This window comes from Corallococcus interemptor (assembly GCF_003668875.1).
Lineage (GTDB): Bacteria > Myxococcota > Myxococcia > Myxococcales > Myxococcaceae > Corallococcus > Corallococcus interemptor.
Map to the genome: position 1 here is coordinate 1 of NZ_RAWM01000018.1, position 55,490 is coordinate 55,490.

51 protein-coding genes (1 of these 51 running past the window's edge) are annotated in these 55,490 nt (G+C 68.7%); 19 read left to right on the forward strand and 32 right to left on the reverse strand.

What is annotated here, in order from left to right; translation table 11 throughout:
* The 3 genes from D7X96_RS09375 to D7X96_RS09385 form a co-directional block, all read right to left on the reverse strand.
* On the reverse strand, nt 1-389 hold a 389-nt coding region (locus D7X96_RS09375; protein WP_121769524.1), incomplete at its 3' end, for an MFS transporter.
* Between the two features lie 164 nt (nt 390-553).
* Nucleotides 554-2,155 (reverse strand): sigma-54-dependent Fis family transcriptional regulator, encoded by a 1,602-nt coding sequence (locus D7X96_RS09380; protein ID WP_121769525.1) that lies wholly within the window; start codon nt 2,153-2,155, stop codon nt 554-556.
* On the reverse strand, nt 2,152-2,988 hold the full coding sequence (locus tag D7X96_RS09385; protein ID WP_120552443.1) for an MBL fold metallo-hydrolase: 837 nt from the start codon (nt 2,986-2,988) through the stop codon (nt 2,152-2,154). The genes D7X96_RS09380 and D7X96_RS09385 overlap by 4 nt, the downstream gene beginning before the upstream one ends.
* A 211-nt stretch (nt 2,989-3,199) precedes the next feature.
* Between D7X96_RS09385 and D7X96_RS09390 the strand changes: the two genes are divergently transcribed.
* Nucleotides 3,200-3,961 carry a ParA family protein gene (locus D7X96_RS09390; RefSeq protein WP_120552444.1) on the forward strand — a complete coding sequence of 254 codons (762 nt, stop codon included), beginning with the start codon at nt 3,200-3,202 and terminating at the stop codon, nt 3,959-3,961.
* On the opposite strand, the gene D7X96_RS09395 is transcribed toward D7X96_RS09390, so the two are convergent.
* Nucleotides 3,962-4,570: a dihydrofolate reductase family protein gene (locus tag D7X96_RS09395; RefSeq protein ID WP_120552445.1), complete on the reverse strand. Its 609-nt coding sequence runs from the start codon at nt 4,568-4,570 to the stop codon at nt 3,962-3,964. It lies immediately after the preceding gene.
* Nucleotides 4,571-4,666: 96 nt separating this feature from the next.
* A complete protein-coding gene (locus tag D7X96_RS09400; protein WP_120552446.1) occupies nt 4,667-6,061 on the reverse strand; it encodes an alpha/beta hydrolase family protein in 1,395 nt (464 codons plus the stop codon).
* Between the two features lie 70 nt (nt 6,062-6,131).
* Here D7X96_RS09400 and D7X96_RS09405 point away from each other — a divergent pair, with 70 nt between their 5' ends.
* Nucleotides 6,132-7,043, forward strand: a complete 912-nt coding sequence (locus D7X96_RS09405; protein WP_121769569.1) for a glutaminase — start codon at nt 6,132-6,134, stop codon at nt 7,041-7,043.
* Between the two features lie 2 nt (nt 7,044-7,045).
* On the opposite strand, the gene D7X96_RS09410 is transcribed toward D7X96_RS09405, so the two are convergent.
* The 3 genes from D7X96_RS09410 to D7X96_RS09420 all read right to left on the reverse strand — a co-directional run bounded on the left by D7X96_RS09410 (nt 7,046) and on the right by D7X96_RS09420 (nt 8,865).
* Nucleotides 7,046-7,522 carry an SMI1/KNR4 family protein gene (locus D7X96_RS09410; RefSeq protein WP_121769570.1) on the reverse strand — a complete coding sequence of 159 codons (477 nt, stop codon included), beginning with the start codon at nt 7,520-7,522 and terminating at the stop codon, nt 7,046-7,048.
* A gap of 67 nt (nt 7,523-7,589) precedes the next feature.
* Nucleotides 7,590-8,513, reverse strand: a complete 924-nt coding sequence (locus D7X96_RS09415) for an alpha/beta fold hydrolase (RefSeq protein WP_121769526.1) — start codon at nt 8,511-8,513, stop codon at nt 7,590-7,592.
* Nucleotides 8,500-8,865, reverse strand: a complete 366-nt coding sequence (locus D7X96_RS09420) for a MerR family transcriptional regulator (RefSeq protein WP_120552449.1) — start codon at nt 8,863-8,865, stop codon at nt 8,500-8,502. Before D7X96_RS09420 ends, D7X96_RS09415 begins: the two co-directional genes overlap by 14 nt.
* A gap of 399 nt (nt 8,866-9,264) precedes the next feature.
* On the opposite strand from D7X96_RS09420, the gene D7X96_RS09425 reads away from it, so the two are divergent.
* Nucleotides 9,265-10,404 (forward strand): MFS transporter, encoded by a 1,140-nt coding sequence (locus tag D7X96_RS09425; RefSeq protein WP_244219511.1) that lies wholly within the window; start codon nt 9,265-9,267, stop codon nt 10,402-10,404.
* 3 nt (nt 10,405-10,407) lie between these two features.
* Here D7X96_RS09425 and D7X96_RS09430 read toward each other — a convergent pair whose 3' ends face one another.
* Nucleotides 10,408-11,781 (reverse strand): metallophosphoesterase, encoded by a 1,374-nt coding sequence (locus D7X96_RS09430; RefSeq protein WP_120552452.1) that lies wholly within the window; start codon nt 11,779-11,781, stop codon nt 10,408-10,410.
* Between the two features lie 15 nt (nt 11,782-11,796).
* A complete protein-coding gene (locus D7X96_RS09435) occupies nt 11,797-13,269 on the reverse strand; it encodes a hypothetical protein (protein ID WP_147468266.1) in 1,473 nt (490 codons plus the stop codon).
* A gap of 379 nt (nt 13,270-13,648) precedes the next feature.
* Between D7X96_RS09435 and D7X96_RS09440 the strand changes: the two genes are divergently transcribed.
* Together D7X96_RS09440 and D7X96_RS09445 are read left to right on the forward strand one after the other, a co-directional pair.
* Nucleotides 13,649-13,846, forward strand: coding sequence for a DUF6229 family protein (locus tag D7X96_RS09440; RefSeq protein WP_121725008.1), 198 nt, complete (start codon nt 13,649-13,651; stop codon nt 13,844-13,846).
* A 129-nt stretch (nt 13,847-13,975) separates the two neighbouring features.
* On the forward strand, nt 13,976-16,819 hold the full coding sequence (locus tag D7X96_RS09445; RefSeq protein ID WP_244219512.1) for a type 2 lanthipeptide synthetase LanM family protein: 2,844 nt from the start codon (nt 13,976-13,978) through the stop codon (nt 16,817-16,819).
* Between the two features lie 57 nt (nt 16,820-16,876).
* Here the strand turns inward: D7X96_RS09445 and D7X96_RS09450 are convergent, their stop codons facing one another.
* Together D7X96_RS09450 and D7X96_RS09455 are read right to left on the reverse strand one after the other, a co-directional pair.
* Nucleotides 16,877-18,685 carry a DEAD/DEAH box helicase gene (locus D7X96_RS09450; protein ID WP_121769529.1) on the reverse strand — a complete coding sequence of 603 codons (1,809 nt, stop codon included), beginning with the start codon at nt 18,683-18,685 and terminating at the stop codon, nt 16,877-16,879.
* A 91-nt stretch (nt 18,686-18,776) separates the two neighbouring features.
* On the reverse strand, nt 18,777-19,547 hold the full coding sequence (locus D7X96_RS09455; protein WP_158626566.1) for a sporulation protein: 771 nt from the start codon (nt 19,545-19,547) through the stop codon (nt 18,777-18,779).
* Nucleotides 19,548-19,688: 141 nt separating this feature from the next.
* Between D7X96_RS09455 and D7X96_RS09460 the strand changes: the two genes are divergently transcribed.
* The 3 genes from D7X96_RS09460 (at nt 19,689) to D7X96_RS09470 (ending at nt 22,655) form a co-directional block, all read left to right on the forward strand.
* The gene (locus tag D7X96_RS09460) at nt 19,689-20,804 is read left to right on the forward strand and encodes a Gfo/Idh/MocA family protein (RefSeq protein WP_120547680.1); all 1,116 of its coding nucleotides are present in this window, start codon (nt 19,689-19,691) and stop codon (nt 20,802-20,804) included.
* Between the two features lie 156 nt (nt 20,805-20,960).
* Entirely contained in the window at nt 20,961-22,238 is a 1,278-nt protein-coding gene (locus D7X96_RS09465) for a hypothetical protein (protein WP_158626343.1), read from the forward strand.
* A gap of 9 nt (nt 22,239-22,247) precedes the next feature.
* Complete coding sequence (locus D7X96_RS09470; protein WP_120547678.1) at nt 22,248-22,655, forward strand: PaaI family thioesterase; 408 nt, start codon at nt 22,248-22,250, stop codon at nt 22,653-22,655.
* Nucleotides 22,656-22,662: 7 nt separating this feature from the next.
* On the opposite strand, the gene D7X96_RS09475 is transcribed toward D7X96_RS09470, so the two are convergent.
* Both D7X96_RS09475 and D7X96_RS09480 read right to left on the reverse strand, forming a co-directional pair.
* Nucleotides 22,663-23,646, reverse strand: a complete 984-nt coding sequence (locus D7X96_RS09475; protein ID WP_121769531.1) for a hypothetical protein — start codon at nt 23,644-23,646, stop codon at nt 22,663-22,665.
* Between the two features lie 252 nt (nt 23,647-23,898).
* Nucleotides 23,899-24,408: a DUF2267 domain-containing protein gene (locus D7X96_RS09480; protein WP_121769532.1), complete on the reverse strand. Its 510-nt coding sequence runs from the start codon at nt 24,406-24,408 to the stop codon at nt 23,899-23,901.
* A gap of 191 nt (nt 24,409-24,599) precedes the next feature.
* Here D7X96_RS09480 and D7X96_RS09485 point away from each other — a divergent pair, with 191 nt between their 5' ends.
* Entirely contained in the window at nt 24,600-24,800 is a 201-nt protein-coding gene (locus D7X96_RS09485; RefSeq protein ID WP_121769533.1) for a hypothetical protein, read from the forward strand.
* Nucleotides 24,801-24,835: 35 nt separating this feature from the next.
* Nucleotides 24,836-25,345 (forward strand): hypothetical protein, encoded by a 510-nt coding sequence (locus tag D7X96_RS09490; RefSeq protein ID WP_121769534.1) that lies wholly within the window; start codon nt 24,836-24,838, stop codon nt 25,343-25,345.
* A 68-nt stretch (nt 25,346-25,413) separates the two neighbouring features.
* Here the strand turns inward: D7X96_RS09490 and D7X96_RS09495 are convergent, their stop codons facing one another.
* The 3 genes from D7X96_RS09495 to D7X96_RS09505 form a co-directional block, all read right to left on the reverse strand.
* Nucleotides 25,414-25,986, reverse strand: a complete 573-nt coding sequence (locus D7X96_RS09495; RefSeq protein ID WP_121769535.1) for a deoxynucleotide monophosphate kinase family protein — start codon at nt 25,984-25,986, stop codon at nt 25,414-25,416.
* A complete protein-coding gene (locus D7X96_RS09500) occupies nt 25,983-26,891 on the reverse strand; it encodes a viperin family antiviral radical SAM protein (RefSeq protein ID WP_208647289.1) in 909 nt (302 codons plus the stop codon). Before D7X96_RS09500 ends, D7X96_RS09495 begins: the two co-directional genes overlap by 4 nt.
* 81 nt (nt 26,892-26,972) lie before the next feature.
* Nucleotides 26,973-28,277, reverse strand: coding sequence for a sigma-70 family RNA polymerase sigma factor (locus D7X96_RS09505; protein ID WP_121769536.1), 1,305 nt, complete (start codon nt 28,275-28,277; stop codon nt 26,973-26,975).
* Nucleotides 28,278-28,520: 243 nt separating this feature from the next.
* On the opposite strand from D7X96_RS09505, the gene D7X96_RS39520 reads away from it, so the two are divergent.
* Nucleotides 28,521-29,123: a hypothetical protein gene (locus tag D7X96_RS39520; RefSeq protein WP_147468268.1), complete on the forward strand. Its 603-nt coding sequence runs from the start codon at nt 28,521-28,523 to the stop codon at nt 29,121-29,123.
* Nucleotides 29,124-29,162: 39 nt separating this feature from the next.
* Here D7X96_RS39520 and D7X96_RS09510 read toward each other — a convergent pair whose 3' ends face one another.
* From D7X96_RS09510 to D7X96_RS09535, 6 genes are read right to left on the reverse strand one after another with little or no spacing between them, the layout of a single operon-like run.
* The gene (locus D7X96_RS09510; protein WP_121769537.1) at nt 29,163-30,173 is read right to left on the reverse strand and encodes an MlaD family protein; all 1,011 of its coding nucleotides are present in this window, start codon (nt 30,171-30,173) and stop codon (nt 29,163-29,165) included.
* Nucleotides 30,166-30,909, reverse strand: a complete 744-nt coding sequence (locus D7X96_RS09515) for an ATP-binding cassette domain-containing protein (protein ID WP_121769538.1) — start codon at nt 30,907-30,909, stop codon at nt 30,166-30,168. Before D7X96_RS09515 ends, D7X96_RS09510 begins: the two co-directional genes overlap by 8 nt.
* The gene (locus tag D7X96_RS09520; protein WP_120547672.1) at nt 30,906-31,652 is read right to left on the reverse strand and encodes an MlaE family ABC transporter permease; all 747 of its coding nucleotides are present in this window, start codon (nt 31,650-31,652) and stop codon (nt 30,906-30,908) included. Before D7X96_RS09520 ends, D7X96_RS09515 begins: the two co-directional genes overlap by 4 nt.
* Entirely contained in the window at nt 31,649-32,428 is a 780-nt protein-coding gene (locus D7X96_RS09525; RefSeq protein WP_244219513.1) for an MlaE family ABC transporter permease, read from the reverse strand. The genes D7X96_RS09520 and D7X96_RS09525 overlap by 4 nt, the downstream gene beginning before the upstream one ends.
* A gap of 19 nt (nt 32,429-32,447) precedes the next feature.
* Nucleotides 32,448-33,146 (reverse strand): ABC transporter ATP-binding protein, encoded by a 699-nt coding sequence (locus D7X96_RS09530; RefSeq protein ID WP_121769539.1) that lies wholly within the window; start codon nt 33,144-33,146, stop codon nt 32,448-32,450.
* Nucleotides 33,147-33,149: 3 nt separating this feature from the next.
* On the reverse strand, nt 33,150-35,012 hold the full coding sequence (locus tag D7X96_RS09535) for a putative metal-binding motif-containing protein (RefSeq protein WP_158626567.1): 1,863 nt from the start codon (nt 35,010-35,012) through the stop codon (nt 33,150-33,152).
* 212 nt (nt 35,013-35,224) lie between these two features.
* Between D7X96_RS09535 and D7X96_RS09540 the strand changes: the two genes are divergently transcribed.
* The 5 genes from D7X96_RS09540 (at nt 35,225) to D7X96_RS09560 (ending at nt 42,065) form a co-directional block, all read left to right on the forward strand.
* Nucleotides 35,225-36,604: a TolC family protein gene (locus D7X96_RS09540; RefSeq protein ID WP_121769541.1), complete on the forward strand. Its 1,380-nt coding sequence runs from the start codon at nt 35,225-35,227 to the stop codon at nt 36,602-36,604.
* Between the two features lie 5 nt (nt 36,605-36,609).
* Complete coding sequence (locus tag D7X96_RS09545; protein ID WP_208647290.1) at nt 36,610-37,797, forward strand: efflux RND transporter periplasmic adaptor subunit; 1,188 nt, start codon at nt 36,610-36,612, stop codon at nt 37,795-37,797.
* On the forward strand, nt 37,794-40,910 hold the full coding sequence (locus D7X96_RS09550) for an efflux RND transporter permease subunit (RefSeq protein WP_120547667.1): 3,117 nt from the start codon (nt 37,794-37,796) through the stop codon (nt 40,908-40,910). Before D7X96_RS09545 ends, D7X96_RS09550 begins: the two co-directional genes overlap by 4 nt.
* 59 nt (nt 40,911-40,969) lie before the next feature.
* Nucleotides 40,970-41,488 carry a hypothetical protein gene (locus tag D7X96_RS09555; RefSeq protein ID WP_121769543.1) on the forward strand — a complete coding sequence of 173 codons (519 nt, stop codon included), beginning with the start codon at nt 40,970-40,972 and terminating at the stop codon, nt 41,486-41,488.
* A 118-nt stretch (nt 41,489-41,606) separates the two neighbouring features.
* Nucleotides 41,607-42,065, forward strand: coding sequence for a DUF2267 domain-containing protein (locus D7X96_RS09560; protein ID WP_121722795.1), 459 nt, complete (start codon nt 41,607-41,609; stop codon nt 42,063-42,065).
* A 6-nt stretch (nt 42,066-42,071) separates the two neighbouring features.
* On the opposite strand, the gene D7X96_RS09565 is transcribed toward D7X96_RS09560, so the two are convergent.
* From D7X96_RS09565 to D7X96_RS09595, 7 genes are all read right to left on the reverse strand, one after another.
* Complete coding sequence (locus D7X96_RS09565; RefSeq protein WP_121769544.1) at nt 42,072-42,836, reverse strand: DUF5953 family protein; 765 nt, start codon at nt 42,834-42,836, stop codon at nt 42,072-42,074.
* 1 nt (nt 42,837) lies between these two features.
* On the reverse strand, nt 42,838-43,752 hold the full coding sequence (locus D7X96_RS09570; RefSeq protein WP_121769545.1) for a DUF6310 domain-containing protein: 915 nt from the start codon (nt 43,750-43,752) through the stop codon (nt 42,838-42,840).
* A 50-nt stretch (nt 43,753-43,802) separates the two neighbouring features.
* Nucleotides 43,803-45,323, reverse strand: coding sequence for a class I SAM-dependent DNA methyltransferase (locus tag D7X96_RS09575; protein WP_121769546.1), 1,521 nt, complete (start codon nt 45,321-45,323; stop codon nt 43,803-43,805).
* Nucleotides 45,320-46,894: a restriction endonuclease subunit S gene (locus D7X96_RS09580; RefSeq protein ID WP_121769547.1), complete on the reverse strand. Its 1,575-nt coding sequence runs from the start codon at nt 46,892-46,894 to the stop codon at nt 45,320-45,322. Before D7X96_RS09580 ends, D7X96_RS09575 begins: the two co-directional genes overlap by 4 nt.
* Nucleotides 46,891-49,797, reverse strand: coding sequence for a type I restriction endonuclease subunit R (locus D7X96_RS09585; RefSeq protein WP_121769548.1), 2,907 nt, complete (start codon nt 49,795-49,797; stop codon nt 46,891-46,893). The genes D7X96_RS09580 and D7X96_RS09585 overlap by 4 nt, the downstream gene beginning before the upstream one ends.
* A 124-nt stretch (nt 49,798-49,921) precedes the next feature.
* Nucleotides 49,922-50,743 (reverse strand): SDR family NAD(P)-dependent oxidoreductase, encoded by an 822-nt coding sequence (locus tag D7X96_RS09590; RefSeq protein WP_208647291.1) that lies wholly within the window; start codon nt 50,741-50,743, stop codon nt 49,922-49,924.
* Nucleotides 50,736-52,250 (reverse strand): flavin-containing monooxygenase, encoded by a 1,515-nt coding sequence (locus tag D7X96_RS09595; protein ID WP_121722794.1) that lies wholly within the window; start codon nt 52,248-52,250, stop codon nt 50,736-50,738. The genes D7X96_RS09590 and D7X96_RS09595 overlap by 8 nt, the downstream gene beginning before the upstream one ends.
* A 102-nt stretch (nt 52,251-52,352) precedes the next feature.
* Between D7X96_RS09595 and D7X96_RS09600 the strand changes: the two genes are divergently transcribed.
* Nucleotides 52,353-52,949 carry a TetR/AcrR family transcriptional regulator gene (locus D7X96_RS09600; protein ID WP_120547663.1) on the forward strand — a complete coding sequence of 199 codons (597 nt, stop codon included), beginning with the start codon at nt 52,353-52,355 and terminating at the stop codon, nt 52,947-52,949.
* Between the two features lie 7 nt (nt 52,950-52,956).
* Here D7X96_RS09600 and D7X96_RS09605 read toward each other — a convergent pair whose 3' ends face one another.
* Nucleotides 52,957-53,361, reverse strand: coding sequence for a GFA family protein (locus tag D7X96_RS09605; protein ID WP_120547662.1), 405 nt, complete (start codon nt 53,359-53,361; stop codon nt 52,957-52,959).
* 63 nt (nt 53,362-53,424) lie between these two features.
* Between D7X96_RS09605 and D7X96_RS09610 the strand changes: the two genes are divergently transcribed.
* Both D7X96_RS09610 and D7X96_RS09615 read left to right on the forward strand, forming a co-directional pair.
* Complete coding sequence (locus tag D7X96_RS09610) at nt 53,425-54,015, forward strand: ATP-dependent Clp protease proteolytic subunit (protein ID WP_121722791.1); 591 nt, start codon at nt 53,425-53,427, stop codon at nt 54,013-54,015.
* Nucleotides 54,016-54,082: 67 nt separating this feature from the next.
* Nucleotides 54,083-54,952 carry an alpha/beta hydrolase family protein gene (locus D7X96_RS09615; RefSeq protein ID WP_120547660.1) on the forward strand — a complete coding sequence of 290 codons (870 nt, stop codon included), beginning with the start codon at nt 54,083-54,085 and terminating at the stop codon, nt 54,950-54,952.
* Nucleotides 54,953-54,983: 31 nt separating this feature from the next.
* Here D7X96_RS09615 and D7X96_RS09620 read toward each other — a convergent pair whose 3' ends face one another.
* On the reverse strand, nt 54,984-55,490 hold the end of the coding sequence (locus D7X96_RS09620; RefSeq protein ID WP_121769549.1) for a hypothetical protein. 1,008 nt of this gene lie beyond the right edge of the window; only the last 507 of its 1,515 coding nucleotides appear in the window; its start codon lies beyond the right edge, outside the window — the gene reads right to left on this strand; the stop codon is at nt 54,984-54,986.

The following is a 55,490-nucleotide window of genomic DNA, read 5'->3' on the forward strand; positions in this document are numbered from 1 at the left end:
ACGCCCCCCCCCAGCCCGCCCACCAGCCGCCAGAAGCTCAAATCCCACAGGGAGAACGCGAGCCCCGACCCGATGGCGCTGATGATGAACAGGGCCGCCGCGAGCATCATCGCGCGCCGGCGGCCGTAGCGGTCCGCGAAGGGCCCCGCGGCGAAGGCGCCCGCCGCCGAGCCGACGAGCGCGGAGGACACCGCCAGCCCCAGGCCCAGGCTGCTCGCGGCGAACTCGGCCTTGAGGGCGGCCACGGTGCCGTTGATGACGGCGGTGTCGAAGCCGAAGAGGAACCCGCCCAGGGCGGCCACCACGGAGATGCCAATGATCCTGCCGGTCCGTGTCTCCCCACCCGCCGGAGGCCGCCTGCTCACCGGGGCATCCATGACGTCCGCCATGACGCGCTCCTTCCCCCTGGGACGGGCACGGCTCACACCGGCCCTTGAGGAGAGGTGCCCCCCGTGGCCTCCGAAAGGCACCCTCGGGCGGAGCGGCGCCCCGGTGGCCGCTCGCTGGGGGGCATGGCTCGGACGTCGCTCGGGCTCCAACGACGGACGGAGGCTCAGCCCTCGTCCGCCAGGCCGTACTCCTTGAGCTTGCGGGCGAGCGTGTTGCGGCCGATCTCCAGCGTGCGCGCGGCCGCGGTGCGGTTGCCCTTCACGGCCTCCAGCACGCGCAGGATGTGGCGGCGCTCCACCTCCGCCAGCGGGAGCAGGAGCGGCGCGTCCGGCGCGGCGGCGGGCGTCTCCGGCGTGGCGGGCCCGGTGGACGGGAGCGCCCGGTCCAGGGCGGGCAGGGGCAGGTGCTCCTCCAGGATTTCTCCCTCGGACAGCACCACGGCGCTTTCGATGCAGTTCTCCAGCTCGCGCACGTTGCCGGGCCAGCGGTAGCGCTTGAGGCGCGCGAGCGCGGTGGCGCCGAGGCGGGGCACGGGCAGGCGGTGGCGCTTCGCGGCGGTGGCGACGAAGTGGCGGGCCAGCCGTTCGATGTCCTCCGCGCCGCGCTCGCGCAGCGGGGGCAAGAGCAGCTCCACGACCTTGATGCGGTAGTAGAGGTCCTCGCGGAACCTGCCCTCCGCCACCATGCGGGGCAGGTCGCGGTGGGTGGCCGCGACGATGCGCACGTCCACCTTGACGGCCTGCGTGCCGCCCACGCGCTCGAACTCGCGGTCCTGCAGCACGCGCAACAGCTTGCCCTGCACGGCCTGGGGCAATTCGCCCAGCTCGTCGATGAAGACGGTGCCGCCGTCGGCCGCCTCGAACTTGCCGGGCACGCGGTGGTCCGCGCCGGTGAAGGCGCCCTTCTCATGGCCGAAGAGCTCGTTCTCGATGAGGGCGGCGGGCAGGGCCGCGCAGTCCACCTTCACGAAGGGCTTGTCGCGCCGGGGGCCGTTGACGTGGATGGCGCGCGCGAACAGCTCCTTGCCGCAGCCGCTCTCTCCGCGCAGCAGCACCGTGGCGTCCGTGGGCGCGGCCTTCTGCACCAGGCGGTAGAGGGCCTTGAGCGGCGGAGCCTCTCCGATGATGCGGTTGAAGAAGTAGCCCACCGGGGCCTGCGGCTGATCCTTCGCGCGCTGGAGCTCCTGGTAGAGGCTGGTGGACTGGAGGGCGGTGCTCACCTGGGCCGCGATGTCGGTGAGCTTCTGGGTGTCCTCTTCCGTGAAGGCGCCGCCGCCCAGGCGGTTGAGCACCTGGAGCACGCCGTACACGGCGCCGGCCGCGTCGCGCAGCGGCACCGCGGCCAGGCTGATGGTGCGGTAGCCCGTCATCCGGTCGATGTCCGCGAAGAAGCGGCGCTCGCCGCGAGGATCCGGCACGTGCACGGGCTCGCCGGCCTCCGCCACGTAGCCCGCCACGCCCTGGCCCAGCTTCACGCGGATCTGCGCGACCTCCGGCAGGTGCGCCGCGCGGCTGAACAGCTCCCGGCGCACCGGATCCAGCAGCCACAGCGTGCCCCGGTCCGCCTGCAGCGTGATGGCGATGCGGTCCACCAGTGTCTGGAGGAAGGCGTCCAGGTCCACCTCGCGCCCGACGAGGCCGCCAAGGGGAAGCAGGACCTGGGACACATCCGGCGGAGTCGAGGGCATGGCGGCGGGCAGCGGCGGAAGTGAGAAGGGCGCTGGGGGCACTGTAGCAGCGCACGGCTCCGGGCTCGCGGCGCTCATGCGCCCGCCGAGCGGCCCAGGAGCATGCGCTGGCCTTCGCGCGCGGGCTCGGTGAAGGGGAACAGGCCGCGCGCCTCCTGCGCCATGTCCTCCAGCAGCTCGTCCGCGTGGGACGGGTCGTGGTGGAAGAGGAAGAGGCGCCCGGCGTGCAGGTCCTTGGCCACCTTGGCCGCGTCCATCATCGTCGAGTGGCCCCAGCCCTTCTTGGACATGCCCTTCTTGCCCTCGTACTCGTCGGGCGTGTACTGCGCGTCCAGGCACAGCGCGTCCGCGCCCTCGAAGTGGCGGGCCACGTCGGAGGTGAGGCGCTCCGGCAGCTCCACGTCCGTGGCGTACACGAAGGAGTGGCCGTCCGCCTCGACCCGGTAGGCCATGCAGCCGTCCGGGTGGGGCACGTCGATGGGGGTCACCTTGAAGGGGCCGACCTCCACCGTGCGGCCGTGCAGCGCGGCGCCGAAGGTCATCCTCGAGCGCATGGTGGACAGCGGCACCGGGAACTGCGGCGGGCGCATCTGCTGCGACAGCGTGGACTCCAGCGCCTGGCCGCCATTCGCGCCGGGGCCGTACATCGTCAGCGACGTGGTGGGCAGGTACGCGGGCGTGAAGAAGGGGAAGCCCTGCACGTGGTCCCAGTGCAGGTGCGAGAAGAACATGGTCGCCTTCTGGGGCGCGCCCTCGCGCATCATGACCTCGCCCAGCGTGCGGATGCCCGTGCCCGCGTCGAGGATCAGCCGCTCGCCCTGGCTCGTCACCTCCACGCACGCCGTGTTGCCACCGATGCGCGACCCCGACACCGCGATGCTGCCCCGAACGCCAAAGAAGCGGATTTCCATGATGGGTCTCCAGATGCGTTGACGCCCGCTGGGGGCGCCCTGACGTGGTGGGGACAGAGCACGTCCGGTGCCAGCGCCAAGGGGCTGGAATCATTGGGAGTGGCGGGGAGGAGCGGGCGGGCCGCTCCATTCTGGAGCGCTCCGGATGGGGCGGGCGTGCCAATCCGGAGCAGCCCCGCGCCGTGGCGGATTCCTGGTAGACCCCGGGGCCATGCCGGCGATTGCGTTCTGCACCATCAAGGGTGGGGTGGGGAAGACGACCCTGTGTTCGCACGTGGCGGCGGCGCTGGCGGACGCGGGCCGCCGGGTGCTGCTGTTGGACCTGGATCCGCAGGCGCATGCGTCGCTGGTGCTGGGCCTGGAGACGCGCGAGGGCCCGTGCGTGGCGGACGCCTTCGGGCCGCGGCCGAAGCACAAGCTGGATGAGATTGTCGTGGCGTCTCCCAAGCGGCCGGGGTTGTTCATCGCGCCGGGGGCCCCGCGAATGGCGGCGCTGGAGCGCGAGCTGTTCGGCTGGGGGCACCGGCTGCAGGCGATTCCGCGCGCGCTGAAGACGCTGTCGTGGACGCCGGACGTCATCGTCGTGGACACGCCGCCGAGCATCGGAGCGTTCACGGAGGCGGTGCTGTGCTTCGCGGACGTGGTGGTGGCGCCGGTGCCCACGGGCGCGTTCGCGCTGCAGGGCCTGGGTGAGATCGAGACCGCGTGGCGCGACGTGCGCGAGGAGGGCGGCCAGCTGGTGGCGGCCGTGAACCTGTGGGACCGGCGCACGCCCGCGACCAACGAGGCGATGGAGGAGGCGCTGAAGGACGTGACGGTGCCGGTGCTGAAGGCACGCATCCCGCGCTCGGAGGCCATCAACCAGGCGGGGCTGGGCTACGAGGTGGTGTTCGACGTGAGCCCTAACGCGGCGGGCGCGGAGGAGCTGCGCGCCATGGCCCGCGAGCTGTCGAAGCTCGCGGGGCTGCGCTGATCAACCCATGGTGCCGACCCTCAGGGGCCCGGCGCGCCGGTAGGTGAGCAGCGCCACTCCCTTGGGCGTGATCCGGGACGCGGTGAGCTGCAGCATGCGGGGCTGCGTTCCCTCTCCGAAGAGGCGCCGGCCGCTGCCGATCGTCACGGGGATGACGTGCAGGTGCAGCACGTCCACCAGGTCATGCTTGAGCAGGGTCTGCAGCAGGCCGCCGCTGCCATGCACCTGCAGCTCGCGGCCGGGGGAGGCCTTGAGCCGGCGCACCGCCTCCACCGTGTCTCCCTCCAGCAGCGTCGAGTTCGCCCACTCCACGCGGCGCAGCGTGGTGGACGCCACGTACTTGGGCAGCCGGTTGAGCGGCCCGGCGATGGGGTCGTTCGGGTCGGTCATGCGCGGCCAGTAGCTGGAGAAGATGTCGTACGTCCCGCGCCCGAGCAGGAATGCGTCCGCCCGGCTGAAGATGTCCACGACGTGCGCGCCGAGTTCTTCGCTGGAATGGGGCTGCACCCAGCCACCATGGGTGAAGCCGCCGCTCCGGTCCTCGTCCGGGCCTCCCGGGGCCTGCACCACTCCGTCCAGCGTCACGAACTCCGTTGCCGTCAGCTCCATGGTCGCATCCGTCCCTTCCGGGGCATCCGTTCGCCCGTTCAAATGTGCGACGAATGGGTCCGGCGAGGATCGACACGCCGGTGTTTTTTCCGGGACTCAGGGCGTGGGCAGGCCGGGGGCGAGCACCGAGCGCACGTTGACGTCGGTGAAGCCCGTGCCCCAGACGGCGTTGACCTCCTGGGCGATGAAGGCGGCGCCCGGCTGGAGCGTCCCCAGCGAGGGCTCGAACATCACCACGCGCGGATCGGTGAGCTCCAGCAGGCGGGGCACCACGTCGCTCACGTCGCGGCCCTGCGCCTGGGCGGCGTGCACGCCCTGCAGCCACGCGCGCACGGTGCCCTGGGCGTGCGGGACGTAGAGGGGCTGGTCCGCCGCGCCCAGCGCCACCATGAGGTGTCCCACGCTCATCGTGATGACAGGCCCGCCGTGCGCGGTGAGCAGCGGCCCGTGGTCCGGCGGCAGGGTGTTCCAGTCCACGGTCGTGAGGTTCTGCAGGTACAGGGGCGTGAAGCGCCGCGGGGCCTGGGAGACGAGCGCGCGTGTGTGTTCCACGGGGATGAGGGTGTCCCAGTCGTCGTGGAGGATGAGGAAGGGCGTCTGGACGGTGCTGGCCAGGTGGGCGGCGGTCCAGCGCGTGTAGTCCGTGCCGGGGGTGGTGGGGTCGCCGCCGGTGGTGGCGTGGATGCGGCGGAAGTAGGGCTCGAAGAACTGCTGGTAGCGCGTGCGCAGGTCCGGGTTGCTCACGCGCGACGGCACGACGCGGCTCACGTAGTCCACCTCCGCGGCGAAGTCGGACAGCGGGGCCAGGGCGACGCCCACGGCGGGCACCACCGTGGAGGGTGCATCCGCCGCCGCGTAGAGCGCCTCGTAGCCGCCCCAGGAGCCACCGAAGACGCCGATGCGCTTCGTGTCCACGTTGGGGGCCTGGGCCAGGAAGCGCATGCCCGCGTTCATGTCGTCGCGGTCGTTCTGGAGGTCTCCGCCCGCGTAGAAGCGGCCGAAGACGGCGAGCACGCCGAAGTCATGGAAGAGGTAGATGAAGGCCTCGCCCGCGATGATCTCCGGCGTGGTGGGCGTGAACGCGATGGGCGAGGAGCCCGGCCCATGGTGTGGCTCGCTGTCGTCCGGGTGGATGCCGGCGCCGCGCGCGGCCCACTTCGCGTCCACGGCCTCGCCCGTCCAGGCGATGCCGTCGTAGGGCTTGGTGAGCATCACGATGGGGGACACGCCGGGCTTCCGGGGCGGGAACCACTGCGCATAGGTGGGGGCCCGGCCAGGCACCTCCAGCTTGAGCAGCTGATAGGGCCACGTCTGACCCGCGGCGTTCAACTCACCGGAGCCAAGCTGGGTCACCTGGAGCGCCGAGGGTTCCGCCGGTGTTTCGTCCGGGGTCTGGCAGCTGTGGGTGGACGGGCTGGCGTTGCTGCAGCACGCGGTGGGGAAGGTGCCCAGGAGGCAGAGGGCCAGGAGCGTGGTCGGGAACAGGCGCATGCCGCAGCAGACACCGCGCCTGGGAAATTCTGAAAGCCTCCGCGTTCCTTTCCGGACGAGGATGCAGCCCATGGACTACCAGGCGGTGCTGGAGGAGGTCTGGGACGGGGTGCGGCCGGTGCTGGGGCAGGGCCGCGTGGCGACGTACATCCCGGCGCTGGCGGCGGTGGATCCGCGCCGGTTCGGCATGGCGCTCGCGACGGTGGAGGGGGACGTGTACGGGGTGGGGGACTGGCGTGAGCCGTTCTCCATCCAGAGCATCTCCAAGGTGTTCACGTTGGCGCTCGCGCTGTCGAGGGACGGGGACGCGCTGTGGCGGCGCGTGGGGAAGGAGCCGTCGGGCAATCCGTTCAACTCGCTGGTGCAGCTGGAGTACGAGCAGGGCATCCCGCGCAATCCGTTCATCAACGCGGGGGCGCTGGTCATCACGGACCGGTTGCAGCGGCTCACGGGGGATGCGCGAGGCACGCTGCGGGACTTCCTGCGCGCGGAGAGCGGCAATCCGTCCGTGGATTTTGATCCGGTCATCGCCGCGTCGGAGGCGGAGCACGGGCACCGCAACCGCGCGCTGGCGCACTTCATGGCCAGCTACGGAAACATGGAGGGCGCGGTGCCGGAGGTGCTGGAGCACTACTTCTGGCAGTGCTCCCTGGCGATGAGCTGCGCGGACCTGGCGAGGGCCTGTGGGTTCCTCGCGCGTCATGGTCAGCGAGCGGACGGCTCCAGGCTGCTCACGCGCAGCCAGGCCAAGCAGGTCAACGCGGTGATGCTCACGTGCGGCACATACGACGCGGCGGGCGAGTTCGCCTACCGCGTGGGGCTGCCGGGAAAGAGCGGCGTGGGAGGGGGCATCATCGCGGTCATCCCCAACCGCTGCGGCCTGTGCGTATGGAGCCCCGGGCTGGATGCAAGGGGCAATTCCGTCGCGGGCGTGGAAGCGCTGGACCGGTTCACGACGCTGACCGGCCTGTCCATCTTCTGAAGTTACTGGCCCTGTTCTTCGAGGGTCTTCAGCCAGTAGGACCGCCCGGTCGACGCCAGCGCGCCCGCCAGGAACTCCGCGAACGAGTTGGCGATGACCGGGCAGTAGTAGGGGTCGGGAAACCCCTCGCGGTAGCCGTCGCGGAGTGGATGGCGTCCCAGCGTCTGTTGCCCCACATCCAGGAGCACGTAGTTGCTGTCCTGGAGCTGGCACAGCGCGTACCAATCCGAAGGGCCTGCCGCGTCCGTGTCGGATTGGGACATGATGACCCGTGCGCGCCGTACCTCCGCGAGCGGCAGGATGTAGTACGGCGCGTTGGAGTCACGGAACAGCCTTGCTCCATCAAAGCGCGTGTAGAAGGCGCGCAAATCCGGATCCAGGCGCCAGCCCATCCGATGTTCGAACGCATCGACTGCCGCCGCGGTCGCGGGCGGATGTGGAAAGTGCCGGGCCGCCACTGCGTCGAGGAGTTCGGTCATCGTCGGCATGTGGCTACTCTCCATAGGGATGACTGACCCCGGCGCTCGTGTGCAGCGCAGCGTCTTGTCAGCGCAGTCCGTCCAGCAGCGCGGCCAGCTTCTGGGGCTGGGATGCGAAGGGCGAGTGCGACGTGTCCAGTGTGTCCACGGTGAACGCGTTGCAGGGTGTGAAGGCGTCGGCCTCGCGGATCATCAGGTCCTGGAGCGCGGGGGCCAGGGCTCGGTCCTGGGCGCAGCGCAGGTAGCTGCGGGGAATGCGGCCCCAGCGCTCCTTCGTGGCGCCGACCTTTCCGGTCCACAGGGACAAGGGAATGTCCGGCGTGAGGGTGAGCGCGAAGGGCAGGAAGGCCGCTGCGTCCACGTCGTGGTAGAAGCCCGCGCGAAGCGCCTCGCGGTACGCCGCATCGCCGCGAGGGTTGATCCGCACCGCGCCCAGCTTCGCGGCATCGCCGATGAAGAGTGCTTCGCTGTAGGGCGTGTGGCCCTCGGGCAGGGCGCCGTAGGCGCTGGCGCTCTGGAGGCGCAGCGGGACAAAGGCGCTCAGGTACACCAGCCTGCCAATGAGGTGCGGGGCCTTCTCCGCCGCGCGGGTGATGACGGTGCCACCCGCGCTGTGGCCCACGAGCACGGGCTTGGATCCGGCCTGGAGCTTCTCCAGCGCGGTGACCACTGCGTCCGCGCAGTCGTCCAACGTGACGTCGGCCAGGGGCGAGCGCTCCACCGCGAAGCGAGCCGCGTCGCCCGTGAGATAGGACGCGGGGAAGCGCGCGTTGAGGCCGTGGCCAGGCAGGTCGATGGCCACCACCTGATGCCCCAGCGCGCACAGGGCCTCCGCGACGCGCGACCAGTGCAGGGCGTTGTGCCACGCGCCGTGGACCAGGAGGAACGTCCTGGCCTTGCGCGGCACCTTCGAGGGTGTGGCCGCGAACCCGAGCCCCGGCAGCAGGGCCGAGCCCACGAGGGCGGTCTTCATCAGGTCACGACGGTTCATGGGGGACTCGTTCGTTGGGGGGAAGCATGGACATGAGCCGTTCACGCACGCGGGCGAGGTCGAAGAGCTGCCGTTCGACCTCCGCCAGGCGTTCACGGTGGACCGCGAGCGCGTCCGGGCAGATGGCGTCCGTGACCTGCCGGAGCATGCAGCGCGGGAAGGTGGCGATCTCCTCCAGGGAGAAGCCCAGGCGGATCATCCGGGCCACCTGCATGACCTGGGGGACGGCGACCTCGTCGAAGTCACGGTAGCCGTTGTCGCGGCGGTGCGAGGCGAGCAGCCCCGCCTTGTCGTAGTGGCGGATGGACCGCGCGCTGCTGCCCGTGCGCCGGGCGAGTTCTCCGATGTTCATCGATTCTCCTGAGTCCAGATGTCAGGGACCCCTAACATCCACGCGGCTCGCTTCCCGCCCGACACGCTCAAAACCTGTCCGACAGTCGGACAGGTTCGAGCGGCTGGGATGGCGCAGGGCCTCCCCTCCGCGCGGGCCCCAACTTGTCCGACTGTCGGACAGGTTTTTACGGTGCGCCTCCGGCGGGGCGGCCTGACGCGGGTTCTCTCCTTCTCATTCGGGGAGACGGACTTCATGTTCGGGAGCTTCGGGCCTGCCACCGGTGTCAAGGTCAAGACCCCAGTGGGGAATGTGACGGTGATGGCCTCACTCGATGCCTGAGCGCGATCTAGGGTGCTCCGCGTGAGTGTCTCTTCGCCCGTGCCCCGTCCGCGTCCCGCGCTTCTCACGCTTGCCTACTTGGCCTTCGTCAGCCTGGGGTTGCCGGACGCGGTGCTGGGCGTCGCGTGGCCGTCACTGCGCACCACGTTCGGCCTGTCCCAGGCGACGATGGGCGCCATCCTGGGGACCGCGGCCGTCGCGTACTTCATCTCCGGACTGCTCGCGGGCCGGCTGATGCGGGCCATGAACCTGGGGCTGCTGCTGGCGCTGAGCACCGGCTCGGTGGCGCTGGGGCTCACGGGGTACTCGACGGTGCCCCTGTTCGCGCTGTTCCTGGCCGCTGCTTGCTTCATTGGCTTCGGCTCGGGCGCCATCGACTCCGCGCTCAACAACTACGCGGCCCAGAACTTCGGCCCCAAGCACATGTCCTGGTTGCACGCGGCCTACAGCGTGGGCGCGGCGATGGGCCCCGTGCTGATGACCGCGCTGCTCGCGCGAGGCGCAGGGTGGCGCACGGGCTATGCCGTCCTCGCCGTCACCCTGGGCACGCTGGCCCTGTCGTTCCTGGTGATGCGCCGGCTGTGGGACGCGCCCTCGGCGCCGGGAGAGGAACCCCGGGCGGAGGTGCCCACCGCGTCCGCGATGGAGGCCGTGCGCCGTCCCCGCGTGTGGCTGCAGATCCTCACGTTCTTCTTCTACACGGGCCTGGAGGTGACGGCCGGCCAGTGGAGCTTCACGGTGCTCACCGAAGGCCGGGGCCTGCACACCGCCGCCGCGGGCACCTTCGTGAGCCTCTACTGGGGCAGCCTGCTCGCGGGGCGTGTGCTGTCCGGCTTCGTCGTCGAACACCTCGGACCGGTGCGCATGCTGCGCGGGAGCACCGCGCTGGCGGTGGCGGGCGCCGTCCTGTTCGCGATTCCCTCCGTGCCTCCCGCGCTGGGCCTCGTGTTGCTGGGGCTCGCGCTCGCGCCCATCTTCCCGGCCCTCATGTCGGTGACGCCGGGCCGCGTGGGGCTGGATGTCTCCGCGCACGCCGTGGGCTTCCAGGTCAGCGCGGCGACGACGGGCGTGGCGGCGATCCCCAGCCTCGCGGGGATCATCGCGGAGCGGTGGGGGCTCCAGTTCATCGCCCCCTACATGCTCGGGGTCGCCGTGGTGCTGCTCGGGGTGCACGGCGTGCTGTCCGCCGTGGCGGACCGCCCCCAGCTCTCGCGCTGAGCGTCAGCTCCCCGCCGGCAGCTCCGCGCTCCTCAGCATCTTGGGGCCTTGCTCCGTCCACTGCGACAGCCGCAGCGTCGCGCCCCGCGTCCCGGTGCGCGGCTCCACCTCCACGAAGGTGAAGCGCTGCTCCAGCTTCGCGCGCTGCTGCTTCGCGGGCTCCAGCGAGGGATTGACCTGGAGCTCCGCGAGGTATTCACCCCATTCCTCGTCGGTGGCCTCCGGAGCGGGGAGCCGCAGGAGGGAGATCCACGTGCCGGTGTTGGCGTAGAGGGGGCCATTGCCCTCGTGCCAGCGGGCCGCGTGCGTGTGGCCCATCACCACCGCATGGGGGTTGTACTTCTTGCCCAGCCGAGCGGTCTCCGCGAGCTCGTCCTTGCCCGGCTCCAGGGCGAAGTAGTCCGTGCCCGTCCTTCCCGCGACCGCGCGGTGCAGCCGCGCGTAGAGCGCGAAGCCCGCCCGGGCCAGCTTCAGCCGGGCGCGGCCCAGGGCCTCCGGATTGTCGAAGGCGTTGAGCTTCTCCGGGTCGAGCACCGACAGGAGCGCGTCCACCTCGTCGTCCTTCAGGTCCACCCGCGCCAGGCTGCGCGCCAGGTGCACGTCCGCTTCCGAACCGCCCACCGCGTCCATGGGTTCGAGCGCGAAGGCCGGCGCGAGGCCCCGGTTCTGCAGCAGGCGCCGGATGAGCGTGAGCGTCCCGGGCGTGAACAGGACCTTGAGCGCGTCCGGCTTCACGCCGAGCGCCACCATCACCGCGCCCTCGAAGTCCGGCTTGAGCAGGTCCATGTACCGCATGCGGTGCTGGTGCTTGAGCGGGTTGAGCAGCGTCTTCACCAGCACCGAGCCCGGCGGATACCGGAAGCGGTTCGCCCGCTCCGGCGACAGCAGCGAGGGGTAGTCGATGCGGTTCGCCACGTCGGTGTGCTCACCGTGCGTGACGAGCACGCGCGACCCGCCGACCTCCAGTTGCAGCGGCGCGGTGCCGTCCCGGAACTCCAGCCGCGAAGCCACCTCCCGGGGCTGTCCCAGCGCGGAGCGGATCACCTCCTGGACCTCCGGCAGCGCCAGCTCCAGGTCGTGGTTGCCCACCACCATCGTCGCCCGGCCGCCCGCGGCCAGCACCCGCCCGAGCGCCTTCAACGCGGGCGCCGTCGTCGCGGACGTCACCAGGGCCCGGGCCTGCTCCAGCGTCCGCTGGGGATCCACCGCCAGCGGGTCGTCATTGAGCAGGAAGTCGAAGCTGTCCCCGTTGAGGACGACGTGGGTGGGCTCGCGGGTGAAGGAGTCGAAGAGGGCGGGCAGCTCGGCGGCGCCCGCGAAGATGTCGTAGGGGCCTCCGTTGCCGAGGTGGAGGTCGCTGAGAATGAGCGTTCGCATGGGTCGATGCTCCTTTCAGGGAAGCGCCTGCAGGTCGTTGTGCCGGATGCTCACGGCGGGATCGCCGAGCACCACGTAGTTGCGAGCGTCGTTGCGTTCGATCCACCGGTACAGCAGATCCCGGGGCGCGAGCTTTCCGTCGGACGTGTTGGTGTCCAGGTGCGTGAGCAGGATGTTGTTTGCGGCGGAGAACCGGTCGCGGAAGTCCTTGAGCGCGTGGCCCACCGGCATGCCCGCCATGATCTTCCAGAGCGATTGGTAGAAGGGATGAATGGTCGTCTTGGCCAGTTGCAGCGGCCGGATGGAAAAACCCCAGGCCCGCTCCACGTGGCCAATCACCGCCAGCGCGCCGCCGTTGGGATGGGCCAGCAGCCGCCGGGGCAGGGCCGCGATGAAGGGGGCGCTCGCCAGCGCGTTGCCGCTGCGTGAGGCATTGAGCGGGAACTCGTCATGCGCGGGCGTGCCCATGCCGAAGCAGGCGAAGAAGAACGCCACCAGGCCATGGAGCCGGGCGTCGTCCTGGATGTCCGACGCGGACACGTAGTGCGCGGGCGCCATCGCGCCAAAGCCGCTCCAGTCCTGGCTCAGCAGGGCGCCCTGTTTCGTGAGCTGGAGCGGATCATCCGCCTTGAAGCCCACGCCATGGGACGCGGTGAAGAGCACCGCCGGGCGAACCTCCCGGCCGTGGAGCGCGTCCAGCAACCACTCCCGGGTCGCGTCGTCCTCGATGGCGTCACGGCTGGCGAAGCGGACCTTCGCGGCAACCGTCTTCGCCAGTTGGGGAGGCAGACCCAGTGGCGCACCGCGCGCCAGCGGGGCGACGAGGCTGTCCGCGCTGAGCTCCGTCGAGCGGTCCCCGGGGTGCCTGGGTCCCCACCAGCTCACCTGCCGGTGGTTGGGCACGGACGCCGCCGTCTCATACGCCACCACGCTGTCCGCGTAGCGTGCGTACTCCTCGGGCGTGTCGAAGGAGAGGCGTCCTACGGCATAGGACAAGGAGAGCGAGTGCTGCACGTCGAATGGGATGACGTCGGGCCCGCCCACGAGCAGCAGGTAATAGGGCACGAGGGTCGGATCCACGTCGCCGATGGGCGCCCCGTGCCGCTCCAGGAACTGATGCGCCGTCTCACCAGGCTGGTAGATGAGGACGTGGCACCGGTCCGCTTCTTCCACGCGCTCACGCCGGTGGGCGATGAGCGCCTCCAGGCTCTTGCGAAGCGCCTCGGATGCGGACGCGGGGAACACCACGCCCCATCCGGACTTCGTGTAGTCGTCCTCTGGCGCGTCGAAAGGCGTGGTGAATTTGGTGTTCCAGTTGAGGCGCTGGACCCACTTCCTCCAGGCCTCGAACCGGGCGGTCTCGACTTGAGGATCCGCCACCTCCGCGGCCGCGGGCAACGCGATGGGCGGCACCAGGTACTGCCCGGTGGTGCCGTCGATGCCGTTGAGGACCAGCGGATCCTCCGGGCGGTTGATGGGGCGCTCCACGTTCACCTCCTCCCCGACATCCTAGGCATCCACGCTGACCTGGAAAGAGCGGACAGGGGCCCGGGTGTCGGGCGCCCGGCGTTCAGAGGCGCCCGGTGTCGCGTGGCGTGCGCGCATTCCGACCGTGGGGCCGGCGTGTCACCTGGTCCACGGTGGGCTCGTCCCCTCGGACAGAGGCCCGCCGTTTCATGGTGGCAATCCCTTACGCCAGGTTCGCGCCTCGCTGGACTTGTGGCGTGTGAGCGCAAGCCTTTGTGCGGTGTATGACTTTGGCCTGACGCGTCTGGCATTGCGGGGCGTGTCTGTGTTCACGTTCGCGCCGCGTCCGGCGCACATGGCACCCCTCGCCAGGTCCGTCCGGACGCGAGGGAGAACACTCATGCAGAAGAAGCCCGAGTTCCAGGAAGTGGTGGAGGGCTGGCTGGCCGGCAATGAGGAGTCCCATGGCATGACCAACCCGGCGGGACCGCTCTTCGTGGGAGGTGAGCGCACGGAGCAGGCGCTCACCGAGTCCAACCTGGTGGCGGACACGGGTTGCAGCAGCTGCACCGCGTCCACGACCGCGTTCTGCTGTTGATCCATCGCGGCCCCCCGTCCGCATGAATCACCCCTCCGGCGCCGTGCGCGGCACCGGAGGGCCTTCCACGATTCCCCTCACCGGTCCCCACCCCCAGGGAGCCCCCTCATGGTCCACGAGGAAGCGTCGATGGCTGCCGAGGTCCCTCCCGAGGGATGGCTCGCGCGCCCCGTGAACGTCCTGCTGGCGCCGCACCTGGACGCGCTGTCCGAACGGCTCTCTCAAATACAGGGCCTGTCCTCCGCCGAGCGCGACGTGGTGGAGGCCGCGGCCCGCGAGATGCTCGGCTTCAGCGCCCAGCTCAAGCTCAACCGCGTGCTCCTCCTGGAGCTGCACGCAGCGTCGCTGGAGGGCCGGCTCGACGCGGCGGACTCGCCGGGGAGGTGGGCCCAGTTCCTCGACCACGCGTGCTCGTCCCGCTTCCACGAGCACCTGCGCGGCCGCTACCCGCCGCTCCTGGACCGGCTGGGGACGTTGGGCCGGCTCCAGACCCAGGCGGTGCTGCGCCTGACGGAGCGGTTCGTCGCGGACCGGGAGTCCCTGCCGGAGCTGCCCGGCCGTCCGCGCGGCGCGCTGAGGCGCCTGCGGCTGGGGGAGGGGGATGCCCACCGGGGCGGGCAGACGGTGGCGCTGCTGGACCTGGACGAAGGCCGGGTGCTCTACAAGCCGCGCTGCATGCGCGTGGATCTCGCGCTGGAGCGGCTGCTCGCGCGGGTGCTGGCGCCGGAGGCCGGTGCCACGCGGATCCGCGTGCCGTCCGTGCTGGTGCGCGCCGGCTATGGCTGGGCCGAGTTCGTGGAGCACCGCTACTGTGAAGGCGAGGCCGAGCTCGCGCGCTTCTACCGGAACCTGGGCCACTGGCTCGCGGTGATGCGGCTTCTGGGCGGCACGGACCTGCATTCTGAAAACCTCATCGCGCACGGGCCGGTGCCCGTGGTGGTGGACGTGGAGAGCCTCTTCACGCCGGACCCACCTGTGCCTCCGGCGGGGCGCGGGCTGGCGGTGGACCTGGCCGCGAAGGCCATCCGAGGCACCGTCCTGCGCACGGGGCTGCTCCCGGTGCGCAGCGGAGGCCCGGGGCTGGGCGGCCTGGACATCTCCGCGGCGGGCTCGCTCCCGGGGCAGCAGCCGCGCATCCCGGCGCCCCTCATCGTCGGCGGCGGCACGGACGGCGCGCGCCTGGGCATGGCGCTGATGGAGCGCCCGATGTCGAAGAACCATCCCAGCCCGGACCCCGTGCTCGCGCGGCACTGGGATCAGGTCGTGGAGGGCTTCCACGAGCTCACCTCCCGGATGAAGACCCTGGACGCGTACGGCGGGCTGCGGCCGCTGCTGGAGCCGTTCACGGGCGCCGTCGTCCGGCGCATCCTGCGGCCCACGCAGACGTACGCGGAGCTGTCGCGGATGCTCTGGCACCCGGCCTCGCTGTACGACGCGCCCAAGGCCCATGCGCGTGCGCGGGACGTGATGCGCAAGAACGCGGACGTGTCTCCCGGCGCGCCGTCCTCGACGCCTGTCATCGACTCGGAGCTCGCGGACCTGTGCGTGGGGGACATCCCGGTGTTCACCCAGCCGGTGACGCGGAGCGTGCTCGACGCCGCGTTGGAGGCGTGGCGTTCGGTGGACGAGCCGCTGGAGGAGATGACCATCCAGAGCACGCTGATCAGCGCGTACCTCAACGAGAAGACCGTCCCCCCGAGAGTCCCCGCGCCGGCCACGCCCGCGCGCCACGAGCGGCTGGACGTGCGGCGCCGGGCACAGCTGTCCAAGCTGGTCCAACGTGTGAGCGACGCGGCCGTGCGGGGACCGGATGGGACGGCGACGTGGATCAGCCCGGTGCTCGCCGAGCATGGCTGGGCGGTGCGGCCGCTCTCCGCCGAGCACTACAGCGGACAGGGCGGCGTGGCGGTGGTGCTGGCCCAGTACCTGCGCGAGGTGCACCACGGCCGCGCGGACGAGGTGGAAGGCCTGCCCGGGCTGCTGGAGGGCACGCTCGCGGTGCTGCGCGCCACGGAGGACCGCGTGCCGGTGAAGTCGCCGGGTGGCTTCTCCGGGCTCGCGTCCCAGGTGTGGATCTGGTCCACGCTGCACGACCTGGGCACCGTCCCGGGCGCGTTGGACCGGGCCCGCGAGCGCGCGGCGGCGCTGACGCCACAGGTGCTGGACGCGGACGGGCTGTTCGAGGTGCTGGGCGGCGTGGCGGGCGTCATCGTCCCGATGCTCAACCTGGTGGACCAGACCGGCGAGCCGAAGTGGCTGGACGTCGCGGCGCACGCGGGCCGGAGGCTGGAGGACACGGCGCGCAGCGTGGGCGGCGACGCGCGCTGGTCCACGTCGATGTTCCCGGAGCCCATCGGCGGCTTCGCGCACGGCACGGCGGGCATCGCCTGGGCGCTGGCGCGGCTGGGGCTGAGCGCGGCGGGGACGGCGGCGGACCGGCGGCGGTGGCGCAGCCTGTCCGAGCGCGCCTTCGACTTCGTGGACGGGCTCTACCGGCCGGACGTGGGCAACTGGACGGACCTCCGCCGCCCGGACGCCACGGATCAGCTGACGTCGTGGTGCCACGGGAGCACCGGCATCGGCCTGGCGGCGGCGGACCTCTTTGCCCGCACCGGGACGGCGCGCTACCGGGACCTGTTCCAGCGGGCCCGGAGCGCGGCCGTGCGCGAGGGCTTCGGCTGGACCCACACCCTGTGCCACGGCGACCTGGGGTTGTGGGAGCTGCTGGAGACAGCGCGGCGGCTGTCGTCGGAGCCGCTGTCGCCCGAGCGCGAGGCGCTGGACGCGGAGCTCATCTCCGGCCTGGAGGCGCGCGGCCCGGTGGCGGGGCTGGCTCGCGACGCGTTCTCACCCGGGTTGATGGCGGGGCTGGGCGGCGTCATCCACACGCTGCTGCGCATGCACCCGGAGAGCCGGCTGGTGTCGCCGCTCCTGCTGGGACGCGCGCCGGACATGGATCCGGACGCGTTCTGAAGCCCACGTCACCGGCCCGCCCGTGACGGACAGGGCCGGTGACGCGAAGGACTTCCGTCAGTCGCGGGTGTCGCGGCGCACGGTGACCTTGCGTCCGCGCAGCGTGGAGCCCTTCAGCGCGGAGATGATGCGCGCCGCATCCGGCTCCGGCACCTCCACGATGGAGTACATGTCCGCGATGTGGATCGCGCCGATGCGCGAGGACTCGAGCCCCGCCTCGCCCGCGATGGCGCCCACGAGGTCCGCCGGCCGCATGCCCGCGGTGCGGCCCGCGCCGATGAACAGGCGCGTGACGTTCCATTCCGGCGCGCGCTGGGGACGCGCGGGGCCTGCCCGCTCGGGCCGCTCACCCCGCTCGGGGCGCTCACCCCGCTCGGGGCGCTCGCCACGCTCGGGCCGGTCGCTGGTGCGGGGGCCTCGGGACGGACGCTCGGCGCGGTCGCCGAAGCGGCCCGGAGGCCCGGAGCGCTCGAACTTCCGCTCCGCCGGGGCCGACACCTGGGGAATCTCCTGCTCGTTGGATTCCCTGCCCTCGTCCTCCTTCTCCTGGAGGAGCTTGATGGCGGCGGCGGCCACGTCCATGACGCTGAACTCGCTGGACAGGTCCTCCGCGATGCCGCGGAACCCATCCAGCTCTCCGCCCACCAGCGTCTCGCGCAGCGACGAGCGGATCATCTCCAGCCGGCGCGCGCGCAGGTCCGACACGGTGGGGACCGCGGTGACCTCGATGCGCTGGCCGGTCAGCCGCTCGATGTTGCGCAAGAGCCGGTGCTCGCGAGGCTCCAGCAGGGTGATGGCCACGCCCTCGCGGCCGGCGCGGCCCGTGCGGCCGATGCGGTGCACGTAGGCCTCCGGCGCGTTGGGCACGTCGAAGTTCACCACGTGCGTCAGCCGGGGGATGTCCAGGCCGCGCGCCGCGACGTCCGTGGCGATGAGCAGGTCCGCCGCCTGGGACTTGAACTGCTTGATGACGCGGTCGCGCTGCTCCTGGCTCATGCCGCCGTGCAGCGCGTGCGCGCGCCAGCCCCGGCCGTTGAGGGACGTGGTGAGCTCATCCACCTCCGTGCGCGTGCGGCAGAACACGATGGCCGCGGTGGGGGACTCCAGGTCCAGCACGCGCCCCAGCGTGGCGATCTTGAACGCGCGCGGCACGATGTAGGCCGTCTGCCGGACTCGCGGCATCTCGCCGGCCTCCAGCTTCTCCTTCTCGATGCGCACGCGCACGGGCTCGTGCAGGTGGCGCTCCGCGATGCTGGCGATGCGCGGGGGCAGGGTGGCGGAGAACAGCGCGGTCTGCCGCTGCTCGGGCGTCTCGGAGAGGATGGCCTCCAGGTCGTCCGCGAAGCCCATGTCGAGCATCTCGTCCGCTTCGTCCAGCACCACCGTGCGCACCTGGTCCAGCTTCAGCGTCTTGCGGCGCAGGTGGTCCAGCGCGCGGCCCGGCGTGGCGACGATGACGTCCACGCCGCGCTTGAGCACGCGCAGCTGCCGGCCAATCTCCTGGCCGCCGTAGAGCGGAAGCACGCTCACGCCCAGCTTCTGGCCGTAGCGGTGGATGGCCTCGGACACCTGCATGGCCAATTCGCGCGTGGGCACCAGCACCAGCGCGGAGGTGCCATGCGGCGCGGCGGCACCCGGCTTCAGGTGCTGCAGGAGGGGCAGCGAGAACGCGGCCGTCTTGCCGGTGCCCGTGGCGGCAATGCCCAGCAGGTCCTTCCCGGCCAGCAGCGGCGGGAGCGCGGCGGCCTGGATGGGGGTGGGCTCTTCGTAACCGAGCGACGTCAACGCCTCGACGATTTCGGGCTTGAGGCCGAGGGCGTCGAAGGTGGGGGTTTCAGGGGCAGCGGGAGGCGGGGGAGCTTTCACACGGCGGCTTGTACCACTTCCGAGCCCGGGCGGAGGACTTGGGAAGTCAGGTGCGTCCACGCCTGTACGAAAGGCCGGGCCTTCCGGGCTTTTACACCCCGCCCCGAAGCCGCGGCCCCAGCAGCGCCGAGACGGCCCCTGCCCCCGAGGACAGGTCCGTGGAGGACAGAACCAGCCGCTGGCGCCGGCCGCCGTCCAGCGGGGTGCCCTCCAGGAGGGACGTGAGGCCCCGGGGGCCCCGGTCCAGGTCGAGGATCAGCTCCAGGGTGTCCTCGTGTGGGAAGGGCAGGAGGGCAAGCGAGCGCGGAGGGTCCTTCCACTCCGGACCGGCGTGGAACTCCAGCTCCTGCACGAAGGGCTCGTCGCGGCCGAGCGGCGATCCGGCCTCGCAGTAGGAGTTCTTCCACTGGAAGCCCAGCTGGAGCACGGCGTCGATGACGGTCTGGAGGGACGGGTGGGGCAGGACGTGGATGCGGTCGCTGTCCTCGGGGTTGAGGGCGTTGTCGATGTCGAGCGCCGTCTTGATCCACACGGGGGTGCCGCGCTCGGTGATGGGCGTGTGGGTGGGGATGCGCAGCGAGAAGGGAAGCTCGCGCTCCTCGCGGGGCTGGAGGATGAAGGGGGGGGAGACGCGGAAGGTGCGCACGACGGCGTTGAGCGCGCTGCGGCGGTCGTTGTCGCGCTGGAGGTACTGCGCCATCAGGTGCAGGTCGATGCGGTCGATGCGCTGGGGCGTGTGGCCGCCCTGGACGTGGACGAGCCCGCGCAGGTCGCCACCCGCGCGAACGGTGTCGTGCTCCAGCCGGGTGTCCACGCGCGCGCTGCCAATCCCGAGGCGGGCGAGCATCTTCTTGAAGGGCATGGGGCAGGGCATAGGCCGGAACGGGGCCCCGCGAAAGCCTGGGTGCCCGGCTGGCTGCCCCTGCACCGGAGGGCCGGGCGCGGCTTGCGGGCTGGCCTGGCGCGTCACCAGCGTAAGGCCTCATCACGGGAGAGGTGCACGATGGCGCAGGGGACATCCAGGCGGGTGCGGTACGCGGTGGTGGGGGCGGGCAACCTCACGCAGGTGGCCATCCTCCCGGCGTTCCAGCACGCGGAGGAGAACTCCGAGCTGGTGGCCATCGTCTCCTCGGACCAGGAGAAGCGGACCGCGCTCCAGGAGAAGTACGGCGTGGAGCACGTGGGGGGCTACGAGGACTTCGAGCAGCTGCTGCGCGACTCGAAGGCGGACGCGGTCTACATCGTGTTGCCCAACACGATGCACCGGTCCTTCACGGAGCGCGCGGCGCGTGTGGGCGTGCACGTCCTCTGCGAGAAGCCGATGGCGACGTCGGTGGAGGACTGCGAGGCGATGATCCGCGCCACGAACGAGAACGACGTGAAGCTGATGGTCGCGTACCGGCTCCACTTCGAAGAGGCGAACCTCCGCGCCATCGAGCTGGTGCGCTCCGGACGGCTGGGAGACCCGCTGGTATTCACGGGCACGCTGACGCAGCAGACGCGCCAGGGGGACATCCGCACGCGCGTGGACGTGGGCGGCGGAGCGCTGCTGGACGAAGGGCCGTATCCCATCAACGCCGCGCGCTACCTGTTCCGCGACGAACCGCGCGAGGTGTTCGCGTTCACGGGAGGAGGCAGGGACGGGCGCTTCCACGGCGTGGACGCGTCCGCGTTCGCGCTGATGCGGTTTCCGAACGGGAGGGTGGCGCAGTTCGCCATCAGCCACGAAGCCGCCGCGGTGTCGGCCTACCGGCTGGTGGGCACGGAAGGGGATCTGCTGGTGAAGCACGGCTTCGGCTACGGCACGGACATCCAGCACGAGCTGACGGTGGGCGGTGAGACGGAGACGCGGACGTTCAAGAACAGCGACCAGTTCGCGCCGGAGCTCGTCTACTTCTCGCAGTGCATCCTGGAGGACCGGGATCCGGAGCCCAACGGAGTCGAAGGCCTGGCGGACGTGCGCGTCATCGTCGCGCTGCAGGAGTCCGCGCGCACGGGCAAGCCGGTGAAGCTGGCTCCATTCGAAAAGCCGAAGCGGCCCACGCTGGATCAGCTCATCACCCGGCCGCCAGTGGAGCCGCCCGAACCGGTGAACGCGCCGGCTCCGGCGGAGGGGTAGGGCCCGCGGCCCGTCAGGCAAACGACAATCATTGCCATGAAGTACTCCGCTCACTGGTTTTAGGTGAGCCCTGTTCCTACCTGCACTCTCAGTCAACCTGTTGAGGTTGAAGGGGTCGGTGCAATGGCGTGGAACACGAGGCGGTGGGTGGTCGGGGTGGGGCTTCTCCTCGGCGGGTTGGGCACGGGCTGCGGCACTTCGGACGCGCGGGGCGAGGGCGCGCCGGAGGTCGTCGCTCCGGAGCCGGCGGTGGACGAAGGGCCTGCCGGGGGAGGCGCGGTCACGGAGGAGCCGGCGGACCCGGTGATCCCGCCCGAGCAGCCCGTGGAGAACGAACCCCCGCCGCCGCCGCCCGACCCCGGGCCTTCGGCATGCGAGCGCCTCCCGCAGCCCTCTCCGGCGGTCCTCGCGACCTGGAGGTATTGGGAGAGGACGACTCCCACGGATGGCACGTGTCAGGGGGCGGCGGCGGATGGCCGGGGCGACATCATCATGCTCACCGACAACGCGATCTCCACACGGATGTACTTCGCCGTGCTGCCCTCCGTGACCACCTACGACTGGGAGGGTTCCATCGACGAGGCGTATCGCATGGATTTGAACGGCCAGCCCCAGGGCTTCCTGGGGCACGCCCGGGATGTTTGGGATTTCACCTGGGTGACGTTCCTCGACATCTCCCAGCGGCGAATCATCCAGCACCCACGTCCGCCGAGCGTCTCCCTGCACAGCGCGGTGAACCCGGCGGGGGGAATGCATGAGGTGCTCGCGGATGGAACGCTCCACGCGTACGGCGCGACGGGCGAGCTTCGCTGGAGCCTGTCGGTGGCGTCGCTGCTCAATGGCCCTGTCAGCGCGCTGGGCGTGAACACGGAGGGCCACGCCCTGCTCCTCTCCGCCGGGGCGCCGGCGGAGGGTGCGGTCTCGGTGGAGGGCGTCTGGGTGGACAGCTCTGGCCAGCCCGGCACCCCGTTCCTGGCGCTGACCCTGGAGCAGGCCCCGGACGTCGAGTCCCGCTACACGTTCGCGCCCTTGCTGCAAGGCGGCCTGGTGCTGGGGGTCGAGAACACGTTCGGCAAGAAGTGGGTGGCCGCTTTCGAGGGCCTGCAGGCCGCATCCAGCCCGCTGCCCTCATGGCTGGACGGCGGGGACGGCCGCCGGTTCGAGCTGCTTCCCGGTGGCAAGGGCTACCTCCGATGGAGCCAGGTGACCGCCGGGAATCAGGGCTGTCAGCATGAAGCGCGGCTCATCGCGGCCTCTGGCGAGTCCTGCGGCAAGGTGGTCCTGCCGGCAATGGATGCCCAGGAAGGCTGCGGCAAGATCAGCATGGGCGGTGACGGGACGGTGGTGAATGTGCTGAGCTCCCGGTGGATGGACGTGGAGAAGCCCTTCACCTACTGCCGCGTCCGGTGGTGGCCCGCCCTGTTCCGCGAATAGATTCCAGGGATGGACGATCCCCAGGAGTTCGCGCGTCAGGTGTTCGCGTCACAGCCCTTCAGCCAGTTCATTGGCGCGCAGCTCGCCAGCTCCGGGCCTGGGAGCGCGGAGCTGCGGCTGCCCATCGTGGACCATCTGAAGCAGCAGCACGGCTTCGTCCACGGGGGCGTGCTCAGCTACCTCGCGGACAACGCCATCACGTTCGCCGGGGGCCTGGCGCTGGGCGGCAACGCGCTGACCTCCGAGTACAAGATCAACTACCTGAAGCCCGCCGTGGGCTCGCTGCTCATCGCGCGGGCCCAGGCGAAGGCCGCCGGCAAGCGGCAGGCCGTGTGTCAGTGCGAAGTGTTCGCCGTGAAGGACGGCGTGGAGACGCTGTGCGCCCTGGCGCAGGGTACGGTGGTCTCCGCGGCCTGACGGCGCATCAGAACTTGAAGAAGTCCTTGATGCCCTTGCCCACGTCCTTCGCCGTGTCGGCGACCTTGTCGGTGACGTTCTTCGCCGTGTCGCCGACCTTGTCCGTGACGTTCTTGACGGCCTCGCCGGCCTTGCCGTTGGTGAGGTTGTCGACCGTGCCCTTCACCTTGTTGAAGTCGATGGTGTAGCTGGTCCCGACGCCCACGCCCACGCCGAGCGCCGCCTTGGCCTTGCCGCCGATGGTGAGCTTGCCGTCCTCGAAGGCCACCTTCGCGTCCACCGCGGCGCCCACGCCGGCGATGGCGCTGCCCGTCACGGAGCCCTGCACGGGTCCGAACTCGCCGCGCGCCGTGGCGCTGGCCTCGGCGCCCACCAGCGCGCCCGCGCCGACCTCGGCGCCCATGTCGCCGTTCTTGGGGTTGAGGTCGATCTTGGCCTTCGCGTCCGCGTTGGCGCCCACCAGCGTCTCGCCGTGCACGCCGCCGTAGACCTTGCCCTCCACCTTGCCGAGCCCGATGTCCTTCAGGTCCTTGCCGAAGCCGGCGTCCCCGCGAAGGCTGGCGATGTTGGCCTCGGCGCCCGCGCGGCCGCCAATCTCCCACGGCATCACGCGGTAGGACGCATCGCCCTGGACCTCGGCGGCGCTCGCCTCGAACTGCGCGCCGGTGCCGTCCTTGCTGAAGCCCGTGCCGGTCTTGAACTCGGCCGCGTCCTTCTGCCACGACACGTAGTTGCCGCTCTCGTTGCCCGCCACTTGGCCGGGGCCGGTGTTGCCCTGCGTGACCTGACGCCCATCCTTCCGGTCCGCGCTCGCCTGGGCCTTATCGCCCTTGCGCGAATCCATGAAGATGTCCTGCCCCCACTGCTGGCTGAACTTGGTCTCCGGCTGGTTCTTGTCGATGAAGTTCGGCTTCTTCTCGGTGGCGGCGGACGGGCCGGAGACGGGGGCGTTCGAGGCGGGCGTGGACGTGGGGCGGTTGGCGACGCGCATGGGAGAGCTCGGGGATTTGGATGGAGGACCGAAGTGCGTCCGGTCCGTGATGTCCAATCCCTAGAGCACGGCGCGTGCCAGGCCCCTGGCGAGCCGTCTTCCCTCTGGGGCACGTGTTCCGAGCCGCTCGAAACTGGTGAGGCGGATCACCAGTGCTGGTGACTCACGTCACCAGGGGGCTCCCATGGATGGCGTCCACGTTGCCGCCAGCTCACAGCCACTCATGAGCAGGCGCCAACGTGAGACTCCCTGTCAGGCGGGGCGTGCCCACAGGTCGCGGATGTCTGGTGGCAGCTCTCCGGCGATGTCGTCGCTCTCTCCGGTGGAGATCTGCGCCTGGATGGCGCTGAAGACGGCGCGGATGATGGGCTCGGTGTCGTCGGGCTCCATGTCCAGGTCCTCGGCCACCATGGCCAGCATTTCAGCCCGGCCGAACTTCTTGGGCGGCGGCCCGGACTCGTGGCGGTCGCACCGGACCATGAGTTCGCGCAGCTTCATGGGCAGCTGGGCCTCCAGGTCGTTGTCCTCCTCGCCGACGAGGCGCTGCTCCAGGACGCACAGTATGGAGATGGCGGCGTTCTCCGCGGCCTGCTCGTTCGGAATCTTGCCCACGTCACACAGGTATTTGAGGAAGGCCTTGTAGGTCTGTGACGTGCGGGATTCGTGGCGCATGCGGCGGCGCTCGTCGAGCGGGACGGCCGTCGTGCGCTGCGTGGGGCTCTTTACCTGCTGTCCGGAGCCGGGAATGTCTTGCGCTGCCATGGCTGATGCCTCGTTCCTTGGAGTGGGGTCCGTCTCCAAAGCTGAAGTGCTCGCGAGGCAGGAGGAAGGAACGCGCCGCCCTGCGAGCCGCCCGCTTCCCGTGGGCGGAGGCTGACGGAGAGCGCCTGCTCCCTGCCGCCCTTGCTTCTGAAGGAGCGCATCCGAACCGTGGTGGGAGGGAGGTTCGCATCATGCGTGAAAGTCTTCGACCCAGGGGAGAGGCGCTGCGCAGCGCTGCGCGCAGGATCGCGGTGCGGAGGACCGAGGAGCCGCAGACTCCCCTGGTCGAAATCATCACCGAGGCCGCGCGCCACTTCGACCTGTCGCCGAGTGAAGAGCAGATGTTGCTGTCGGACCTGCTGTCCGGGGGCGAGGAAACGTCCGCGCCCTGAGGCCTGAGCGGGCAAGGCGTGTTAGATGGGCGCCCATGAACCTCATTCGACTGTCGTTGGTGGGCGTGGGAGTGGCGTTGCTGGTGTCTGGCTGCGGCGGGCGCCGGCGCAACTCCAAGGTGGACTTCTCCCAGATGGGGCCGTCCATCAACGCGAAGCGCTACGCGAACCTGGAGAAGATCGCCGCCAAGGATTTGAAGTGCGACGTGGAGCTGACGCCGCAGTATCTGGGTGAGAACCAGTACCAGATGATCGGCTGCAACACGGAGGGCGTCTACGAGCTGCGCTGCGTGGTGGGCCAGTGCTCCTGGATTCCCGACGTGAGGGTCCACGCGGAGTTCGACCTGGGCTGTGCCAAGCAGGACCTCCAGGCGACGAAGCTGGACCGCGTCACCACGGGCGTCGTGGGCTGCGGCAAGCGCGCGACGTACCGGCTGCTCGGGGCTCGATATGGTTATTCATGGGTCCTGAACTCGATGGTGGCCCAGGACGAGACGCCGGCTCCGTCGCCCAAGGATGAAGTGCCGCAGCCGACGAATCTCTGATGCCAGGTATCAGCGGCCTGGGTTGATGGCCCATCGCAGGACGATGGGCCGGTCCCCCAGGACGGTGCTCAGGTGGCCCGCGAGCCGACGGCGCCTTCGAGCATGTGTTTCACGGTGAGGTAGAGGGCGTCTGGGGTGCCGTCGTTCCGCAGGACCGCGTCGAAGGAGCTCCGGTCGAGCCCGAGAAGCTCCATCTCCGTGGCGTGACGTGACAACGCGCCAGGGGCGCCCGCGCCGGGGCGTTCAATCAGCCAGATGGTGGCCCCCATCTCTCGTGCCGCCCGCCATTCCGCCTGGGTGCGCAAATCCGTGCAGACGACGCGCCCTCCCGCCCGGCGGATGGCGTCGAACCGCATCCGGAAGGGGCGTAGCCAGACCTCGGGATCCAGCTCCAAGCAGGCCTGTCCGAACCGTTGATATAGCTCCCTGGGAGCGCGGCCAAACCTCGGGTCCACTTCATTGCGTCGGTCGCCCCACAGCTGCGCCGGGTCGAGCTGAAGCAAGCCCATCAAAGCGGCCTTGATGGGATCCGCGAGCGCGACCCGCTCAAAACCGTGCTGTTTGGCCAGGTAGGCCCCCAGCGTGTCCTTTCCAGCACCGGAAACGCCCGCGAGGCAGATCAGGCTCGAAGGCGCGTTCATGATTCACCTCCGTACGGGTAGCTGCCGTCACGATGGAGGAAGCCCTCCATGGAGAAGAAGACCTGGGACCAGGCGGCGTCCAGGCCGTGCTGGAGGATGGGCGCGCTGTAGCGATGGCCTCCCTGTGCGTTGTCGAAGAACCGGCCGGCCGGGTCGACCATTGCATAGCTGCCGCGCATGTCTTCGTTGTCCTCGGGCACCAGGACGATGCCTTCGCGCTCCAGGCAGCGGTGGCGAGTGACGAACGCTTCGAAGTCCTCTCGGGGGCAGTACAAGGCTTCGACCTTGCCGGTGTTCTGTCCCTTGACGTCAAGGACGCGCAACAGCTTCCAGCGTTCGGGCCGCATCTCGCGGAGGAACGCTGTCTGGTCCTCGCCTGCGTTCAGGTTCGTGACGACCGTGTTCACCTTGAGGCGCATCCCCGCCGAGCGGATCCGCTCAGCAAGGGACAGGTAGTGCTCCACCGGCAGGGCCCTGCCATTCACGGCCCTCCCCAGGGCGGCATGCGTCTGGGGCGACACGCTGTCGATGCTGAGCGTCACCCAATCCATCACGCCTTGCAGGCGCGCGAGGGTGTCGGCGTCCAGGCGGCTGCCATTGGTCACCAGCATCGTCGTGATGCCATGTGCCTTGGCCGCCGCCGCCAGCTTCGGCAACCAGGGGCACAGCAGGGGTTCACCTCCCGCGAAGGTGATCTTCCGGAAGCGGAGGGACAACAGATTCACCAGCCTCAGCGCCTCCTCCTCGGGAAGGTGCCCCTTGGGGAGCACGTCCCTGCGGACGTCCTGGAAGGTGGCGAAGCAGAACCGGCAACGCATGTTGCACGGCTCCCACAGGTGGAAGTTGACCGACGGCGGCATCACCTGGGCGGTGGCCGTGAACGGGGTGGCGGACGGCGAGTGCATGGAGCCTCCAGGAACCGCCCGTGTCAGGCGGTCCGATGCTCCACTCTCCGCAGCGAATAAAGTGTGACCCGAAAACGTAAGCTACTGACATTGCTGGAGAAATCTCGTCCTTAATTCGTCCCGGGCGCGCTGGACACGCTTGCGCGCGGCCGCGGGTTCGATGCCGAGGCGAAGGCCAATCTCAGTTTCGGGCAGTTCCTCGAAGTAGCGCATGTAGAGGACCTGCTGATGCTGCTCCGTGAGGGTGCAGAGCACTTTCCGGAGCGCAGCGTGGGTCTCCGCCTCCACGTACTGATCGTCTGGCCGGAGAAGACACTGCGGTTCTGGAAGCCGATCCAGGTCGCAGCTCCGGGACATCCGCGTGAACCGGCTCCGGGCGCCGTATTCCACGGCGCGAAGGAAGTACCGTTCGAACTCGATGGGAGGAGGTTCCTTCCGGAGACAGATGTTCAGCAGGATTGCGTGGATCAGGTCGTCCGGGTCCGTGTCGTTCCGGATGAGGCCCTGGGCGATCCTGCGGGCCCTGGCCATCATGTCCGGCTGGAGGAAGGGCCTCTCCAGGCAAGCGCGGGTATTGAGCGAGGGAGCGGAGTCTGCGGAGGCCGTGAAGGAAGCGGTCGTGATGCCTTCGAAGTCTTCCTCCGGCTCCAGCGCGACGGGGGCGGGCCTGGAGGAGCCGGCGGCAAGGAGTGCCTGCCGCGAGCACTCCCATGACAGGGAATCACAGCGGGTCGTCCGCGCGGACGCCATGCTCTGGGCGTGGGCTTGAAACGCTTCCGCGAGCGAACTCACGACGAGCGTCAATCCCGTGGCCGCGAGCGCCGCGAGGGTCAACATCCCGGCGCCGAACGGCGAGGCCCGCGCGACGCGCCAGGAGAGCCGGATCATTCCCACGCTCATCCGGACCAGACCGACGCTGACGGTCAGGAGCATCCAGACCGTGAAGGTGATGACAAGAGCCCCGGGCAGCACGGGCATCGCATGCCGTTGTCCGAATTCCGGAAGGGTCTGCTGGCACGCCAGGAACAGCAGCAGGCCCAGCAGTGCCCAGGGCCAGCGCAACAGGAGGGGCGGGGGGCCATCCCGTCCCGCGAGGCGCCGGTATCCATTCCATCCGGTGATGGCCACGAAGGCGACCAGGGCCATGCCCATGAGGATGACGGAGAGCTGGGCGGCCCCTTCGAAGATGCCGGACGTGAGCGCGCCCATCCGCTCCAGGAGGACCGCCGCGCCCGCGAGCCCCATCAGCCCCGTGGCTCCGATGCCCACGACGACACCCGGGATGACGACCTTGACGGAGAAGATGGCGAGCGCCACCGCAACCAACGCCAACTGCCAGACCGCGGTCCGCCGGGGTGGCGGACTGGACTCCCCCTGCTGTGCCATGCGGCCTTCCTTCTGGGCGGAACACTGGCAATGCAAGAGCCTATACTTCCAATAGGATTCTCCGGAAGGTGCCGGGACCGCTCACATTCGATTGCGATGTAGGCCACACCGCAAAAGCCCTTCAATTCCGGGTCCGATTGGACCTACAGGAGCGGAGTGTCAGCTCGGTATTTGAATATTTTGGAGATGCTAGAGTCATTAAAGATAGCAATCACTGCTGCCAGACCTGGCGAAGGTGCGAAGATGAATGACACTCCTGCGTTCGTGATTGATACGGCTGACTGGGAGGGCATTGACAAGGCCATAACTCAGGCGCCCAACTACGAAACCAAAGTGGCGAGTGCAATCAAGCGCACGATTCGAGTGATGCATGGCATCGCTCATCTGCACCGGAGCACCATGCTCGACGAAGTTGAGGTTTACATTGGTCGGGCGGGGGCAACCAATGTTCTGAATCGCTGGCGTGACAGCAGGTCCAGGCGCGGTCATTTCTATGCGGCCGTTTTGTTTTCTTGTGAGACGGGCCGCGCAATTGAGCTTGAGGGGTTGGCCAATAGGCTTCTTTGTGGCCTCAAGGAGCGAGGGACGTTGTGTGTTGGGAATGCCAACGTCAATGCTCATGGCGGCGGCAGGGTGGCTGATTGCGACTTGTCGGTTGTCTATATGACCTGGGGCGTTGGTCGAAACCCTGAGTACGGAGAGAAGCCAGATATTGGTGTGATCAGGGAGGTGTCTAGAGAGGCTGCCACCGCGTGTTCGGGAGATTTTTCCTACAATCAGATTGAGCACGGCCTCCGTTTGACCAAGCGACTATCGGAGTGGGATCGCTTGGCGTGGAGCATGTGAGGCTTATCGGCCAAAGGCGCCGATGAGCGGACTAGAACCTCAATCCTTCCAGAGGATCTTCCACGGGTGCTTGCGCAGGTCCGTGACCAGGGTCTTCAGCTCGTCGTAGAGGGCAGGGTCCTTGAGCAGTGCGCCGCCGGTCCCCTCTCCGGAATCGAGCTGTCCGAGGATCCGGTCTGCCTTGGTGGCGATCTGCTCCAGCTGGCCCGCTGCCGCCGTGAAGCGCTGGAGGGCCAGCTTCATCTGCTGGCCGTCCTCGGGCGTCAGGGGGCCTGTCACCGCGGCCAGGCCGTCCAGGGTCGTTCCGGCGGACTTCGTCAGGCCGGGGAGGTCCTTTCGCATCAGGGCCGCCACGGCGGAGGCGTCGTCCAGGAGGCGGGCTCCCTTGCCTCCGGGCTGCATGGACTCCTTGGCCAGCTGGGCCAGCTGCCTCAGGTCCTTGGACGCCGCCGCCAGCTCCGTGGCCAGGACCTTCACGTCGCCTTGGTTCTCCGTCAGGACCTCGTCCAGCGTCCTTGCCAGTCGCGACACGTTGGCGGCCAGGCCTGTCACGGCCTCCGGGTCCTTCTCCAGCATGTCCGACAACAGCGTCACGAACTTGGACAGCTGTTCCGACAGCAAATCCAGACGCGGTGCATCCACGCCTCGCAATGCCTCTGTCTCCGGCAGCGGCGCGTCGGCATTGCCTGGGTTCAACTCCAGATAGGGTTCACCCAACAGGCCTACCGTTCCCACCGTCACCCTCGCATCCTTGCGCAGGGCGCCCCTTGCCGCGGGCTCCACGGACAGGTCCATGCGGACGGGGAGGGGGAGGCCCTTCGCGTCCCTTCGGTCGGCCAGCAGATGGATGGTGTCCACCTTGCCCACCTGGACGCCGCCCAGCTTCACCGGGGCTCCCTGCACCACGTTGCCTGTGTGCGCGAAGTCCACTTCGAGTTTGGCGCCCCGGCCCAGCGTCAGCTCTCCCATCAACCAGAGCAACACCAGCACGCCCACCAGCGTCGCGAGCACCAGCGCTCCGACCTTCAACTCCAGCCGCTGCTCATCCATCCGTCGCGCCCTCCATGAACGGCGCCGTCAGCGTCCTGAGCTCCGGGGCAGGGGACGCCAGGAAGCCCTCCGGGCTCCCCAGGTACGCGTTGCGTCCCTTCGCCACCACCAGCACCCGGTCCGCGATGCCTCTCAACTGCCGGTAGTCGTGTGACACCACCAGCGCCCCCAGGCCCTGCTCCTTCAACGACGCCAGCACCGCCTCCACCTGCATCGCGGCCCGGCGGTCCAACCCCGTCGTCGGCTCGTCCAGCAGCAGGTAGCGCGGCTTGAGCACCAGCGCCCTCGCGATGGCCGCTCGCTTCTTTGCTCCGGGTCCCAGCTCCGGAGGCAGCCGGTCCGCCCATTCCTTCAGGCCCACTTTTTCCAGCGCCGTCTCCACTGATTCCTCCGGGGCGCTCGGATCCGCGAGGCGCACGTTCTCCCTCAGCGTCCTCCAGTCCAGCAGCGCCGGGCCCTGTACCAGGTACGGCGCCCGGCGGCGGAGGGGCACAAGGCTTCGCTCCGGCTGCGTGTCCACGCGCTCCCCGAACAGCGTCACCTTGCCGGCTTCCGGCTTCAACAGGCCTACCGCCAGCCGGCACAGCACGCTCTTGCCGGAACCGCTCGCTCCCGCGATGAACGTCAGCTCCTTCGTGGAGACCTGCGCGCTCAGGCCGTCCAGCACGCGGCGGCCCTGCTCGAAGGCGATCGCCACGTCGTCGAAGACCAGCGTGTCCGGACCGGTGTCATTCACAGGCGCACGAACTGGAACGCAAGCGACACCGTCAGGTCAATCAACAGACATCCCAGGCTGGCCGCTACCACGCCTTCCGTCGTCGCTTCGCCCACCGCCTCCGCGCCGCCCCGGGCGTTCAAGCCCGCCACCGCTGCCGCGAGCGGGATGTAGAGCCCGCAGGCCACGACCTTCAGCCCTCCCACCAGCAGGTCCCATCCGTCCACGTACCTCGCGTCCATGAACGCCCGGCCGTCGATGTTCAACGCCACGCTCGCCACAATTACCGCCGACGCCGTCGCCGCGAGCGTGCCCAGCACGCTCAAGAGCGGCACTCCCACCACGCCCGCCACCACCCGGGGCGCCACGAGGTCCGCGTACGGATCCCCCGCTGACATCTCCAGCGCCTCCACCTGCTCGTTCACGCTCATCGTGGCCAGCTCGGCGGAGTGACTGGCTCCGGCTCGGGACGCCGTCAGCAGCGCGGACACGGCGGGGCCCAGCTCGCGCACCAGCATCTCGAAGTAGGCCGGGCCCAGCACCGCCACGTTGCCAATCAGCTTCTTCGCCTGCGCGTTGGCGATCATCACCAGCACCGCGCCGAAGAACGCCATGCCCGACATCACCAGCCACACGCTGCGCCCACCCAACTCGTGCACCTGCGCCAGCGTTTCGCGCCAGGGGATTCCCTCCCGCGTGCCGGCTCGCACCGTGCGCGCCAGCATCACCCCCGGCGCCCCGAAGAAGGTCAGCACGCGCTTCATCCCAGCACCCTGGACAGCACCGTCGTGAGCAGGAAGTCCAAGAGGAAGATGGCCGCGCAGCCCAGCACCACCGCGCTCGCGGCGGCCTCTCCCACGGCTTTGGCGCCTCCCTTGGCTCGCAGGCCCACCGCCGTGGACACCAGTGAGATGGCCAGCCCGAACGCTCCTGTCTTCACCACGCCGCTCAGGATGTCGGACGGGCTCAGCATCTGCGCGAAGGTGCCGAAGAACACCCGCACCGGCAGGTCCAGCGTGAGCTTCGCTGCCACGGCTTCACAGAGGATGGACACCAGGAACGTGAACGTGCTCAGCGCGAGCATGCTCAGCTCCATGGCCACGACCCGGGGCGCCACCAGCAGCGCGAACGGATCCAGGCCAATGCCTCGCAGGCCTTCAATCTGTCCGCCGACCTTCAGCGTGGCCAGCTCGGCCGCGTTCCTCGCGCCGATTCGCGCGGACATGATCAGCCCGAGGAGCAGCGGACCGAACTCCCACAGCACGCCATAGCCCGCTGCCCAGCCCAGGAACGCGCGGGCTCCGAAGCGCTGGATGTAGAGCGCCGCTTGCACCACCACGATGACGCCGGCCAACGCCGCCGTGGCCAGTGCGAGCGGCAGGGAGCCAAAGCCGAACTGCACCAGGCCTCGTGCCAGCTCGCGCCGCTCCAGCCCGCGCAAGGCCCAGGCCGTGCGGCCCGCGACCAGGGCCAGCGCGCCCACGCCGCCCACCGCGCGCATCGCCGAGCGTCCCAGCCAGGACAGGGCGGTGGTGCTCACGGGTGCTGGGACCGCGGAATCATGCGAGGGCCTCGTCCGGCGCGCGCTCCAGTTCCGGCGCCGGGGCCCCATCGTGCACCAGTCTGCCGCCTCGCAGGTACAACCAGCGGGGCAGGGGGAGGTCCACCGGCGCTTCCGGCGCCGCCACCAGCAGCGTGCCCTGGCCGGCGACCTCCAGGAGGACTCGCGCCACCTGACGCGCCGTGCCCGGATCCAGGCCCGCGAACGGATCATCCGCCAGAAGCACCGCCGGCCTCGCCGCGATGGCCCTCGCCAGGCCCGCGCGCTTCTTCATGCCGCCGGACAGCCGCTCTGGCAGCGTGTCCGCCGCGTCCGCCAGTCCTACCGAGCGCAGCACCGCGTCCGTGCGCTCGCGGGCTTCGTCTTCCGGCACCCTGCGGCGGAGCAGCGGCTGCATCACGTTCTGCCGCACCGTCAGCGAGTCGAAGAGCGCGTCCGTCTGGAACACGAAGCCGAACGACGCCTGCTGCGCTCTCCGCTCCGGCGCGGACAGCCTGGCGACGTCCTGGCCGTTCCAGGTCACCCGGCCGGAGGAGGGGAGGAGCAGCCCCGCGAAGGACTTGAGCAACGTCGTCTTGCCCGAGCCCGAACGTCCCAGCACCAGCGCCTGCGTGCCGGGAGGGACGTGGCAATCCGTGGGCTCCAGCACGGTACGCGCGCCGTAGCGGATGCTCAGGGCTTCGGCGCGCAGGTCCATCGCTCAGGGACGGTAGAAGAACTGAGCCACACCGTCATCGCCCACGGCACCAAGGCGCGTCGGCATATTGCCGTCGATGGCGCGTAGCACAGGCGTGTTCGTGTAGACCGCTGTCCAATCAACTCCATTGAAGAACTGGACGGCACCTGTCTCGGTCGTCACGTAGACCGCATTCTTACCGAAGGCCAGCACATCTGTAAGGTTCGGCTTTGACGGCACTGTCGGCAGTTGCTTCCAAGCTCCGTGGTTCCGTTCCAGGACGACTCCGTTGTCACCTACGACATAGACGTAGTTGGCGTTCACCGCGCTGACCCCGGTCAGGTAGATGTCTTTAACGGAGGAAGGAAGGGTTTCCGGTTCCCATTTTCCATCCGCCGGGTTGATGCTGAGAACCTGGGGCTGTGGCTTTGGGAGTAGGTAGTCCTTGGCGCCTACCGCGATAATCGGCGCGTTAGCGGCCGTACCCGTCACCGCGCGCAGGTTGATGCTTGTGGTGGCGAACTGAACTGGCGCGTCGGGGGGCGTCCACTTGAAGACGAGGCCGCTGCTTGACACGGTGTAGAGGGTGAGCGGGTTACTGCTCGTCGAGTTGAAGCCCACGATCCCCAGGAGTTCCACGCCCAGCCCAGGTACGGAGGTAGATGTGCAATTGCCTGGCGCGGCGGTCTTCCTGGCCAGCTTTCCTGCGGCATCCGCCAGGAACAATTCGCCCGTATCGCTGACCCAGGCAGCCTTCCAGTTTCCGGCGCAAGTGTAGCGTGTCGTGGTCCTGTCGGTATTGAGCTGCACCACGTTGTCACTCGAGGCTGGGCCCGCGATCCAGGCCACGTTCTGCCCGACGGCGACGGCGTTCCACCGGGGTTGATTCGTGCCTCCATCCGACCCCTCCCATTTCAGATTGCAGGGAACCGCACCTTCATCCACGCGCCCATCGCAGTTGTTGTCCAGCCGGTCGCAGACTTCGGTCTTTCCCGCCGCGACGTACACGGAACTCTCGTCACAATCGGTGGGCATCGTGGCCGTTCCCGCAGGCTTGTCACCGCAAGTCACGCCACCGTCCGTTCCCGTTGTCCCTTCTCCGTCCCCGTCCTCGTCGAGGTAGTAGGCCGTGGGTTCGCGAGTCCCCTTGCAGGTGACTTCGCCTGTTGGCGTGTCGCAGGCCGTGACTCCCGGACACTGGAAGGCTGCGTCGCACGGTGCGTTCAGGACGAACACTTCGTCCGCGACGTCATCGCAGTTGTCGTCCTTCCCGTCGCACCGGAACTCCGCTTGATCCGGATGCACGCTGGGGTCCTGGTCGTTGCAGTCTCCAGTGCGGCGCGCGCTGTTGTACGAGGGCGCATCACACGCCGGTTCCTTCGCGGGCAGTTGGCGGTTGCCGTAACCATCGCCATCCGAGTCCGTGTACCAGGGGATGGGACCGCCCACGGTCTCATCCCGGTCGTTGCAGTCCGTGCCGCCCGCGCTCGAGACGAACCCGTCCCCATCTCCGTCCACGGCGCTCAGCGACAGTTCCACCGCCGTGATGCCGTCCTTCGCGAGGCTCGCGGTGGTCTCCGCGGAGGCCACCTGGTTTCCTTCGCACGAACGCTCCTGTGCTCGGGCCTGGAGCTTCACTTCGTTGCTCCAGCCGGCCTGGCGGAACACCGCCACGGACAGTGTGCCCGGAGGCGGACCCGCGGACACGTTCACGTTCGTCGTGACCGTCCGGGACACCTCCGCCTGATCCGTGACCGTCAGCGTCACGCACCCCGGCCGAAATCCTTCGTAATGAACCTGGACCTTCAGAGCGGCGGACTTGAGGTCATCGCCCTTGGAGCACCCGGTGAGGACGCCCGTGAGCACGGCGAGCAGGAATAAACGCATGGGACACGCATTCTGGGGCGCGTCCCACACCCGGAGTGGGGCGGACGGCGCCACCGTCGGCAGTTCAACCCAAGAACCTTCTTCCCCGTCCCTTAGTCCGCCCCGCGAGGCATCGTCCAGACACGCGCCGCTCATCAACCCCCGGATGACGGCTTCCGTGTATAGGGGCCGCTGACCTTTCAACACTGGCCCCGCACCACCGCTCCACTTCTATGTCCACCGTCCGCCGTGCCCTCCTCGCCGCGCCCCTGGGTGCCTGCCTCTGCGCGCTGGCCCCGGACGCGCTCGCCCAGACGCCTCCGGCCGACTCGCCCGCCAGCGCCTTCCCCAAGCCACCCAGGCCGGACGCTGGCGCCGCTCCGCTGACGCTGGAACGCGCCGTGGAGCTGGCCTCGCAGAAGAACGAGGCCGTGCTCGCCGCGGGGCAGACGGCCGAGGCCGCCCAGGCCCGCGTCGCCCGCGCCCGCGCCTTCTTCCTGCCCACCATCGCGGCCACCGGCACCTACACACGGCGCCTGCGTGAGTCCACGCGCGAGGTGGGAGGACAGACCGTCGTCCTCCAGAAGTACAACGCCCTGGGCGCTGTCTTCTCCGGCCGCATGACCCTCTTCGACGCGCGCGGCTTCCCCCTCTACAGGGCCGCGAAGCTGGAGAGCGAAGCGTCCAGGCTGGACGCCGTGGAGACGCGCCGCCAGGTGGCCTTCAGCGCCGCCAACGCCTTCCTCGTCACGCTGGCCAACCAGCAGGTGTACCAGGCCGCCGAGCAGCGCCTCGCCTTCGCGAAGCAGAGCCTGGCGGACGCACAGGCGCGCGCCAACGCGGGGCTCGCCAGCACCAACGACGTCACCCGCGCGGAGCTGGAGCTGGCCACCGCCGAGTCCAACCTCGCCGCCGCGCTGGGCACCGCGGAGACGAGCCGCCTGGAGCTGGGCTACCTGCTGGTGGAGCCGGTGCAGGGAGAGCTCACTCCTCCGGAGCCGCTGCTCGCGGACGCCGTGCGGCCCGCGCCTGCCCTCGACATGCTGACCCAGGGGGCCACCGACCGGCGGCCGGACATCCTCTCCGCGCGCCTGCGCGTGCGCTCGCTGCGGGAGACCGCGAAGGAGCCCCTGGCGCGCCTGCTGCCGTCCCTGGGCGCGAGCGCCCAGTACCGCCTCACCAACGAGGCGGGCCTCAACGGCAACGTGGGCGACGGTTTCCTCGCCGTGGATCTCACCTGGACCCTCTTCGACGGCGGCGCCCGCTACGCGGATCGCGACGAGCGCGTGGCCCTCGCCAACGCGGCGGAGCTGAACACGCAGGCCGCGACCCGCCGCGTGCCGGTGGACATCGAGCAGGCGCGGGTGAACCTGGAGACGGCCCGGGCCGCGCTCGCGCAGAGCGAGCAGGCGGCGAAGGCGGCGCGGAAAAACGCGGCCGAGACGGGCATCCTCTACCGCCAGGGCCTGTCCACCGCGCTCACCCTGGCGGACGCGTCGCTCAGCCTCTTCGAGGCGGAGGTCGCGCTCGCGCAGAACCGCTATGGGCTGGGCGTGGCGCTGTTGGGCCTGCGGGCCGCTGTCGGACTGAATCCCCTGGGGAAGGAACCGTGAAGGCAATGCAACGCACTGGAGTGCTGGCCCTGTCGCTGGCCATGCTGTCCCTGGCCCCTGGCTGCAAGAAGGACGCGCCCGCGCAGGGCGGCAAGGGCGCGGGCCGGGGTCCCACCCAGTTCCCCGTGGAGGTCGCGGCCGTGGAGGCGCGCGACGTGGAGTACGCGGTCAGCGCCGTGGGCGCGGTGGAGGCCTTCGAGAGCGTGCAGATCACCGCGCGCGTGCCGGGCGCGCTGGAGAAGGTGTCCTTCGCGGAAGGGCAGGCCGTGAAGAAGGGCGACACGCTCGCGGAGATTGAACCCGCGAGATACGCCATCGCCGTGCGCGCCGCGGAGGCCGCGCTGCAGAAGGCCCAGGCCGCGCTGGTGGAGGCCAAGGCCGGCGCCCAGCGCCGCGCGGAGGTCAACGCGCAGAGCCCGGGCCTCCTGCCCGCCGAACAGCTGGAGACGTACCAGGCCCGCGCCGCCACCGCCCAGGCGGACGTGGCCGCCGCGAAGGCCGCGTTGGATCAGGCGCAGCTCAACCAGCGCGACGCCTACGTGCGCGCGCCCATGGACGGCATCCTCCAGACGCGCACCGTGCAGACGGGCCAGTACGTGCAGCCGGGCGTGGTGCTGGCCACGCTGCTGCGCCGCGAACCGCTGCTGCTGCGCTTCAACGTGCCCGCGGCGGACGTGACGCGGATCCAGCCGGGGATGCCCGCGCGCTTCACGGTGCGCTCGGACGGCGGGCAGTACGAGGCGAAGATCACCTACGTGTCCGCGAGCGCGGACACGCAGAGCCGCATGGTGGCGGTGACCGCGGAGGTGACGGGCGACGCCGCGCAGAAGCTGCGGCCGGGCGCCTTCGCCACGGTGAGCGTGCCGGTGGGGTCGCGCGGGGACAGCCCGGTGATTCCGCAGACGGCCATCCGCCCCAGCGAGCGCGGCTTCCTGGCGTTCGTGGTGACGGACAACAAGGCGCGCGAGCGCATCCTGGAGCTGGGGCTGCGCACGCCGGACGGGCGGGTGGAGGTGAAGGAGGGTCTCAAGCCCGGTGAGACGCTGGTGGTGCGCGGCGCGGAGGCCCTGCGCGACGGGGTGGCCGTGCGCATCGAGCAGGAGCGCCCGAAGCCGAAGGTGGTGGGCGAGCAGCCCCCGGCCGAGGCCCGCGGTGAGCCGAACGCGAAGACGGGCGCGGAGGGCCGTCCATGAGCATCACCGACGTCTGCATCAAGAAGCCGGTGTTCGCCTGGATGATCATGGCGGCGACCATCATCTTCGGACTGGTGGCGGCCCAGCGCATCGGCATCAGCCAGTTCCCGGACGTGGACTTCCCCACCATCAACATCTCCGTGTCGTGGGAGGGCGCCAACCCGGAGGCGGTGGAGTCGGACGTCGTCGAGTTCATTGAAGAAGCCGTGACGCAGGTGGAGGGCGTCAAGAGCATCACGTCCTCCGCGCGCCAGGGCAGCGCCAACATCACGGTGGAGCTGGACCTGTCGCGCAACGTGGACCTGGCGCTGCAGGACGTGCAGACCAAGGTGAGCCAGGCCCAGCGCCGGCTGCCGCTGGACATCGATCCGCCCGTCGTCTCCAAGTCCAACCCGGAGGACCAGCCCATCATGTGGCTGGGCGTGGCCGGGCCGTTCTCCCAGCAGGTGGTGAGCGACTTCGCGCGCTACCGCGTGAAGGAGCGCCTGCAGACGGTGCCGGGCGTGGGCGAGGTCATCCTGGGCGGCCTGCTGGAGCGCAACGTGCGCATCTGGGTGGACGCGCAGAAGCTGGACGCGCACGGGCTCACCGTGACGGACCTCATCGCCGCGCTCCAGCGCGAGCACGTGGAGCTGCCCGCAGGCCGCATCGAGACGCAGGGGCGCGAGGTCAACGTCCGCTTCATGGGCGAGGCGCTGGACCTGGAGACGCTGGCGAACGTGGCGGTGCGCGAGGAGAACGGGCGCACGGTGTACCTGCACGACGTGGCCATCGTGGAGGACGGCTTCGAGGACGAGCGCCGCCTGGCGCGCGTGAACGGCGAGCCGGCCCAGGCCATGGGCATCAAGAAGCAGCGCGGCGCCAACGCGGTGGCGGTGGCCCAGGCGGTGCGCGAGCAGCTGGCGCAGCTCCAGAAGGAGCTGCCCGAGGGCATGAGCGCGAGCATCAACTTCGACTCGACGCAGTTCATCGAGGAGAGCGTGCACGAGATTGAGTTCGAGCTGTTGCTCGCGTGCATCCTCACCGCGTTCGTGTGCTGGGTGTTCCTGGGTTCGCTTTCCAGCACGCTCAACGTCGTGCTCGCCATCCCCATGTCGCTGTTGGGGACGGTGGCGGTCATCTACTTCCTGGGCTTCACGCTCAACACGTTCACGCTGCTGGGCCTGGCTTTGGCGGTGGGCATCGTGGTGGACGACGCCATCATGGTGCTGGAGAACATCTTCCGGCACGCGGAGGAGGGGAAGGACCGGGTGAGCGCCGCGCGGGAAGGCACGGCGGAGATCACCTTCGCGGCGCTGGCGGCGACGCTGGCGGTGGTGGCCATCTTCCTGCCCGTCGTCTTCATGAAGGGCATCATCGGCCGGTTCTTCCTCCAGTTCGGCGTCACGCTGTGCGTGGCGGTGCTCCTGTCCTACGTGGAGGCCATCACCCTGGCGCCCGCGAGATGCGCGCAGCTGCTCAAGACGTCGCGCGAGCACCGCAGCCGCATTGGCGTGGTGGTGGACAAGGCCTTCTCCAAGCTGGAGGCGCTGTACGCGCGAGCGCTGGGCTGGGGGCTGGTGCGGCCCTGGCGCGTGCTGCTGGCGGCGGTGGCGATGCTCATCCTGAGCGCGTTCGCGTTCAAGGCGCTGCCGGGCGAGTTCGTCCCTTCGCAGGACCAGGGCCGCATGTCCGTGCGCCTGCAGACGGCGGTGGGCAGCAGCCTGCAGGAGACCAACCGCCTCTTCAAGCGCGCGGAGGCGTTCGTCGCCAGCCGTCCGGAGGTGACGCGCGTGTTCGTGGTGGTGGGCGGTGGCGGCAGCGGGTCCGCGGTGAACTCCGGCAACATGAACCTGACGCTGGTGCCGACGGACCAGCGCATGCCGCAGGCGGAGTTCGCGCAGGTGCTGCGCAAGGAGCTCAACAGCTACCCGGGCCTGCGCGCGGTGGTGCAGGACCTGTCCCAGGCGGGCTTCACCGCGCAGCGCGGCTTCCCGGTGGAGTTCAGCGTGCGCGGGTCGGACTGGGACAAGCTGGTGGAGGCGAGCCAGTCGCTGCGCGAGGAACTCCTGGCGTCCGGCAAGGTGGTGGACCTGGACACGGACTACCAGCTGGGCCAGCCGGAGCTGCGCATCACCCCGGACCGCGCCCGCGCGGCGGACCTGGGCGTGCCCATCCAGGCGGTGGCGTCCACGGTGAACGCGCTGGTGGGCGGCGTGCGCGTGGGCAAGTACAGCAGCGGCGGGCGGCGCATCGACGTGCGCATGCGGCTGCTGGCGAGCCAGCGCTCGCGGCCGGAGGACCTGTCGCTGTTGAAGGTCCGCACGGCGAACAACATGCTGGTGCCGCTGTCGTCGCTGGTGACGCAGGAGGAGCTGCCCGCGCTGCAGGCCATCACCCGCCGCGACCGTGAGCGCGCCATCAGCCTCTTCGCCAACGTGGCGCCGGGGTCCAATCAGGAGGAGGCGCTGGCCACGGTGGAGTCCCTGGGCAAGGACCTGCCCGGCGGCATCCGCGTGGTGGCGGGCGGCGCGAGCGTGGCGTTCCGCGACTCGATGAGCAGCCTCATCTTCGCGCTCTTCCTGGGCATCGCCGTCGCGTACATGGTGCTGGGCGCGCAGTTCAATTCGTTCCTGCACCCGGTGACGGTGCTGACGATTCTTCCCTTGTCGGTGGCGGGCGCGTCGTTCGCGCTGCTCGTCACGGGGCACACGCTGAACATCTTCAGCATGATTGGCCTGCTGCTGCTGATGGGCATCGTGAAGAAGAACTCCATCATCCTGGTGGACTACGCGCTCCAGCAGCGCGAGCAGGGCGCGGACGCGATGCAGGCCATGCTGCGCGCGGGCCCGGTGCGCCTGCGGCCCATCCTGATGACGTCCATGGCGACGATGATGGCCGCGGTGCCGGCGGCGCTGGCCCTGGGCGCGGGCAGCGAGACGCGCGCGCCCATGTCCGTCGCGGTGCTGGGCGGCCTGTCCGTGTCCACCGTCCTGAGCCTCCTGGTGGTGCCCGCGTTCTACGTCGTCGCGGACCGCATCAAGACGCGGCTGGGGAACCGGCTCAGCAAGGGGAAGGGCGGGGACGACTCGCACTCCGTCCCCGAGGAGCCCCGGCCGGTGCCGCACGGTTAGAAGGAGCCGGTCAGGTTCCTGGACGCCTGGCGTCCTTCCGCGCCACTCGGGAGGACGCCATGGGCGACCCACGCAATCCAAAGCGGGCGGAAGAGGCCTGGAACGCGGAACGCCTTCGTATCTCGGAGGCGGAGCTGCGGGCCCTGGCGCCGCTCGTCACCTTCTCCGGCGGCTGGGCCTGGCACTTCATGGCCCCACCGCACGAAGAGCTGAAGATCGATCACGACCACAAGGACGTGGACCTCTTCGTCGCGCCGGAGCGCTTCGCGGAGCTGGTGCAACTGCTCACCACGCGGGGCTTCGCGCGCATCTGGACGCGCTTCGACGCGACGTCCACGAACTTCTACCGGTACGCGAAGTACCTGGAGGGCGCGAAGGTCATCCTGGACGTGTTCGTCCGGAACGTGCCGTCCGTCCAGGTAGGCGAGCTGCGCGTCGTGGATCCCGCCACGCTGCTGACGTTCTATGGCGACATCCACAGCACGGATGACTGCGTGTCCGTGCTCGCGGCCCGGACGCTGCTCTCGCGGGGCATCAGCCCCATTGGACGCAAGGAGCTCGTCACCCGGCCCCGGTGACGGTGGCCCGGCCGCTCGCGCCCCCGGCGCCGCTGGACGATGCAGGGGCCCTGGCACATGCGCAGCGTCTCCGGAGCACGGTCCCGTGAAGGGGCCCTGAACCTTCGGAGACGCTGCCATGGCCTCGCAAGTTCCTCCCGACACCCACGCCGTCCCCGTGAAGGAGCGCGACGAATCGCTCGAACTCCAGCCGTTCCTGGATGAAATCCAGGGCGACGCGGTCATGCACACCCAGGGCCTGGAGGCCCGCGAGGCCGCGAGCGCGGTGTTCTGCTCGCTCGCCCGGCGGCTGTCGGACGGCGAGGACGTGAAGCTCTACCGCGCGCTGCCCGGAGGCATTGGCGCCATCCTGGGTGCCTGCTCGGTGCACCGGGGGCCCTCGCGCGCGAAGCGCATTGGTCGCGATGAGTTCATCACCGACGTGGCGGACCACCTGAACATCAAGCCCGACCAGGCCTTCCGCGTCGTCACCGCGGTGTTCACCGCCGTGCGAGACCGCATCCCCGAGGACGAGGTCGCCGCCGTGGCGTCGCAGCTGCCCGCCGACCTGGGTGACCTCTTCCGCAGACCTGTGTAAACGGGCTCAAGACGCCGCCCGTCCGCCGATTTCCGGAAAGCGCTCATAAGCCCGCTTGAGCGTGTCCAAGTGGGTGGGATTGTCCAGATCGAGAGGCTCCTCCGTGAGCTGCACGATCCACCCACCCGTCGCCGTGCGCCGTGCTCGCGAGAGCAGGTCGGCGTCACGCGACGGGTCGGGAAAGGCGATGGCCCGTGCGGCAGCGGTTGACCAGTAGTTCAGCCATCCCAGGTAACCAGGAATCTCGGGCGCGCGGAGTTCCCACGGGAGCTTGAGCGAGGGCAGCCCTTTCGGTGGGAGATGTGGCTCATCCTCCGGGTGGCGAAACTGATCCGCTACCGTCTCGGCCAATCCCTCCGGATTCACGTGCCCCCAGAACGCGCGAGCGCTGTCCCCTATGTCCTCCAACACCGCGGCCGCCGCCGCGATGCCGGTTGCGCTCCATGGCATGTCCGCATGGACTTCAAACAGTCCGAGGTTACCAGGTGAACTGCCCGCTGGGCGGGCCCATCCAGAGAGCGTCACGCGACTGCTCGCACTGCCGCCATCGCAGACGAGCGGAATTCCCGGCCCATCTTTTCTTCCCTGGGCCACCCACTCATCACGTTGCGGCAATGGGACGAGCAGCCCCGCGTTAGAGATCGTCCACTCCAGGCGCAATCCGGGGAACGCGCGTTCCATTCCATGAACAATGGCCAACGGGCGACTGTCGCCCCTGGTCGTCGCAGGGGCGTAGGCGATAAGGCTCAGGGACTCTGGCGTGGCTGTCATTTCAACACCAATTCATGACGACAACTCTGAGGGCGCTGTCTCGTTTGAGCAGGGCAGCTTTGTGCGCGGCACTGCGCACTGCGACCTTGAAGTCGAATCCGCAGGCCCTTGCGAGTTCGCGCTCGCTCTGCATCTTCGGCACCTGATCGTCGAGCACGATTCTGCGAAGGTCGGGCGGGTACGTATCAAAATTGTCGGTCTTGACCTCCCACAGCGAACGCGTAGCGAGTACCAGTCCGTCAAAGTTCTTCCCATTGACGAGCACATCCCAGCCAGGGAAGCTGTTGTTTGGAATGCTGTCCGCACAGTCGTTGTGTGGGTCATTGCCGCCCAGGTGTCGCACAGGGACTGGCCTGCACTCCGGGCGGCGCTCTCGCTCAAGTGAGTCGGGCGGTGCCGGCGGAAGCCAGTCCTGCCCCGCGGGTTCGGGCTTCTGTCTGGGAGGGCGCTGCGCTTCAGCCTCCCGGGACGCCACCCTCGTATCTCGCGAGGCCCCTGCTTCCTCCGGGTAGGGATGTCGTAGCTCATACGCATCCAGCTCTTCCTTGATGGCAGCGGCTACCACCACGACGCCAAGGACGATCACGGCGCCCACGACGATCTCAGGAGCCGCCAGGACACAGAAGCCGAGCCCCACGGCAGCGGCGCCAGCGGAGGCGACCGCGCAACGTCCCGTGGTGTCGTGAAACTCGACCCGGTCATGGTCGAGTTTCGGATAACACCTCTCAACTAGCACGGGCCAAGCCTGGGAGGCCTCGCGGACCACGCAATGGCCCCCGTCAGTCCAGGGCAATTTCGCCGCTCGCTGAAGGTTGGCGAGCCTTGGGCTCCGCCTTCCCCGCGCATGGGAAGGCGGAGTCGACGAAGCGCAGGCCGAGAGGAAAAGGAGGAGTGCGATGCACGCGCGGAAACGCATGACCACGACCTTTCAATCAGCCCAGGAGGCCGCAGGGCAGGGTGGACCGCTCAGACTCCACCGCCTGGTCTTGAGTGGCCCCCAGTTCCTCCGATACGCGAGAGGTCCGTCTGGATGGCTTCGAATTGCTCTAGTGCCGCACGCAGGTCGTCCACGATTTCTCCGGCGATGACATCCGGAGCAGGCAGGTTCGCGGAGTCCTCCAGCGACTCATCCTTGAGCCAGAAGATGTCCAGGCTCACCTTGTCCCGCTGGAGCAACTCCTCGTAGCTATATGAACGCCAGCGCCCCTCTGGAGACTTCTTCTCGGACCAGGTGGCCTTGCGCTGGTGCCGGTTCTCTGGCTGGTAGCAGGCAACGAACTCGTCCAGATCCGCTCGTTTCAGCGGGTTCGTCTTCAGCGTGAAATGCTTGTTTGTGCGCAGGTCGTAGACCCAGAGCTTCTCGGTCCACGGCTTCTCCCGGCCCGGCTTCTTCTCGAAGAAGAGCACGTTCGCCTTCACTCCCTGCGCGTAGAAGATGCCCGTCGGCAACCGCAGCAGGGTGTGCACGTCGCACTCGTGAAGCAGCTTGCGGCGGATCGTCTCTCCTGCTCCACCTTCGAAGAGCACGTTGTCGGGGACCACCACCGCCGCGCGCCCGTTCACCTCAAGCAGCGTCTTGATGTGCTGCACGAAGTTGAGCTGCTTGTTGCTTGTGGAGGCCCAGAAATCGTCTCGCACGACGGTGAGGGCCTCCTTCTCCTGCTCGCCCTCCTCGTTGATGACGGTGACGGAGGACTTGCGGCCGAAGGGTGGATTGGAGAGCGCGATCTTCCACCGCTTGCCCGGGTCGCTGCGGATGGCGTCATCCACGACGACAATCGGAGTCTCATCCCCACCAACGCCGTGGAGCAGCAGGTTCATCGTGCACAGGCGGGCGGGCGTATCGGCGATTTCCCACCCTCGAAGCGCCTCCAGCTTGAGGTGCTTTTTCTGATCCTTGTCGAGCTTGTTGTTGTTGGCGATGTAGTCATGGGCTGCGAGCAGGAAGCCTCCGGTGCCCACTGCTGGGTCAATGATGGTCTCCCCTGGCTTGGGCTGCACCACGTCCACGATGGCGCGGATCAATGCTCGTGGGGTGAAGTACTGCCCGGCGCCGGACTGGGAGGCCGTCTTCTCCAGAAGGCCCTCGTAGGCGTCACCCTTTACGTCGGCGTCGAGGCTCGACCACTGCTCGCGGTCCAGCAGGTCCACGATGAGGCGGCGCAGCTTGGCAGGGTCCTGGATCTTGTTCTGGGCCTTGCGGAAGACGAGTCCCAGAGTTCCTTTTGACTTGCCTAGCGTTTCCAGTAGGCGGCGGTAGTGGTTTTCAAGCGCGTCGCCTTCCTTGCTCATAAGGCTAGGCCAAGCAAAGGCACTTGGTACGGGAGAGGGACGGTTCCACGGAGCCTGGGTCTGCTCATGGGCCATTTTAAGAAAGAGCAGAAATGTAAGCTGCTCAATGTAGTCGCCGTACGAGAGTCCATCGTCTCGAAGGACATCGCAATAGTTCCAGAGCTTCTGGACAATCTGGGCCGAGTGGTTGCTCATCGGGCGGCCTTCATTTTCGGGGCGGTGATGATTTTCTGGGACTGGTCTTGCTTTGGCGTAGTTTTGCTTTTCATGTTGGCAGAGGTGCGCGCCAGAGGATCTATGGCTGGCTCATCTGTTCGCACTTGCGACACAAGATTGCCTGCGAATGCTTGGCGTAGCACTGTCTGTCGCAGTTGATTTGCGCGAGACACGTTTGTCTGAATAGACATGTTTCCTGATTTCGCTAGTGACATGCGGCTTTCTGCTTCCGCCATAATTCGCCGCTGCTCCTTTAGTGGGGGCAGCGCAATGACTAGTTCGCGAAGTTGTTCTAGGTTGAGGCCGGGCTTTCCAGCGCCATATGCACAATTCTCCAGGTAGCGCCGCCCGTTCGCTGGAGAAACAACCCAGGCGAAGAGAAATGCGCTAGTGTTAGTGTCTACGGGGCGTGCGAGTCCGACATGCTGGCTAACATACGCCTCTGGAATTGAGTTCGGAACCAGGGCTGACTTCGTGACATTTGCTCCAGTGATTGTGATAAGGAGATCACCACTGGCGACGCGGGTTCGTATGCCTTCCGCATTTGCGGGCGGGCTGACGCTAGCAACCGCATCCAGTTGGAGCATGTCTTTCTTGATGTCCTGTGCTCGGATGAAAAGGGGACCAGAATCTGAGTAGTGTTCCGCCCAGCCCCGCGAACCACTCGTCACGAAGGTGGTCAGTTGGTCAAGGCTTGCCCAAACCCATCCTTCGGGGAGATTAAAGAGCCCATTCGTCGAGGGCATTAAGGGCTCTGCGTATCTTTCTTTCCATTTATCGTTCTTGGGAGGCTTCCCAGTTGCTTTCATCTTCGCGAGTTGGTCGCTCTCCCAGTGAGCGCGCCGTTCTTTGAGGATTCGCGCGAGGAGCTTGTCAGCGGGCTCGTAGTCGCGGTTTTCGCGACGGGCGAGTTCGGCCTCGGTTGGAACGAGGTGCCCTTCACACGCGGCCTTCAGGACAGAGGCCTGGTAGCGCCTCAGTTGAAGCTGCACTCGCCTGAGGGCCTCGACTCCGGCTTCAATCCGGGCGAACTGCTTCTCCAATTCGGCAACGATTCGGTGCTGCTCTTGAAGTGGAGCTATAGGCACTTGCGCGGATTGCATGAATTCTTTCCGCACACGGAGGAGCCCTGCAGCTCCCTGCATCGCTGCTCGAGCGTCTCGCCGGAAAGACGACTGTAGAACGAAGTGCATGAGATATTTGGGATCCACCTCGCCCTTGCTGCGTAGCACGAAGAACTCAGTCGACCCTGCGCCACGCCCACCTTTGAGTTGAGTAGCAATCGCTACCTTCCCATTCTCCATGCAGGGTGTGACTTTGGCGAAGAGGACGTCGCCTTCTTGAAATAGCGTGTATCCCTTTTTAACCTCCGACCATGGGCGATGAGTGTTCGGCTGCATCCGCCCCGATTCTTCCTCTACCGCAGCCATCGGGACAAATGACACCAAGTCATGGTCTTGCGGAGGCTCCGAGAAGGAGTTGGGGTTGATGTCTGCGATTTCGGAGAGCGGCGCGCGTGACCACCCTGCCGGTAGTTTTTCGTGAGTCATGCCACCAATACCTCATTCAACTCTTCAATCAGTTCATCGAGCTTGCCCGCAAACACTTGGTGGACCCGACCGAGTCCTCCCTTTTGGTTGAAGGGCACGTCCTCAAAGTCGTCTCTATCAATCCTGAAGCTCGCGGCGACGTGGTCCTTGATGAGCACCAGCCACTGCCGTTGCTCGGCCGAGAACTTCCGTCCCCGGTTCTCCTGCTGGGCCAGCCAGTTCTGGAACCGTTCTTCCACCTGCTCCGTGAAGGGCACCAGTTGCCGGTCCTTGTGGAGCGCGAAGCGCACTAGCGACACGATGTCCGTGAGGAGCCGCTTGCCACCAGCGCCGCGCACCTTGGCTTTATCGAGCGTCTCATACGCCCGCCAGAGCGCTTCCGGCGTCCACGTCCGGGGTGGAGCCTTGATGTCTTCCGCCAGCGCCTTGATGTCCTTGAACGTGAGCCGCTTCGCGAACGGCTGTGAGTACAGCACCTGGATGGCCAGGATCTCGTCCTTGTGCTCTTCGATGTACTGCTCGAAAGACTGCACCAGTCCGCGCGCCTTCTCCGTCGCGGCGGCGTCGAAGCCCGCCCCGAGCACTGCGTCTACGCTGAGTGTGTCGATGGTTTGCTCGAAGGTGCGCTTGATGAAAGCGAGCTCGTTTCGCAAGTCCGGATTTGCCGCCAGTGGGCTCACCGCCGTCCGGATCGCCGCCTCCGCAGCCCGCGAGATCTGCGCCGCTGTCGGCTCCTCTCCGGGGAGCAGCTTGTTTGCCACTCGCGCTGCTTCGACATGCCGGTCCGGGTCGAGCGCCTCCACCATCCCGCCCACAAGCGCCTCCAGGGACTTGCCATGGGCCAACCTCGTGAGCCGCTCCTTCTCAGGCTTGCCGATCCGCTGATTCATCCGAGCTAGACGGCTGGCTAGCGAGGAGACGACATCCCGGTCCGTGCCGCCTGCCGCTACGACCTGAAGCAGCTTCTCGAAGGCCACGGCGGGGTTTTTCTCGAGCGGGCGGGTATCGACAAGGTCGCCCTCGCACATGCCCACGCAGTCCACGAGGATGAAGTGCGTCTTGGCGGGGGCGTCGGGAGTCACCGTCTGGAGGTCGCTCGAGTTGATGACGCGGACTCCGCGCCCCTTCATCTGCTCGAAGAAGTTACGGCTCTTCACCGTCCGCATGAACATCACGATTTCCAGCGGCTTGATGTCCGTGCCGGTGGCGACCATGTCCACCGTCACGGCGATGCGCGGGTAAAACGAGTTGCGGAACGAGGACAGCAGGTCCTCGGGCTTGATGCCGGTGGTCTTGTAGGTGACTTCTTCGACTTCCTTGCCGTCAGCCCCCCGCTTCGTCGTCACGAGGCGCGCGGTGCCAGAGCGGTAGGTAATCTTCTCGCAGAATGCGTTGCCCTTGCCGAACTCCTCCCGGAGGACACGGACGATGTCGTCCGCATGCGAGTCGTCCTTGGCGAAGATGAGCGTCTTGGGGACTTCCTTGCGGCCGGGAAAGATCTCCGTGAAGAGCCGGTCCTTGAAGGTGCGGATGACGGTGCGGATCTGATCCATCGCCACCACGTCTCGGTCGAGCTGCTTTGCGGAGTAGGTCAGGTCGTCATCGAGCTTCTGCCAACGGACGGCCCGCGACTCACGGTCCCGCTTGTCCACGAAAAGGCCCGCCTCCACTTTCGAGCCGCTCTCGGTGATGCGGGTGCGGATGCGATACACGTCGAAGGGCACGTTCACGCTGTCGGCGACCGCAGCTTCGTGGCCGTACTCCATGACAAGGTTCTGATGGAAGAATCCGAGCGTCTGCTTGGAAGGAGTCGCCGTCAGTCCGACCAGCGACGCGTCGAAGTACTCCAGCACCTGCCGCCACAGGTTGTAGATGGAGCGGTGGGCTTCATCGGTCCACAGGAAGTCGAAGAACTCGACGGGAATGTTCGGGTTGTAGGGGACCGGGATGGGCTGGGGGCTCAGGTCCGTGAGCGTGGCGAATGCGGAGAGCTCTTCGTCGTCATCCTTCAGCTCCTTGCCCGAGAGCATCGAGTAGACGCGCTGGATGGTCGCGATGCAGACCTTGGCCACCGGATCGAGCTTGTTCGAGGTGAGGTGCTGGACGTTGTACAGCTCATGGAACTTCCGTCCGTCGTCGGGGGTGACGTACTGCTGGAACTCCTTCAGCGTTTGTCGGCCAAGGTTGGCCCGATCCACGAGGAAGAGGACTCTCTTGGCGCCGCCAAACTTGATGAGCCGGTAGATGGAGCTGACCGCCGTGAAGGTCTTCCCGGAGCCGGTGGCCATCTGGATGAGGGCCCGCGGCTTGCCTGCGTACAGGGAGGCTTCGAGGTTGCGCACAGCCTTGAGCTGGGCGGGCCACAACCCCTTTGGGTCGAGGTCCGGCATCTGGCGGAGGCGTAGCCGTAACGTCGAAGGGAGGAGACTGCGCGCCGCGGGATGGCCTTTCTCCAGGGGGAGCAGCGGTGGTGGGTTCTGCTCCGGGTCGAGCCACTCCGCCAGTGTTTCGGGCTTGTGGAAGTGGAAGAGGCGGCGGCTGCGCGGCTCTGGATCCAGGCGATTGGTGAATTGCGTCTCCACGCCCGTGCTTTCATAGAGGAAGGGCAGTGGAGTGACGTGCGCGGGGAAGAGACGAGGCACGCCGCGCGCGTACTTCTCCGACTGCACCTCGATGCCGCTGAGGGGGGTGCCTTCTTTCTTGGCCTCGACGACGCCGGCCAGTTTCCCAGCGACATAGAGGGCGTAGTCGGCCGTTCCATGGCCTCGTTCCAAGGGGAACTCGCGGATGGCCACCCCAAGCCCGGCGGTGACGTTCATCTCCGCGAAGTCCTGGACAAGCCAACCCGCGCTCTGGAGCGCGGCATCGATGTTCTTACGAGCAGCAGCTTCGGGAGTAGCCATCGGGAGCCGATGATTGCTGAAAGCCGCAGTCACGGCGATCCCGAAGTCCTCCCTAGGGAATGCCGCGTCAGGCTTCGAGGTGGGGACTGCGCGCACATCGGGCGCGTGGGCGGCCGGGCCGGCTTCAGGCGCGCAGGCGCGGGCCGATCAGCTTCCAGTACGTCACGGGGAAGACGCGGGCGAGCATCGCCAGCGCCACGGCGTCCTTACCCACCAGGATGCGCTGCTCGCGGTTCTCCACGCCTTTCACGATGATGTCGCCCGCGACGTCGGCTGGGAGCCGCAGCATCTTCTGGAAGGACTTGCGACGGCGGGAGACCTCCTCGGCCGTTGCTCCGGTGGGGACCCGGGCGCTCGCGGCGATGGAGGTCGCGACGCCGCCCGGGTGCACCACCGTGACTCCCACCGTGGTGCCCTCCAGTTCGTGGCGCAGCCCTTCGGAGAAGCCTCGCACGGCGAACTTGCTGGCCGCGTAGGCCACCTGGCCCGGCGGGGCCACCAGGCCGAAGACGCTGGAGAGGTTCACCAGCCGCGCGTCGTCGCTCTTGCGGAGCAGGGGCAGGAAGGCGCGGCTCAGGCGCACCACGCCCCAGAAGTTGATGTTGAACAGCCACTCGAAGTCCTCGGCGCTCACCTGTTCGAAGGTGCCTCCGAGCGCCACGCCCGCGTTGTTGAAGAGCAGGTCGACCCCGGGATGCTCCGCCGTCACCTGCGCCGGGAAGGCCTCCACCGCGTCCTTGTCCGACACGTCGAGCCGGTGCCGGCTGATGCGCACCTCCGGCGCGCGCGCCAGGTCCGCGGTCTCCGCGAGCCCCGCCTCGTTCACGTCCGCCAGCGCGAGGTGACAGCCCTTGCGCGCCAGGCTGACCGCGATGGCCCGGCCGATGCCGCTCGCCGCGCCCGTGACGACCGCTGTCCTGCCTTGAAGCCGCATGTGCTCAGCCACGGGCCACCTCCGCAAGCAGCGCCCGCGGTGACTCGGGGCGCCGGAACTCCATCGCTTCGTCGTCCACGCGGCCGTAGCGCATCATCACCAGGTCGCGCACGTAGTTCTGGTACAGGCGCCACGGGGCGCGCGTGCCTTGTCTGGGCAGCGAGTCCAGCGCGCGCTGCACGTACCCGGAGCTGAAGTCGAGCACCGGCTCCGGCGTCATCGCCGGACCCGTCACCCGGGGCACGCATTGCGTGTAGCCGTGCTGCTTCATGTGGTTGAGCAGCCGGCAGGTGTACTCGGCCACCAGGTCGCACTTCAGGGTCCACGACGCGTTGGTGTACCCGAAGGCCGCGACGAGGTTGGGCACGTCGCTGAACATCATTCCCTTGTACGCCAGCGTCCGCGCCAGCTGGATGGGATTGCCGTCCACGCTCAGCGCCAGGCCGCTGAGGATCTTCACGTTCAGCCCCGTGGCGGTGACGATGACGTCCGCGTCCACGTGCGCGCCCGAGCGCAGCTTCAGGCCCGTCTCGGTGAAGGACTCGATGTGGTCCGTCACCATGGAGGCGCGCCCCTCGCGGAGGGCGCGGAAGAGGTCGCCGTCCGGGGCCACGCACAGCCGTTCGTCCCACGGGTTGTAGCGGGGCGCGAAGTGCGTATCGACGTCGTACGTCTTGCCGAGCGCGCGCCGTACGCCCAGGCGCAGGAGCCACTTGAACAGTCCCGGCCGGCTGCGCGCGAGACCGTAGAGGAGCATGCCGCGCAGGACGTTCTTCCAGCGTGAGACCGCGTAGGCCGCGCGCCGGGGGAGGACGCGCCGCAACGCCCGGGCGACGCTGTCCTCGGCCGGTTGATCCGCGATGTACGTGGGCGAGCGCTGCAACATCGTGACGTGCGCGGCGCGCTCCGCCATCGCGGGGACCAGCGTCACCGCCGTGGCGCCGCTGCCGATGACGACCACGCGCTTGCCGCCGTAGTCCAGGTCCTCGGGCCAGTGCTGCGGGTGCACGACGCGGCCCTGGAAGCGCTCCGTGCCGGGCCACGTGGGCGTGTAGCCGCTCGCGTAGTCGTAGTAGCCGGTGCAGGCGTAGAGGAAGCCGCACGTCATGCGGAGCGGGGCGCGCTCCGGGCCCACCTCCACGTCCACGGTCCAGCGCGAGTGCTCCGAGGACCACTCGGCCCGCGTCACGCGGTGGTGGTAGCGGATCCGCTGATCAATCCCGTACTCCGCCGCGGTCTCCTCGATGTACGCCTTGATGGACGCCCCATCCGCGATGGCCTTGCCCCCCAGCCACGGCCGGAACCGGTAGCCCAGCGTGTACATGTCCGAGTCCGAGCGGATGCCCGGGTAGCGGAACAAATCCCACGTGCCACCCATGGCCCCGCGCCCCTCCAGGATGGCGTAGCTCAGGGTGGGGCAGCGCGTCTGCAGGTGGTACGCGGCGCCAATGCCCGACAGGCCCGCGCCGATGATCAACACGTCGACGTGCGAGGGGGGCTCGGCGGAGGACAGCGGCATCACGGGACTCCTCGTGGTACAGGAAGGTACCCAGCCCATGCGTCTGTTGATGAGAGGTAGCAGCGGCATCTGGTACCGTCAAGTACCAGCCCGAGGACCCGCATGACGTCCCCCTCCGAGCAAGCAGGAGAGTCCCCCCGGGAGCGGCTCGTGGCGGGCCTGGCGCAGGCCATCGTGGAGGTGGGCTACGCGCGGCTGACCATCGCGGACATCGTCCGGCACGCGCGCGTGTCGAAGCGCACGTTCTACGAGCACTTCGAGGACAAGGAGGCGTGCCTGCTGGCGCTCTACGCGGCGCAGAGCGCGCGGCTGCTCAAGGAGATTGAAGCGGCCATCCAGCACGCGCCGCCCGGGGAGATGCGGGCCAGCATCGGCGCGGCCGTGTACCTGTCCAGCCTCCAGAGCCGGCCGGGGCTCGTGCGGACGCTGCTCGTGGAGATACTGCACGTGGGGCCCAAGGGCATCGAGCTGCGCCGCCAGGTGATGCGCGGCTTCGCGGAGCTGATGCGGCGCGAGTTCGACGCGGCGGGCTCCGGGGCCGCGCTGTCGCCCGCCATCGCCATGGCGCTCGTGGGCGGCATCAACGAGCTCATCCTGGAAGCCGCGGAGGAGGACCGCGTGGACCGGCTGTCGGAGCTGGCCGGTCCGGTGGCGGCGTTCGTGCGGGGACTGATGGATGCACGGCCTCCCGCGAAGTGAACGGCGCTCAGTCCATGTGCTCCATCGGGATGCCCCGGGGCACGGCCCAGGCATGACTCCGTTCTTCCCAGACGGAGAAGACGGGGGCGGGGAACTTCGGATCCGCGAAGGTGCCCACGGTGATGGCGATGACGTCCGGGTCGTTCGAGAGCGCGTAGTAGACCGTCGAGCCGCACTCCGGACAGAAGTGGAAGTGGGCGGCGGTGCCGCTCTCATCGCCCTTGCGGGTGAACGTCGTGGAGCGGCCCTCGATGAGGGTGATGTCCTCGCGCCGGAAGCGGGCCTGCACGCCGAACACGCTGCCGGTGCGCTGCTGGCAGGCGAGGCAGTGGCACATGGAGATCCGGATGGGTTCTCCCCTGCACTCCACCCGGAGCTGACCGCAGGTACACGATGCTCGACGCTGGGACACGGGAGGCCTCCTGGAAGAGGAGGGCAGTGTGTCACCATCGCCGCACCTTGCCGAGAGGACGCAATGCCCTGGTGGAACCCCTTCCGGAAGACCGGCGCGAAGGACGCACGCGAGCCCGCCAACACCTCGCAAGCGATTCATGAGCGCTTGCTCCGGGACCGGATTGTCATGATCGGGGTGCCCATCGACGACGAGGTGGCCAGCCTCGCTGTCGCGCAGTTGCTCTTCCTCGAGAGCGAGAGCCCCACGCAGGAGATCCGCCTCTTCATCAACTCACCCGGCGGCTCGGTGACGGCGACGTTCGCCATCTGCGACACGGTGGAGTACGTGAAGTCGCCGGTCGCCACCATCTGCGTTGGCGAGTGCTCCGGGTCGGCCGCGCTGCTCATGGCGCTGGGCGCGAAGGGCCAGCGGTTCGCCATGAGGGAGAGCCAATTCATGCTCACGCCCCTGACTGGCGGCGCGGGCACGACGCCTGAGTCAAGGCCCATCATCGAACGCATGCGCCACGACCTCATCACGCGCCTGGCACGCGCCACCGGTCAGCCCGCGGAGCAGGTGCGGCGGGATTGCGAGGCGAAGCGGACCCTGAGCGCCGAGGAGGCGGTGCGCTACGGGCTGGTGGACCAGCTCATGGACCGGCGGCCGGCCTGACGCCGAAGGCCCCCCTGTTTCCAACTTGCCCCGGATGTTTTCGCAGCCTAAGCACTCCGCGACGACCATGGCCCGAACAACGCCGCACCCGATTCATTGCGCGGATGGCTTCGAGTTGCAGGCCACGCTGCACATGCCGGAAGGGCCCGTCCGGGGCGTGGTGCTGGTGCATCCGGCCACCGCCATGCCGGAGCAGATGTATTTCGCGTTCGCGTCGCGCCTGACGGACGAAGGCTTCGCGGCGGTGACCTACAACTACCGGGGCGTGCAGCCCGCGGGCGCCGCGCGGCGGACGCACGCCGGGTTCCTCACCTGGGCGGACCAGGACGTGGACGCGGTGACCCGCTGGGCGGCGGACCGGTATCCGGGGCTGCCGGTGATGGCCGTGGGCCACAGCTTCGGAGGCCACGCCATCGCGCTGAGCGAGAGCAGCCAGCGCCTCACCGCCGCGGTGATGGTGGCGTCCCAGGCCGGGAGCCTGCGCTTCATCCGGCACTGGCGGGAGCGGCTGCTCGTCACCCTGTACCTGAAGCTCATCGGGCCGCTCTGCGCGCGGTTCCTGGGCTACATGCCCTATGCGCGCCTGGGGCTGGGGGAGGACGTGCCCGCCCAGACAATCCTGGAGTGGAGCCGGTGGACGTCCCTGCCGCGCTTCTACTTCGACGATCCCCAACTGGACGCCGTGGGCCGCTTCGGCCGGCTGCGCATGCCGGTGCTGGCCATCGGCCTGGACGACGACCCCTGGGCGCCGCCAGAAGCCATCGACCTGGTCTGCGAACACCTCACCGGGTGCACCGTGGAGCGCCGGCAGTTGTCACCCAAGGACAGCGCCGGCCAGGGCATCGCCCACCTGGGCTTCTTCCGGGAACACCACGCCGCCACGCTCTGGCCCCGGGTGGTGGACTGGCTGAGCCGCCACGCGCCGATCCGTGCCTGACACACGGACCGGCGGGGTGCCGCGCTCTTCGCTAGTAGCGGAAGCCCAGCTGGAGCGACAGGCCGGGGTACTGATCCACGGCGCCACCGGCGACGTACGGATCGCCCGGCTCCGGGTTGAACTTGAAGAAGTAGCGGCGCAGGTCCGCCTTCAGCCTCACGTCCAGGAGGCTGTTGAGCCGGTACGCCAGCGTCGCGCTGCCCGTGACGGCCCCCGCCGACATGCGCGGGAACCACGCGTCCGTGGACAGCTCTCCCGAGTCCAGCGGGTGCTGGTACCCGAGGCGGAAGTTGAAGTCGAACTTCTCCGACAGCGCCGCCCGCACACCCAGGCCCAGGCCCGCCGTCTTGTACTCCACGTTGGGCAGGTCCAACGGCCGCTCGCCATCCACCGCGTCGATGCGGAACGTGTTCATTCCGTACGTGCCGGTGATCTCGAAGCCGTGGCGCTGCGCCTCGCCGAACGGAATCACGTAGCGCAGGCCCGCCTGCCACTCGCGCGCCGTGGTGGGGTAGGAGACCTCGCCCGACGAGCCCGT

What these genes read in the sequence shown, in the direction of transcription:
- D7X96_RS09400 (WP_120552446.1), bottom strand. Translation starts at nt 6,061, where the DNA reads ATGCGCCTGTTCCCGACCACGCTCCTGGCCCTCTGCCTCCTGGGCACC.
- D7X96_RS39520 (WP_147468268.1), top strand. Translation starts at nt 28,521, where the DNA reads ATGAATGACACTCCTGCGTTCGTGATTGATACGGCTGACTGGGAGGGC.
- D7X96_RS09410 (WP_121769570.1), bottom strand. Translation starts at nt 7,522, where the DNA reads ATGACCGAACTCCTCGACGCAGTGGCGGCCCGGCACTTTCCACATCCG.
- D7X96_RS09480 (WP_121769532.1), bottom strand. Translation starts at nt 24,408, where the DNA reads ATGGCAGCGCAAGACATTCCCGGCTCCGGACAGCAGGTAAAGAGCCCC.
- D7X96_RS09500 (WP_208647289.1), bottom strand. Translation starts at nt 26,891, where the DNA reads ATGCACTCGCCGTCCGCCACCCCGTTCACGGCCACCGCCCAGGTGATG.
- D7X96_RS09390 (WP_120552444.1), top strand. Translation starts at nt 3,200, where the DNA reads ATGCCGGCGATTGCGTTCTGCACCATCAAGGGTGGGGTGGGGAAGACG.
- D7X96_RS09600 (WP_120547663.1), top strand. Translation starts at nt 52,353, where the DNA reads ATGACGTCCCCCTCCGAGCAAGCAGGAGAGTCCCCCCGGGAGCGGCTC.
- D7X96_RS09555 (WP_121769543.1), top strand. Translation starts at nt 40,970, where the DNA reads ATGGGCGACCCACGCAATCCAAAGCGGGCGGAAGAGGCCTGGAACGCG.
- D7X96_RS09585 (WP_121769548.1), bottom strand. Translation starts at nt 49,797, where the DNA reads ATGGCTACTCCCGAAGCTGCTGCTCGTAAGAACATCGATGCCGCGCTC.
- D7X96_RS09570 (WP_121769545.1), bottom strand. Translation starts at nt 43,752, where the DNA reads ATGCGTTTCCGCGCGTGCATCGCACTCCTCCTTTTCCTCTCGGCCTGC.
- D7X96_RS09430 (WP_120552452.1), bottom strand. Translation starts at nt 11,781, where the DNA reads ATGCGAACGCTCATTCTCAGCGACCTCCACCTCGGCAACGGAGGCCCC.
- D7X96_RS09405 (WP_121769569.1), top strand. Translation starts at nt 6,132, where the DNA reads ATGGACTACCAGGCGGTGCTGGAGGAGGTCTGGGACGGGGTGCGGCCG.
- D7X96_RS09440 (WP_121725008.1), top strand. Translation starts at nt 13,649, where the DNA reads ATGCAGAAGAAGCCCGAGTTCCAGGAAGTGGTGGAGGGCTGGCTGGCC.
- D7X96_RS09420 (WP_120552449.1), bottom strand. Translation starts at nt 8,865, where the DNA reads ATGAACATCGGAGAACTCGCCCGGCGCACGGGCAGCAGCGCGCGGTCC.
- D7X96_RS09575 (WP_121769546.1), bottom strand. Translation starts at nt 45,323, where the DNA reads ATGAGCAACCACTCGGCCCAGATTGTCCAGAAGCTCTGGAACTATTGC.
- D7X96_RS09415 (WP_121769526.1), bottom strand. Translation starts at nt 8,513, where the DNA reads ATGAACCGTCGTGACCTGATGAAGACCGCCCTCGTGGGCTCGGCCCTG.
- D7X96_RS09545 (WP_208647290.1), top strand. Translation starts at nt 36,610, where the DNA reads ATGCAACGCACTGGAGTGCTGGCCCTGTCGCTGGCCATGCTGTCCCTG.
- D7X96_RS09580 (WP_121769547.1), bottom strand. Translation starts at nt 46,894, where the DNA reads ATGACTCACGAAAAACTACCGGCAGGGTGGTCACGCGCGCCGCTCTCC.
- D7X96_RS09595 (WP_121722794.1), bottom strand. Translation starts at nt 52,250, where the DNA reads ATGCCGCTGTCCTCCGCCGAGCCCCCCTCGCACGTCGACGTGTTGATC.
- D7X96_RS09530 (WP_121769539.1), bottom strand. Translation starts at nt 33,146, where the DNA reads ATGGACCTGCGCGCCGAAGCCCTGAGCATCCGCTACGGCGCGCGTACC.
- D7X96_RS09460 (WP_120547680.1), top strand. Translation starts at nt 19,689, where the DNA reads ATGGCGCAGGGGACATCCAGGCGGGTGCGGTACGCGGTGGTGGGGGCG.
- D7X96_RS09495 (WP_121769535.1), bottom strand. Translation starts at nt 25,986, where the DNA reads ATGAACGCGCCTTCGAGCCTGATCTGCCTCGCGGGCGTTTCCGGTGCT.
- D7X96_RS09395 (WP_120552445.1), bottom strand. Translation starts at nt 4,570, where the DNA reads ATGGAGCTGACGGCAACGGAGTTCGTGACGCTGGACGGAGTGGTGCAG.
- D7X96_RS09470 (WP_120547678.1), top strand. Translation starts at nt 22,248, where the DNA reads ATGGACGATCCCCAGGAGTTCGCGCGTCAGGTGTTCGCGTCACAGCCC.
- D7X96_RS09485 (WP_121769533.1), top strand. Translation starts at nt 24,600, where the DNA reads ATGCGTGAAAGTCTTCGACCCAGGGGAGAGGCGCTGCGCAGCGCTGCG.
- D7X96_RS09490 (WP_121769534.1), top strand. Translation starts at nt 24,836, where the DNA reads ATGAACCTCATTCGACTGTCGTTGGTGGGCGTGGGAGTGGCGTTGCTG.
- D7X96_RS09520 (WP_120547672.1), bottom strand. Translation starts at nt 31,652, where the DNA reads ATGAAGCGCGTGCTGACCTTCTTCGGGGCGCCGGGGGTGATGCTGGCG.
- D7X96_RS09560 (WP_121722795.1), top strand. Translation starts at nt 41,607, where the DNA reads ATGGCCTCGCAAGTTCCTCCCGACACCCACGCCGTCCCCGTGAAGGAG.
- D7X96_RS09610 (WP_121722791.1), top strand. Translation starts at nt 53,425, where the DNA reads ATGCCCTGGTGGAACCCCTTCCGGAAGACCGGCGCGAAGGACGCACGC.
- D7X96_RS09540 (WP_121769541.1), top strand. Translation starts at nt 35,225, where the DNA reads ATGTCCACCGTCCGCCGTGCCCTCCTCGCCGCGCCCCTGGGTGCCTGC.
- D7X96_RS09535 (WP_158626567.1), bottom strand. Translation starts at nt 35,012, where the DNA reads ATGCGTTTATTCCTGCTCGCCGTGCTCACGGGCGTCCTCACCGGGTGC.
- D7X96_RS09510 (WP_121769537.1), bottom strand. Translation starts at nt 30,173, where the DNA reads ATGGATGAGCAGCGGCTGGAGTTGAAGGTCGGAGCGCTGGTGCTCGCG.
- D7X96_RS09385 (WP_120552443.1), bottom strand. Translation starts at nt 2,988, where the DNA reads ATGGAAATCCGCTTCTTTGGCGTTCGGGGCAGCATCGCGGTGTCGGGG.
- D7X96_RS09615 (WP_120547660.1), top strand. Translation starts at nt 54,083, where the DNA reads ATGGCCCGAACAACGCCGCACCCGATTCATTGCGCGGATGGCTTCGAG.
- D7X96_RS09550 (WP_120547667.1), top strand. Translation starts at nt 37,794, where the DNA reads ATGAGCATCACCGACGTCTGCATCAAGAAGCCGGTGTTCGCCTGGATG.
- D7X96_RS09475 (WP_121769531.1), bottom strand. Translation starts at nt 23,646, where the DNA reads ATGCGCGTCGCCAACCGCCCCACGTCCACGCCCGCCTCGAACGCCCCC.
- D7X96_RS09505 (WP_121769536.1), bottom strand. Translation starts at nt 28,277, where the DNA reads ATGGCACAGCAGGGGGAGTCCAGTCCGCCACCCCGGCGGACCGCGGTC.
- D7X96_RS09565 (WP_121769544.1), bottom strand. Translation starts at nt 42,836, where the DNA reads ATGACAGCCACGCCAGAGTCCCTGAGCCTTATCGCCTACGCCCCTGCG.
- D7X96_RS09455 (WP_158626566.1), bottom strand. Translation starts at nt 19,547, where the DNA reads ATGCCCTTCAAGAAGATGCTCGCCCGCCTCGGGATTGGCAGCGCGCGC.
- D7X96_RS09380 (WP_121769525.1), bottom strand. Translation starts at nt 2,155, where the DNA reads ATGAGCGCCGCGAGCCCGGAGCCGTGCGCTGCTACAGTGCCCCCAGCG.
- D7X96_RS09445 (WP_244219512.1), top strand. Translation starts at nt 13,976, where the DNA reads ATGGCTGCCGAGGTCCCTCCCGAGGGATGGCTCGCGCGCCCCGTGAAC.